51 protein-coding genes and 1 pseudogene (1 of these 52 running past the window's edge) are annotated in these 57,671 nt (G+C 56.4%); 27 read left to right on the top strand and 25 right to left on the bottom strand.

Annotated elements, in window-relative coordinates; translation table 11 throughout:
• Nucleotides 1–111 precede the first annotated feature (111 nt).
• The 4 genes from A3466_RS07015 to tusA form a co-directional block, all read right to left on the bottom strand.
• Nucleotides 112–1,398, bottom strand: coding sequence for a TRAP transporter large permease (locus A3466_RS07015; RefSeq protein ID WP_063449991.1), 1,287 nt, complete (start codon nt 1,396–1,398; stop codon nt 112–114).
• Nucleotides 1,399–1,408: 10 nt separating this feature from the next.
• Nucleotides 1,409–1,918 carry a TRAP transporter small permease gene (locus A3466_RS07020; RefSeq protein WP_063449992.1) on the bottom strand — a complete coding sequence of 170 codons (510 nt, stop codon included), beginning with the start codon at nt 1,916–1,918 and terminating at the stop codon, nt 1,409–1,411.
• Between the two features lie 12 nt (nt 1,919–1,930).
• Nucleotides 1,931–2,902, bottom strand: coding sequence for a TRAP transporter substrate-binding protein (locus A3466_RS07025; RefSeq protein ID WP_063449993.1), 972 nt, complete (start codon nt 2,900–2,902; stop codon nt 1,931–1,933).
• Between the two features lie 191 nt (nt 2,903–3,093).
• A complete protein-coding gene (gene tusA, locus A3466_RS07030) occupies nt 3,094–3,336 on the bottom strand; it encodes a sulfurtransferase TusA (RefSeq protein WP_000130627.1) in 243 nt (80 codons plus the stop codon).
• 169 nt (nt 3,337–3,505) lie between these two features.
• Between tusA and A3466_RS07035 the strand changes: the two genes are divergently transcribed.
• The 5 genes and pseudogenes from A3466_RS07035 to acpT all read left to right on the top strand — a co-directional run bounded on the left by A3466_RS07035 (nt 3,506) and on the right by acpT (nt 6,714).
• Entirely contained in the window at nt 3,506–4,171 is a 666-nt protein-coding gene (locus A3466_RS07035; protein WP_063449994.1) for a 7-cyano-7-deazaguanine/7-aminomethyl-7-deazaguanine transporter, read from the top strand.
• Between the two features lie 72 nt (nt 4,172–4,243).
• Nucleotides 4,244–4,801 (top strand): DcrB family lipoprotein, encoded by a 558-nt coding sequence (locus A3466_RS07040; protein ID WP_063449995.1) that lies wholly within the window; start codon nt 4,244–4,246, stop codon nt 4,799–4,801.
• A gap of 135 nt (nt 4,802–4,936) precedes the next feature.
• A complete protein-coding gene (locus A3466_RS07045; RefSeq protein ID WP_063449996.1) occupies nt 4,937–5,986 on the top strand; it encodes an AI-2E family transporter in 1,050 nt (349 codons plus the stop codon).
• Nucleotides 5,987–6,118, top strand: a pseudogene (locus A3466_RS23670) (beta-ketoacyl-ACP synthase); the annotation flags it as partial.
• Nucleotides 6,119–6,120: 2 nt separating this feature from the next.
• Nucleotides 6,121–6,714 carry a 4'-phosphopantetheinyl transferase AcpT gene (gene acpT / locus A3466_RS07050; RefSeq protein ID WP_063449997.1) on the top strand — a complete coding sequence of 198 codons (594 nt, stop codon included), beginning with the start codon at nt 6,121–6,123 and terminating at the stop codon, nt 6,712–6,714.
• Nucleotides 6,715–6,774: 60 nt separating this feature from the next.
• Here the strand turns inward: acpT and A3466_RS07055 are convergent, their stop codons facing one another.
• Entirely contained in the window at nt 6,775–7,281 is a 507-nt protein-coding gene (locus A3466_RS07055) for a phenolic acid decarboxylase (RefSeq protein WP_063449998.1), read from the bottom strand.
• A 99-nt stretch (nt 7,282–7,380) separates the two neighbouring features.
• On the opposite strand from A3466_RS07055, the gene A3466_RS07060 reads away from it, so the two are divergent.
• From A3466_RS07060 to A3466_RS07070, 3 genes are all read left to right on the top strand, one after another.
• Nucleotides 7,381–8,262: a LysR family transcriptional regulator gene (locus A3466_RS07060; protein ID WP_063449999.1), complete on the top strand. Its 882-nt coding sequence runs from the start codon at nt 7,381–7,383 to the stop codon at nt 8,260–8,262.
• A gap of 32 nt (nt 8,263–8,294) precedes the next feature.
• On the top strand, nt 8,295–9,089 hold the full coding sequence (locus tag A3466_RS07065) for an SDR family NAD(P)-dependent oxidoreductase (RefSeq protein WP_063450000.1): 795 nt from the start codon (nt 8,295–8,297) through the stop codon (nt 9,087–9,089).
• A 106-nt stretch (nt 9,090–9,195) separates the two neighbouring features.
• Complete coding sequence (locus A3466_RS07070; RefSeq protein ID WP_074160967.1) at nt 9,196–9,858, top strand: HAD family hydrolase; 663 nt, start codon at nt 9,196–9,198, stop codon at nt 9,856–9,858.
• A gap of 60 nt (nt 9,859–9,918) precedes the next feature.
• Here the strand turns inward: A3466_RS07070 and A3466_RS07075 are convergent, their stop codons facing one another.
• The gene (locus A3466_RS07075) at nt 9,919–10,944 is read right to left on the bottom strand and encodes a TerC/Alx family metal homeostasis membrane protein (RefSeq protein ID WP_023298822.1); all 1,026 of its coding nucleotides are present in this window, start codon (nt 10,942–10,944) and stop codon (nt 9,919–9,921) included.
• Between the two features lie 328 nt (nt 10,945–11,272).
• On the opposite strand from A3466_RS07075, the gene A3466_RS07080 reads away from it, so the two are divergent.
• The gene (locus tag A3466_RS07080; RefSeq protein ID WP_063450001.1) at nt 11,273–12,607 is read left to right on the top strand and encodes an MFS transporter; all 1,335 of its coding nucleotides are present in this window, start codon (nt 11,273–11,275) and stop codon (nt 12,605–12,607) included.
• A gap of 36 nt (nt 12,608–12,643) precedes the next feature.
• Here the strand turns inward: A3466_RS07080 and A3466_RS07085 are convergent, their stop codons facing one another.
• Nucleotides 12,644–13,381, bottom strand: coding sequence for an IclR family transcriptional regulator (locus tag A3466_RS07085; RefSeq protein WP_063450002.1), 738 nt, complete (start codon nt 13,379–13,381; stop codon nt 12,644–12,646).
• 169 nt (nt 13,382–13,550) lie between these two features.
• On the opposite strand from A3466_RS07085, the gene A3466_RS07090 reads away from it, so the two are divergent.
• Together A3466_RS07090 and A3466_RS07095 are read left to right on the top strand one after the other, a co-directional pair.
• Complete coding sequence (locus tag A3466_RS07090) at nt 13,551–14,243, top strand: RraA family protein (RefSeq protein WP_063450003.1); 693 nt, start codon at nt 13,551–13,553, stop codon at nt 14,241–14,243.
• Nucleotides 14,243–15,190, top strand: a complete 948-nt coding sequence (locus A3466_RS07095; protein WP_063450004.1) for a hydroxyacid dehydrogenase — start codon at nt 14,243–14,245, stop codon at nt 15,188–15,190. The genes A3466_RS07090 and A3466_RS07095 overlap by 1 nt, the downstream gene beginning before the upstream one ends.
• A 30-nt stretch (nt 15,191–15,220) precedes the next feature.
• Here the strand turns inward: A3466_RS07095 and A3466_RS07100 are convergent, their stop codons facing one another.
• Entirely contained in the window at nt 15,221–16,417 is a 1,197-nt protein-coding gene (locus tag A3466_RS07100) for an NAD(P)/FAD-dependent oxidoreductase (RefSeq protein ID WP_063450005.1), read from the bottom strand.
• A gap of 228 nt (nt 16,418–16,645) precedes the next feature.
• Here A3466_RS07100 and pitA point away from each other — a divergent pair, with 228 nt between their 5' ends.
• From pitA to A3466_RS07110, 3 genes are all read left to right on the top strand, one after another.
• On the top strand, nt 16,646–18,145 hold the full coding sequence (gene pitA / locus A3466_RS07105; protein ID WP_063450006.1) for an inorganic phosphate transporter PitA: 1,500 nt from the start codon (nt 16,646–16,648) through the stop codon (nt 18,143–18,145).
• Nucleotides 18,146–18,551: 406 nt separating this feature from the next.
• Nucleotides 18,552–18,707, top strand: a complete 156-nt coding sequence (locus A3466_RS23675; protein WP_432416605.1) for a hypothetical protein — start codon at nt 18,552–18,554, stop codon at nt 18,705–18,707.
• A complete protein-coding gene (locus A3466_RS07110; RefSeq protein ID WP_063450007.1) occupies nt 18,685–19,092 on the top strand; it encodes a hypothetical protein in 408 nt (135 codons plus the stop codon). The genes A3466_RS23675 and A3466_RS07110 overlap by 23 nt, the downstream gene beginning before the upstream one ends.
• Nucleotides 19,093–19,135: 43 nt before the next feature.
• Here A3466_RS07110 and uspB read toward each other — a convergent pair whose 3' ends face one another.
• Complete coding sequence (gene uspB / locus A3466_RS07115; RefSeq protein ID WP_003861224.1) at nt 19,136–19,471, bottom strand: universal stress protein UspB; 336 nt, start codon at nt 19,469–19,471, stop codon at nt 19,136–19,138.
• A gap of 283 nt (nt 19,472–19,754) precedes the next feature.
• Here uspB and uspA point away from each other — a divergent pair, with 283 nt between their 5' ends.
• The gene (gene uspA / locus A3466_RS07120; RefSeq protein WP_063450008.1) at nt 19,755–20,192 is read left to right on the top strand and encodes a universal stress protein UspA; all 438 of its coding nucleotides are present in this window, start codon (nt 19,755–19,757) and stop codon (nt 20,190–20,192) included.
• 60 nt (nt 20,193–20,252) lie between these two features.
• Here uspA and rsmJ read toward each other — a convergent pair whose 3' ends face one another.
• Nucleotides 20,253–21,005: a 16S rRNA (guanine(1516)-N(2))-methyltransferase RsmJ gene (gene rsmJ, locus A3466_RS07125; RefSeq protein WP_063450009.1), complete on the bottom strand. Its 753-nt coding sequence runs from the start codon at nt 21,003–21,005 to the stop codon at nt 20,253–20,255.
• A 7-nt stretch (nt 21,006–21,012) separates the two neighbouring features.
• Nucleotides 21,013–23,055: an oligopeptidase A gene (gene prlC, locus A3466_RS07130; RefSeq protein WP_063450010.1), complete on the bottom strand. Its 2,043-nt coding sequence runs from the start codon at nt 23,053–23,055 to the stop codon at nt 21,013–21,015.
• A gap of 206 nt (nt 23,056–23,261) precedes the next feature.
• Between prlC and A3466_RS07135 the strand changes: the two genes are divergently transcribed.
• From A3466_RS07135 to A3466_RS07145, 3 genes are all read left to right on the top strand, one after another.
• Complete coding sequence (locus A3466_RS07135; protein ID WP_063450011.1) at nt 23,262–24,104, top strand: 23S rRNA (adenine(2030)-N(6))-methyltransferase RlmJ; 843 nt, start codon at nt 23,262–23,264, stop codon at nt 24,102–24,104.
• Between the two features lie 71 nt (nt 24,105–24,175).
• Nucleotides 24,176–25,528 (top strand): glutathione-disulfide reductase, encoded by a 1,353-nt coding sequence (gorA, locus tag A3466_RS07140; protein ID WP_063450012.1) that lies wholly within the window; start codon nt 24,176–24,178, stop codon nt 25,526–25,528.
• A gap of 184 nt (nt 25,529–25,712) precedes the next feature.
• Nucleotides 25,713–27,362 (top strand): alpha,alpha-trehalase, encoded by a 1,650-nt coding sequence (locus A3466_RS07145; protein WP_063450013.1) that lies wholly within the window; start codon nt 25,713–25,715, stop codon nt 27,360–27,362.
• A 33-nt stretch (nt 27,363–27,395) separates the two neighbouring features.
• On the opposite strand, the gene A3466_RS07150 is transcribed toward A3466_RS07145, so the two are convergent.
• The gene (locus A3466_RS07150) at nt 27,396–28,979 is read right to left on the bottom strand and encodes an STY4199 family HEPN domain-containing protein (protein ID WP_063450014.1); all 1,584 of its coding nucleotides are present in this window, start codon (nt 28,977–28,979) and stop codon (nt 27,396–27,398) included.
• A gap of 149 nt (nt 28,980–29,128) precedes the next feature.
• Between A3466_RS07150 and A3466_RS07155 the strand changes: the two genes are divergently transcribed.
• Together A3466_RS07155 and A3466_RS07160 are read left to right on the top strand one after the other, a co-directional pair.
• Nucleotides 29,129–29,668, top strand: a complete 540-nt coding sequence (locus A3466_RS07155) for a GNAT family N-acetyltransferase (RefSeq protein ID WP_063450015.1) — start codon at nt 29,129–29,131, stop codon at nt 29,666–29,668.
• A 71-nt stretch (nt 29,669–29,739) separates the two neighbouring features.
• Entirely contained in the window at nt 29,740–30,078 is a 339-nt protein-coding gene (locus A3466_RS07160) for a lysozyme (RefSeq protein ID WP_063450016.1), read from the top strand.
• On the opposite strand, the gene A3466_RS07165 is transcribed toward A3466_RS07160, so the two are convergent.
• Together A3466_RS07165 and A3466_RS07170 are read right to left on the bottom strand one after the other, a co-directional pair.
• On the bottom strand, nt 30,057–30,659 hold the full coding sequence (locus A3466_RS07165; RefSeq protein ID WP_063450017.1) for a response regulator transcription factor: 603 nt from the start codon (nt 30,657–30,659) through the stop codon (nt 30,057–30,059). The genes A3466_RS07160 and A3466_RS07165 overlap by 22 nt on opposite strands.
• Before the next feature lie 173 nt (nt 30,660–30,832).
• Nucleotides 30,833–31,591 carry an SDR family NAD(P)-dependent oxidoreductase gene (locus tag A3466_RS07170; RefSeq protein WP_063450018.1) on the bottom strand — a complete coding sequence of 253 codons (759 nt, stop codon included), beginning with the start codon at nt 31,589–31,591 and terminating at the stop codon, nt 30,833–30,835.
• A 119-nt stretch (nt 31,592–31,710) separates the two neighbouring features.
• Here A3466_RS07170 and A3466_RS07175 point away from each other — a divergent pair, with 119 nt between their 5' ends.
• The 3 genes from A3466_RS07175 (at nt 31,711) to A3466_RS07185 (ending at nt 35,269) form a co-directional block, all read left to right on the top strand.
• Nucleotides 31,711–32,610 (top strand): LysR family transcriptional regulator, encoded by a 900-nt coding sequence (locus A3466_RS07175; protein WP_063450019.1) that lies wholly within the window; start codon nt 31,711–31,713, stop codon nt 32,608–32,610.
• Nucleotides 32,611–32,660: 50 nt separating this feature from the next.
• Nucleotides 32,661–33,686 (top strand): inner membrane protein YhjD, encoded by a 1,026-nt coding sequence (gene yhjD, locus A3466_RS07180; protein WP_063450037.1) that lies wholly within the window; start codon nt 32,661–32,663, stop codon nt 33,684–33,686.
• 260 nt (nt 33,687–33,946) lie between these two features.
• The gene (locus tag A3466_RS07185) at nt 33,947–35,269 is read left to right on the top strand and encodes an MFS transporter (protein WP_063450020.1); all 1,323 of its coding nucleotides are present in this window, start codon (nt 33,947–33,949) and stop codon (nt 35,267–35,269) included.
• A gap of 48 nt (nt 35,270–35,317) precedes the next feature.
• Here A3466_RS07185 and A3466_RS07190 read toward each other — a convergent pair whose 3' ends face one another.
• Together A3466_RS07190 and pdeH are read right to left on the bottom strand one after the other, a co-directional pair.
• Entirely contained in the window at nt 35,318–37,360 is a 2,043-nt protein-coding gene (locus tag A3466_RS07190; protein ID WP_063450021.1) for an AsmA family protein, read from the bottom strand.
• Nucleotides 37,361–37,425: 65 nt separating this feature from the next.
• Entirely contained in the window at nt 37,426–38,199 is a 774-nt protein-coding gene (gene pdeH / locus A3466_RS07195; protein WP_063450022.1) for a cyclic-guanylate-specific phosphodiesterase, read from the bottom strand.
• 230 nt (nt 38,200–38,429) lie between these two features.
• Here pdeH and A3466_RS07200 point away from each other — a divergent pair, with 230 nt between their 5' ends.
• Nucleotides 38,430–39,359 carry a sugar kinase gene (locus A3466_RS07200; protein WP_063450023.1) on the top strand — a complete coding sequence of 310 codons (930 nt, stop codon included), beginning with the start codon at nt 38,430–38,432 and terminating at the stop codon, nt 39,357–39,359.
• A 62-nt stretch (nt 39,360–39,421) separates the two neighbouring features.
• Here A3466_RS07200 and A3466_RS07205 read toward each other — a convergent pair whose 3' ends face one another.
• The 9 genes from A3466_RS07205 to bcsR form a co-directional block, all read right to left on the bottom strand.
• Nucleotides 39,422–40,912: a M16 family metallopeptidase gene (locus A3466_RS07205; protein WP_063450024.1), complete on the bottom strand. Its 1,491-nt coding sequence runs from the start codon at nt 40,910–40,912 to the stop codon at nt 39,422–39,424.
• 222 nt (nt 40,913–41,134) lie between these two features.
• Nucleotides 41,135–42,421, bottom strand: coding sequence for a C4-dicarboxylate transporter DctC (gene dctA, locus A3466_RS07210; protein WP_063450025.1), 1,287 nt, complete (start codon nt 42,419–42,421; stop codon nt 41,135–41,137).
• 159 nt (nt 42,422–42,580) lie between these two features.
• Nucleotides 42,581–44,587, bottom strand: coding sequence for a biofilm formation regulator HmsP (gene hmsP, locus A3466_RS07215; protein WP_063450026.1), 2,007 nt, complete (start codon nt 44,585–44,587; stop codon nt 42,581–42,583).
• 120 nt (nt 44,588–44,707) lie between these two features.
• The gene (gene bcsC, locus A3466_RS07220; RefSeq protein WP_063450027.1) at nt 44,708–48,190 is read right to left on the bottom strand and encodes a cellulose synthase complex outer membrane protein BcsC; all 3,483 of its coding nucleotides are present in this window, start codon (nt 48,188–48,190) and stop codon (nt 44,708–44,710) included.
• Nucleotides 48,172–49,278, bottom strand: coding sequence for a cellulose synthase complex periplasmic endoglucanase BcsZ (bcsZ, locus tag A3466_RS07225; protein WP_063450028.1), 1,107 nt, complete (start codon nt 49,276–49,278; stop codon nt 48,172–48,174). Before bcsZ ends, bcsC begins: the two co-directional genes overlap by 19 nt.
• Before the next feature lie 6 nt (nt 49,279–49,284).
• Entirely contained in the window at nt 49,285–51,708 is a 2,424-nt protein-coding gene (bcsB, locus tag A3466_RS07230) for a cellulose biosynthesis cyclic di-GMP-binding regulatory protein BcsB (protein ID WP_074160970.1), read from the bottom strand.
• 10 nt (nt 51,709–51,718) lie between these two features.
• Nucleotides 51,719–54,334: a UDP-forming cellulose synthase catalytic subunit gene (gene bcsA / locus A3466_RS07235; RefSeq protein WP_063450030.1), complete on the bottom strand. Its 2,616-nt coding sequence runs from the start codon at nt 54,332–54,334 to the stop codon at nt 51,719–51,721.
• Nucleotides 54,331–55,083, bottom strand: a complete 753-nt coding sequence (gene bcsQ, locus A3466_RS07240; protein ID WP_063450031.1) for a cellulose biosynthesis protein BcsQ — start codon at nt 55,081–55,083, stop codon at nt 54,331–54,333. Before bcsQ ends, bcsA begins: the two co-directional genes overlap by 4 nt.
• An 11-nt stretch (nt 55,084–55,094) precedes the next feature.
• The gene (gene bcsR / locus A3466_RS07245) at nt 55,095–55,283 is read right to left on the bottom strand and encodes a cellulose biosynthesis protein BcsR (RefSeq protein ID WP_003861175.1); all 189 of its coding nucleotides are present in this window, start codon (nt 55,281–55,283) and stop codon (nt 55,095–55,097) included.
• A 173-nt stretch (nt 55,284–55,456) separates the two neighbouring features.
• On the opposite strand from bcsR, the gene bcsE reads away from it, so the two are divergent.
• The 3 genes in view from bcsE to bcsG are tightly spaced (each overlapping or abutting the next) and all read left to right on the top strand, a layout consistent with a single transcriptional unit that may run on beyond the window.
• Nucleotides 55,457–57,019 (top strand): cellulose biosynthesis c-di-GMP-binding protein BcsE, encoded by a 1,563-nt coding sequence (gene bcsE / locus A3466_RS07250; protein WP_063450032.1) that lies wholly within the window; start codon nt 55,457–55,459, stop codon nt 57,017–57,019.
• Nucleotides 57,016–57,210: a cellulose biosynthesis protein BcsF gene (gene bcsF / locus A3466_RS07255; protein ID WP_006808586.1), complete on the top strand. Its 195-nt coding sequence runs from the start codon at nt 57,016–57,018 to the stop codon at nt 57,208–57,210. The genes bcsE and bcsF overlap by 4 nt, the downstream gene beginning before the upstream one ends.
• Nucleotides 57,203–57,671 carry the beginning of a cellulose biosynthesis protein BcsG gene (gene bcsG / locus A3466_RS07260; RefSeq protein WP_063450033.1) on the top strand. It continues 1,211 nt past the right edge of the window, so the window shows 469 of its 1,680 coding nt (coding positions 1–469); its start codon is at nt 57,203–57,205; its stop codon lies off the right edge, out of view. Before bcsF ends, bcsG begins: the two co-directional genes overlap by 8 nt.

A 57,671-nucleotide genomic window follows, 5' to 3' on the forward strand; every position in this document is an offset into this window, starting at 1 on the left:
TTATACCCCCCCAAAAAAACCCCGCCGGGGGGGGGGGCCCCCTCCCGGCCCCAAAACGCCCACACACCGGTGCGCGGTTTCGGCGCAGCCGCCACCCGGCAAAAAACGGCGTCACTGCATCCCTAACATCCTCGGCAGCCACAATGATATCGCAGGGATATAGGTCACCATCCCCAGCACCACCAGCAGGATGCCGTAAAATGGCAGCATCGCCCGCACCACGGTTTCAATCTTCTGCTTGCTTACCGCGCTCGCCACAAACAGCACCGACCCGACCGGCGGGGTGATCAGCCCGATCCCCAGGTTAACCATCATGATCATCCCGAAGTGTACCGGGTCGATCCCCAGCGCGTTGGTCACCGGCAGCAGCACCGGCGTCAGGATCAGAATGATCGGCGCCATGTCCATCAGCGTGCCAATCAGCAGCAGCATGACGTTGAGATACATCAGGATCACGTACTTATTATCAGAGAGCGACGTGAAGAACTCGGTGATGCGCATCGGCAGCTGCATGTAGGTCATCACCGCGCCAAACGCCGCGGCAAAGCCAATCAAAATCATCACGATGGTGACAGTTTTCACCGTGCGGCACATCAGCTTCGGCAGTTCGCTCCATTTGTAGTCGCGGTAGATAAACATGGTGACGAAAAACGCCCACAGGCAGGCCACGGCGGCGGATTCGGTGGCGGTAAAAATCCCGGACAAGATCCCGCCGAGGATAATCACCACCGTCATCAGCCCCCACAGGGCATCGAGCATGATTTTCAGCGCCTGCCTGAATGGGATTTTGTCCCCCTTCGGATAGCCGCGCTTGCGGGCGAAGCACAGACAGAGCACCATCAGGCTCACGCCCAGCAGCAGGCCCGGCAATACGCCCGCAATAAACAGCGTGGCGATGGAGACCGTGCCCCCCGCCGCCAGGGAATAAATCACCGAGTTGTGGCTGGGCGGGATTAAAATCGCCTGCACCGACCCGCTGGCCGTCACCGCCGCCGCGTATTCGCGCGGATAGCCCTTCTTCTCCATCTCCGGGATCATCACGCTGCCTATGGACGCCGTATCCGCCACCGACGAGCCGGAAATCGCGCCGAAGAACGTTGAAGCCACGATGTTCACCAGCGACAGCCCGCCGCGAATAAAGCCGACAAAGACATACGCGAAGTTAACCAGCCGTCGGGCAATGCCCCCTTCCGCCATGATCGCCCCGGCAAGGATGAAGAACGGGATCGCCAGCAACGTGAATTTGTTCACCCCGCTGGTGATCTGGATCATCAGCGCCTCCAGCGGCAGGTCAATCCACAGCGCGCCCGCGACGGCGCTCAGGCCCACGGCAAAGGCCACCGGCATCCCCAGCGCCAGCAAAATGGCGAGGGTGAATAACAAAATAAAAGCATCCATTGTTCACCCCTTAACTGTGGTTGCCGATCAGCACGACCGGACGGTTTTCCTGCGAGCCAAACAGCAGGCGTTCAAGCACAAACAGGATCAAAATCGCCGACCCGACAGGCAGCGGCAGATAGCTCTCGCCGGAGGTCAGGAGCGGAAACTCCGCCACCGGCTGCTCCCACAGCTCGACGCACAGCCAGTAGCTGTACCAGCACATCAGGCCAGAGATCAGCAGCATCAGCAGGTCCACCGCACGTGCGCACAGCCTTTGCAGCGATACGGGCAGACGGTCGGTAAGCATGTTGACCGCAATATGCGATCCGGCGCGGTAGCTCACCGCCGCGCCGATAAAGGTAAACGTCACCATGCAGATAATGGCGACGGGCTCCGGCCAGGATTCGCCGCGGTTGAGCACGTAGCGTGAGAAGATGCCGATGGGGATGACAATCGTCATCACCAGCAGCGAGACACCCGCCACCGCCATGGCGAGCAGGTACAGACGGTCCATCCACTTCAGGTAGAGTTCGGACATACGTACTCCGGATCACTGAACGTCGGCGATGGCTTTCATCAGATCCTGATGCTTGTCGCCATACTGCGCGCGCACCGGCTCTGTCGCCTTGATAAACACCGTTTTATCAATATCGTGGAACTGCACGCCGCCGGCCTTCATTTTCGCCAGCGCCTGGTCGTTATAGGCATTCCACAGCTTGCGCTGCTCTAACTGTGCTTCACGGGCCAGGGTCAGGATTTTTTGCTGTTCATCAGCGCTCAGCTTGTCCCATTTCACTTTTGAATAGAGCAGCATTTCCGGGGTGATGAAGTGGCCGCTCAGCGTGTAGTTTTTCGCAACCGGCATGTAGTTGTGGGCGACAAAGGTTGGCGGGTTGTTCTCCGCACCGTCAATCACCCCGGTCTGCATGCCGCTGTACACCTCGCTGACGCCCATCGCGATTGCGTTCGCCCCCATCGCTTTCAGCGTGGCCAGTGCCACCGGGCTACCCTGCACGCGGATTTTCTTCCCTTTCAGATCGTCCGGCTTGACGATCGGCTCTTTGGTGATCAGGTTGCGGGTGCCGGAATCCATCCAGCCGAGGAACACCAGACGCGATTTCGGGTTGGCGGTGAGTTTGTCACCGATCTGCTTGCCGATTTCCCCGTCGATCACTTTGTGCATGTGGTGCTCATCGCGGAACACGTAGGGCAGCGTAAACACTTCGATATCCGGCAGGATGGCGGCAACCGGCGCCATGGAGACGCGGATCATATCAATCGCCCCCATCTGCGCCTGCTCAATCATCTGCTTTTCATCCCCCAGCACGCCGCCGGGAAAGACCTTAATCTCCAGCTTGCCGTCGGTTTGTTGCTTGAGCTTTTCACCCATCTGCTGAACCGCCACCACGTTCGGGTAGCCTTCAGGATGCACATCGGCGGCTTTAATGGTTTGCGCGGAAACGGTGCAGGCAAAAGCAGACAGGCACAGAGCGGCCAGTAACGGCTTGAGGGTCGTTTTCATTCAGTCAACTCCAGGGTAGTGAGATAAGCGTTAAAACGGTGTTTTAGTTTTTGACGTTTAAAAATTAGACTACGGCTGGAAAAGGGAGGGTGAAGCGCCTCACAAAAGCGCGAAATTTTGAAACGATGGTTTAGAAAGGTTTTCTCCCTCTCCCCGTGGGAGAGGGGCGGGGTGAGGGCATCAGGCCGCACCTACCCCTTACGAATCAAATACCGGTACGGCAGGGTTTCCGTTTGCTGCGCCACCAGCTCGTGTTCCATAAAGGTACAAAAGCCGGGGATATCGCGGGTGGTGGCCGGATCATCAGCGACGATCAGCAGCGTTTCGCCGCTCTGCATGTTACGTACGGTTTTACGCACCATCATTACCGGCTCCGGGCAACGGAGGCCCTGGGCGTCAAGCGTGTGATCTGGGCTGGAAAACAGGTCGGTCATTTTCTTCTCGTTCAGGTAAAAACGGCTGTAGTTTACGCCCCGCTATCGTCAATGCAAACCAGGTTAACGATTGCGTGAAAATTAGCCATTGCAAAGTGCGGTCAAAGCAGTATCATGCGGCGGCTTTATTGGGTTCCCTCACCCCAAATATTAATCAAAAAGGTACAATATGAACTCCTTTACACAATCGCAGCGCGTCAAAGCGTTGTTCTGGCTTTCGCTATTTCATCTGCTGGTGATCATCTCCAGTAACTATCTGGTACAGCTCCCCATCTCCATTTTTGGTTTCCATACCACCTGGGGCGCGTTCAGTTTTCCGTTTATTTTCCTCGCGACCGATTTAACCGTGCGTATCTTTGGCGCACCGCTGGCGCGGCGGATTATTTTTGCGGTGATGATCCCGGCGCTGTTCGTCTCCTACGCCATCTCCTCCCTGTTTTACATGGGTAGCTGGCAGGGCGTTGAAGCACTGACGCATTTCAACCTGTTCGTCGCGCGTATTGCCGCCGCCAGCTTTATGGCCTATGCCCTGGGGCAGATCCTCGATGTTCACGTCTTTAACCGCCTGCGTCAGAACCATCGCTGGTGGATGGCACCGACGGCGTCGACGCTGTTCGGTAACGTGAGCGATACGCTGGCCTTCTTCTTCATTGCCTTCTGGCGCAGCCCAGACGCCTTCATGGCAGAACACTGGATGGAAATCGCCCTGGTGGACTACGCCTTTAAGGTGCTTATCAGCCTGGTTTTCTTCCTGCCGATGTACGGCGTGCTGTTGAATATGCTGCTGAAAAGGCTGGCAGATAAATCTGAAATCGCCGCATTACAGGCAGGTTAAGGGTTCGCTTTATCAGTTGTGATAAGATGAACGAATGAGCCGCTATGGCCGTTTATCGAAAGGAAGAAGTCAATGCGCAATCTGGTTAAATATGTCGGGATTGGCCTGCTGGTTGTTGGCCTTGCAGCCTGTGATAACAGCGACACCAAAACGCCTGCTCAGGGCGCGTCAGCAGAAAGCAACGCCACCGGTCAGCCGGTGAGCCTGATGGATGGCAAACTCAGTTTCTCTCTGCCTGCGGATATGACCGATCAGAGCGGCAAGCTGGGCACCCAGGCGAACAACATGCACGTCTATTCCGATGCCACCGGCCAAAAAGCGGTCATTGTGATTGTCGGTGACGATACCAGCGAAGATCTGGGCGTGCTGGCCAAACGTCTGGCAGACCAGCAGCGCAGCCGCGACCCGCAGCTTCAGGTGGTCACCAATAAGTCGATTGAACTGAAAGGCCACACGCTGCAACAGCTGGACAGCATCATCTCCGCCAAAGGCCAGACCGCGTACTCCTCCGTGGTGCTCGGCAAGGTGGATAATAAACTGCTGACCATGCAGATCACCCTGCCGGCAGACAATCAGCAGAAAGCGCAGAGCGCCGCTGAAAACATCATTAACACCCTCGTGATCCAGTAATCGTTCACCGGGATACCATGGCCTCCGTCGCTTGCGCCGGGGGCCATTTTTTTGCCACGACTTTCAGACTAACGCTCCAGACGAAGCACTTCCGGCGCACTACAATTAACGAGCCCCCCGGAAAAAGGAATTCTTATGACTGCCAGCCCGCCCGATAAAGCCGGACTTCATATTTTACTCAAACTCGCCTGCCTGGTGGTTATCCTTGCGGGTATCCACGCGGCGGCGGATATAATTGTTCAGCTTCTGCTGGCGCTGTTTTTCGCCATCGTTCTCAACCCGCTGGTGACATGGTTTTTACGCAGGGGCATCAGCCGCCCGGTCGCCATCACCATTGTGGTTATCGTAATGCTGATTGTGCTGACGGCGCTGTTCGGCGTGCTCGCCGCCTCGCTGAGTGAATTTTCCACTATGCTGCCGCAGTACAATAAAGAGCTGACGCGCAAGCTGGTCGATCTCCAGCAAATGATGCCGTTCGTTAATCTGCATATTTCACCGGAACGAATGCTGCGCCGGATGGATTCCGAGAAGGTCATGACCTACGCCACCACGTTAATGACCGGGCTTTCCGGGGCGATGGCCAGCATTCTGCTGCTGGTGATGACGGTGGTATTTATGCTGTTCGAAGTGCGCCACGTGCCGTATAAGCTGCGTTTTGCTCTGAACAATCCGCAGATCCACATTGCCGGCTTGCACCGCGCGCTGAAGGGCGTGTCCAAATATCTGGCGCTGAAAACCCTGCTTAGCCTGTGGACCGGCGTGATTGTCTGGCTGGGGCTGGTACTGCTGGACGTACAGTTCGCGCTGATGTGGGGCGTGCTGGCGTTTTTACTGAACTACGTGCCCAATATTGGCGCGGTGCTTTCTGCCGTCCCGCCGATGATCCAGGCGTTCCTGTTTAACGGTTTTTATGAGTGCATGCTGGTGGGGGCGCTGTTCCTTGTCGTGCACATGGTACTGGGCAATATTCTCGAACCGCGCATGATGGGCCACCGCCTGGGCATGTCGACGATGGTGGTGTTTTTATCATTACTGATCTGGGGATGGCTCCTGGGACCGGTGGGCATGTTGCTCTCCGTACCGCTCACCAGCGTCTGTAAAATCTGGATGGAAACCACCAAAGGAGGCAGTAAACTCGCCATTCTGCTGGGGCCGGGTCGGCCAAAAAGCCGTTTGCCGGGATAACCGGGTGAGCAATGTGGCGCTTTAGATTATATTATGGGGGAAGCCCGCCCGATTGATTGCGAATTTATACAGAGCAATAACTTTGCCTTTGGCGGCATCAATACCTCGATAATCATTAAACGCTGGGCGTAACTATGTACCAGTTTGTACTGGGAAAGATCTCCACCCTTAGCGCGGACCCGCTGGCGTCAACGCTCGCAGACATGGCACCTCAGGGTGCGCGACACGCTTCCTGGCTTGCAGGCCGGACGCTGCTCGCCAGAACCTTATCCCCTTCTCCGCTTCCCGAGATAATCTACGGTGAGCAGGGAAAACCGGCCTTCGCTAACGGTCATCCGCTGTGGTTTAACCTGAGCCACAGCGGGGACGACATTGCCCTGCTGCTGAGCGATGAAGGTGAAGTTGGCTGCGATATTGAAGCGATTCGTCCGCGTGCGAACTGGCAGGCGCTGGCGAATGCCGTCTTCAGCCTTACCGAACATGCCGAGCTGGAGCGTGAAGCGCCGGAAGAACAGCTTTCCGCCTTCTGGCGCATCTGGACGCGCAAAGAGGCCATCGTCAAGCAGCGTGGCGGCAGCGCGTGGCAGATTGTCAGCATTGACAGCACCGCCCAGTCGCTTCCGGTCAGCCAGCTACGCTTCGGCTCGCTGAGCCTGGCGGTCTGTACCCCTACGCCCTTCACCCTGACGGCAGAATCAATCGCTTATTGCGGTCCCTCTGCGGCATAAAAAAACGGCCATTCCGGTGTATACCGAAATGGCCGTTGTGCATTTAACGCGTTGCGAAGCTTATTTCAAATTTTCAGGGAAGTTTGCTGGCAGCTCGCTGGCCGCACATGCAATCACGGTGTCATCGTTAGCACCACAGTCGCGAACGAAGGTGATGGTGGCAAATTCATCAATTACTTCAGTCGGATAGGCCGGACCGGCATCACGGTAACTGTTCATCAGCGGAATGTGATCGTTCTGGAAGCAGACGGTTTTTTCCGGATTGTTCATAACCCAGCGCGGGAAGAAAATGGTGCCGTGGAACAGGCTGTCGCCCAGGTTCACAATCAGGCTAACGTCGGTACCGGTTGGCTCGGTCCAGGAAATTTTATAGATGCTCTCTCCGACGCGGACGATATACGCCTGCTGATCTTTCACCCAACGATTACCCACCAGACCGCTGTGAATACGGTAGTCGAGCGTGTTCTCGTTTTTCACGTAAATTTCGTAGTTCCAGCCGTTATCGTAGGTATAAACCAGATGTTTGCCGACGAAGCCGCTTAAGTCATGTTTGTCGAAGGTGTTCATAAGATGTCTCCTTTGTTTTGATGAAACTATCGTACCCCTTCAAAAAATGAATGAATAACGCTATGTTTGAATCAAATTCATCCAAAATTTAGATTGATCATGCATAAGACGACGCTAGAACAATGGGCCCTGCTGGAGAGAGTAGTCGAGGCTGGCAGCTTTGCCAGAGCAGCAGAAGAGACGCACCGCAGCCAGTCCTCGGTTAGCTATAACCTGTCGCTGTTGCAGGAACGGCTTGGCGTGGCGCTCTTAATGACGGAAGGCAGGCGGGCCGTGCTGACCCCGGCGGGAGAGCTGTTGCTGGATCAGGTGAAGCCGCTGCTGAAAGCCTTCGCCTATGTTGAAACCCGCGCTGCGACCCTGCGCAGCGGGATGCGAACCCGTATTGATCTGATGGTAGACAGTATTTTTCCGCGCAGCCGGCTGTTCGCTATTTTGCGGCAGTTTCAGCAGCGGTATCCGCAAACGCAGGTGCGGCTCACCGAGGTGCTGGAAAACAGTCGCGCGGACGCGCTCAATGATGAAGCCGACGTGATGGTCTTAACCCGCCGCCAGGACGTCACCGGGCTGGGCGAATGGCTGATGAATATCGATTTTGTTGCCGTTGCACATCACGCGCACCCGCTGTTCGCGCTGGATACACCGCTTAATGACGAGACGTTACGCCCGTGGCCGCGCATTCAGATCGCAGACAGCCAGCCCACCGTTCGTCTCGCCGGGGAGTCGTGGACCTTCTCAACCATTGATGCCGCGATCGAAGCGGTGATGTATCAGGTTGGATACGGCTGGCTACCGGAAGAACGCATTCAGGCCCCGCTCCAGCAAGGCATCCTCAAAACCCTGCCGCTCAGCCACGGCGTACGTCGCGCGACACCGCTGCACCTCATCGTCAAACGCTCCCTCAGCCCGCTGGACGAGCAGGTGGAGACGTTGTTGCGCCTTTTTAAGCAGGATCCGTCATCGTCACCTGCTACGCTTTAAGTTTTAAACCAGAAGACGACAAGGAGCGAACGATGAAAATCGACTTAACGGGAAAAGTGGCGCTGGTGACCGCGTCCACCGGCGGTATAGGGTTTGCCATCGCCCGCGGGCTGGCGGAGAGCGGTGCGGAGGTGATCGTGAACGGGCGCAGCATCGACTCGGTGAACAAAGGCATTCAGGCCTTACAGCAGGTGGTGCCTGGCGTGCAGGTCCGTGCCGCCATCGCCGATCTGAGCTCGCAGGAGGGCGTTGACGAACTGCTCAGGGTTGCCACGCACGTCGATATTCTGGTGAATAACGCCGGGATTTATGGTCAGCAGGATTTTTATTCCACCGACGACGAGACCTGGGAACGCTACTGGCAAACTAATGTGATGTCCGGCGTGCGCCTCTCCCGCGCCCTGCTGCCCGGCATGGTGCAAAAAGGCTGGGGTCGGGTGGTGTTTATCTCGTCAGAATCGGCCTGCAATATTCCGGCGGATATGATCCACTATGGCGTAACGAAAACAGCCCAGCTTTCGCTGGCGCGCGGTCTGGCGAAGTTTGTGGCGGGCAGCGGCGTCACGGTGAACAGCGTGCTGCCGGGCCCGACGATGTCGGACGGCTTTGCCGCGATGATGAAGGACGAGATCGAGAGAACCGGCAAATCGCTGGAGCAGCTGGCGAAAGCGTTCGTGATGGAGAATCGCCCCAGCTCGGTGATTCAGCGCGCCGCCACGGTGGAAGAAGTGGCCAACATGGTCGTTTACGTCTGTTCGATGCAGGCCTCCGCGACTTCCGGCGCGGCGCTGCGCGTTGACGGTGGCGTGGTGGATGACATCGTTTGACCCGTCAGGCCACAGGTTCGAGAAAAAATGAGATCGGATAGAAGGACTGCGAAGGTAAAGCAGGTAAACTAGTGAACAGAATGTGTATTTCAGCTAAGACGTATTTATGACCAATATGATTGCCGACGAAGCCGTGGCGAAGTCCAGCGTGCTCTCTGTCTTTGACTTTGATGGTACGTTGACGCACCACGACAGCTTTATTCCTTTCCTGCGCTTTGCCTTTGGCAAGCGCTATTTTGCTGGCCGGCTGGTGCGCATGGCCCTGCCTACGCTGCACTGCGTGCGCCGCAAGCTGACGCGTGATGAACTGAAAGAGGTGCTGATCAAAACCTTCCTGACGGGCGTGGATGAACACTGGTTACGTCAACAAGCGGAAGCCTTCTGTGAAAAATACTGGAGCAAGCTGATGCGCCCGGAAGGGGTCATGGCCGTTGCCAACGAAGTCAATTCTGGTGCGGAAGTAACGATTTGCTCCGCCTCCCCGGCGCTGGTATTGCAGCCGTGGGCCGATAAGCTCGGCATTAAGCTGATTGGCACGCAGCTGGAAGTGAAGGACGGCAAGCTGACCGGGCGGATCACCGGCCATAACTGCCGGTGTGCGCAGAAGGTGGCGAGGCTGGAGAAGGTGTATGGGGATTTGAACGCGTATCACCTGCGCGCCTGGGGCGACACCCGTGGCGACCACGAGCTGCTGGCGGCGGCGCAGGATCCGCACTGGCGCCATTTCCATCATCCGAGCAAGCGCCGGAATTCACCAATTAAGGGTTAGGTGCGGCCCGGTGCCCTCACCCCGGCCCTCTCCCTCGGGGAGAGGGAGAAAAGCGGTACATCAGGCCTCACGTTTCCCCGGAAACATCACGCTCGCAATAATCCCCAGCGCCAGTACCCCCAGCACCACAAACAGGCTTGCCGTGGCACCGATGTTATAACCGTGATGCCAGAAGTGGTCGGTCGCATTTAGCCCCAGCTTGAACGCCACGAAGAACAGCAGCAGCACGACCGCTTTCTCCAGATGCACCAGATACTGCTTCAGCGCCTCCAGCACGAAGTAGAGGGTACGCAGGCCGAGGATCGCGAACATCATTGCGCTGTAGATAATCAGCGGCTCGCGGCTGACGGCAATGATGGCGGGAACGGAGTCGAACGCGAACATCACGTCGGACAGCTCTACCACCGCCACGCAGAGCAGCAGCGGCGTCGCGTAGCGCTTCGCCTTCTTCACGCGGCCTACCATCACATCCTTGTTTTCAGGCTTCTCCAGCTCGGCATCCACCTCTTTCTGGGTCAGGATAAACGCGTGGCTGCTGATTTTTGGCCAGACTGGATAGAAGCGTTTTACCAGGCGGTACGCCAGGTGGTTAGAGTAATCTTCGACTTCATCGCTCTCTTCATTGCGTTTCAGCATCATCACCGCCGTCCAGCCGACAACCAGCGCAAAAATGACCTCAACGTACGGCCCGAGGCTCAGGAGGCTGGTGCCGATGGCCACAAAAATCCCGCGGAATACAATCGCCCCCAGCACGCCCCAGTAGAGCACGCGATGGCGATACTTATCCGGTACGCCGAACCAGGCGAAGATCGCCATCATCACGAACAGGTTGTCGACAGAGAGCACCTCTTCCAGCGCATAGCCGGTGAGGAACAGACTCGCCATCTCTGCGCCATGGTGCACGTATAAGAAGCCGGCAAACGCCATAGCCATCATGACCCAGAAGATGGACCACATGGCCGCGCTTTTCAGCGAGATAGGTTTATCGTGACGGTGCATGAAGAGGTCGATAAACATCGCCCCAACGGCCATCACCACAAAGACAACAACGGTTTCCGTCGGGAAACCGAGATGAGCAGCAGACATAGACAACCCTTTTAAGAAGACAAAACACAACACCATGCAGGCTGGCGTAGACCAGAAGTGAGAATGGGGGAACGTGTTATCCGCATATACCCCGCTAAACCGCAGCTCTGTGGCTGCGCAAGGTGTGTACTTTACCTCACAACGTAGGGTGGTGCATCTGTCGTTTAGGCGCATTTAGCAGAGCGCGTTATCTGTGAGTCACGTCTTATTTACATCATTTAAACCTTCCATTAACTGGATAAAAAGAACGCGCCGACGCTATAGTGGTTTTGTTAAATAAAACTGAGTTGTACCTGATAAAACCAAGAACAGACCCTGCGAGGAACTCATGACAGAACATATTCGTAATGGCGTTGCCGCCACTGAGGACATAGAACGAAAGACTATGCGCAAGGTGATCTGGCGTATTCTCCCGTTTCTGATAGTTAGTTATCTGGTCTCTATTATCGATCGCGGCAATATTGGCATGGCTTCGCTACAGATGAATGAGGATCTCGGCCTCAGCAAAGCGGCGTTTGGCTTCGCCAGCAGTCTCTATTTCGTGGCGTATTTTCTGTTTGAAGTTCCAAGCAATCTGGCGATGCAGAAGGTGGGCGCACGTCTGTGGATCCCCCGCATTATGATCAGCTGGGGGGTGGTATCCATGTGCATGGCACTGGTACAAAACACCACGTCGCTTTATATCGTGCGTTTTCTGCTGGGTGCCGCTGAAGCGGGCTTTTTCCCCGGTGTCGTACTCTTTTTGACCTGGTGGATCCCTGCCCGCTACCGTGCGCGAATTATCGCGTCCTTTATGGTCGCGATCCCGCTGGCCAATTTTATCGGATCGCCGCTGTCGGGGTTGATTCTGTCACTGGACGGCTGGTTAGGTCTGCGCGGCTGGCATCTGCTGTTTATCATTGAAGGCTTACCCGCGGTTCTGCTGGGTATTGCCGCCTGGTTTGTTCTTCGCGATCGCCCGCACCAGGCTAACTGGCTTAACGTGGAGCAGAAAAAATGGCTGGAAACAACGCTTGAAAGCGAGCGTCAGCAGCAAAAAAATATCGGCCACCAGACAACCTGGCAGTTGCTCCGGCATCGTCAAATCTGGCTGCTGGCGCTGATTTACGCAGGCGCGTCCTCAGCGGGCACCACCATCAGCGTCTGGTCACCACAGCTGCTGAAATCGTTTCATCTTGATAATCTGGAGACGGGTCTGCTCAACGCCATTCCTTACGGCCTGGCATCCGTACTGATGATTGTCTGGGGACGGAGTTCTGACCGAACCAACGAACGCCGCTGGCATACCGCGCTGACGCTATTCATGATTGCCGCAGGCGTAGTTGCCGCATTTGTCAGCGTCTCTCTTTCTACCACCCTTATTATTTTAAGCATCATGCTGATAGGCGCGTATTCAATGAAGGGGCCGTTCTGGGCGCTGGCGTCAGGCTGGATGAGCAGCACGTCGGCTGCTGCGGGGCTGGCTGCGATTGGCGCCATCGCTAACCTTATCGGCGGCGCGGTGATGGTCAACGCTTACGGCATCATTAACGAGCGGACGGGTAGCCACACGCTGGCCATGCTTCCTCTGGCTGCGCTGTGCGTCGCGGGGGGTGTCGCAGTGTTGGTGATGGGACGACAGGCCCGCAATGCGCATCTGCATGAAAAGCGGGTAACCCATTAGGCATAACAAAAGCGGGACGCCCGTCCCGCTTTATGCTCAGAGGCTCTCTTCCGCAGTGTCTTGCGTTTCCCCATAAAACTGCTGGCAGAACGCCTTACTCGCCCCCATTTTCTGCGACAGGCGACTGGCGGTGACGTGCATCAGCTGGCTGATCCCCTGTTCACGGCGATCTTCAGTCAGTCTGGATATGGGCCCGGTCAGCGCCAGCGCCGCAATCAGCTTGTCATTGACGCCGAAGACGGGCATCGCAAACGCCGCGGTATGCGGGTCTCGTGCACCTGCGGTATAGAGCGGAACAGCGGGCTCCCCCTCTGGTAGCACGTCATTAAGGCCCCAGTGGCGAAGCACTTTACTGATGGCAGAATCGTCCAGCGGAAACTGCGTACCCGGCAGATTACTGTGGCGTAGCCCGTGGGAGGCTTCCGCACGGAACAGGCACAAACGTTGCCCGCCTTCTAACACATACCAGCTGGCGCTCTCTTGTGAGGCCTGAGATAACGCCTGAAGCTCAGGCTGCACCACCCGGGAAAGATGAAAAGATTGCTCATAAAGCTTACCGAGGTAAAGCAGACGTGGGCCAAGCGCATAATTGCCGTCATCGTGCCTGACGACATAGTTCATTCGTTCAAGCGAATTCATTAACCGGTAAACCGTGGTTTTGTGATAACCCGATAGCTGCGCCAGCGCGGTCAGCGTCAGGCTCTCATCGCCGGGACGGAAGCAATCCAGTAAAGCCAGCGCTTTTTCGACCGCCACAACGCCTTCATTACCCATCATCATCTCCTTTTCTGCTCGGCAGTGAGTGTACCTCAATTTTTGTGAGTCACTTCGTGTTTACATCACAAACGCCGTTGCAGATCTGGCTAAAAGGAAAGCTACACCGCTATAGTTGTTTTGTGCTGTACACCTGCATTGTACACAGTAAAACAATATGGAGGCATTCATGTCCATTTCAGAAAAACCATTCATTAACCGTCAGTTCGAACGCGTGTCGACCGAAGAGGTTCGCCAGGCCGCTGAGTATCAGGCCGCTATCCTCGCGGATGTTGCCGGTCGCCGCGGTACGCTCCATGGTCGTATCAAACCGCTCGCACCTCAGATGGCCGTTGCGGGCCCGGCTGTTACCGTGGAGGTGCGCCCGGGAGATAATCTGGCCATCCATGCCGCAATGGCCGTCGCCCAGCCTGGCGATGTGTTGGTGATTGACGGCAAAGGCGACCTGACCTGTGCGCTGCTCGGCGAGATTATGGCGACTCAGGCCCAGGCAAGTGGGATCGCGGGCATCATCATTGATGGAGCGGTACGTGATGCCGATACCCTGAGTAAAGGGCATTACCCCGTCTTCGCCGCCGGTCTTAACCCCTGTGGCCCGACAAAATCCATTCCTGGCCGGGTTAATCACCCCATCTCTATCGCTGGCGCGACGGTCCGGGCCGGGGATCTGATTGTTGCGGATATCGACGGCGTGGTGGCGATCCCGCGTGATGAAGTGCAGGCCATTATCGCCATGGCCAAAGGGAAACTCGAAACAGAGACCCAACGTCTTGCCGCTATTCGTGAGGGCGATTTGCGTCCACACTGGCTTAACGACGCGCTGCGCAAGGCGGGCATGTTATCTGACGGGGAGACACTGTAATGGGAGGCAAACGCGTTGTACTGGTCACCGGATGTGACCTGGCAGACCAGGCTGTAAACATGCTGCGAGACTTTGACGTGGTGTATGCGGGACGTCAGCCCACAGAAAAAGAGCTGGTTACGCTGTGCGAGTGGCACAATCCTGTGGCCATCCTGGTGCGCTACGGCAGGATAACCGCACGGATCATGGATGCTGCCCCCGCATTACAGGTTATATCCAAACACGGAAGCGGCATTGACGTGATAGACCAGCCAGCGGCAGCGGCGCGTAATATCGCCGTACGTTCCGCCCCCGGTGCCAATGCGGCAGCGGTTGCGGAACATACCTGGGCATTGATTCTTGCCTGTGCCAAATCCGTGGTCACCCTTGATAAGCGCCTGCGCGACGGGCACTGGGATAAAGCCACGCACAAATCGATCGAGCTTGAAGGCATGACGCTGGGGCTTATCGGTCTGGGGGCGATTGGCTCGCGGGTGGCGAACGTGGGGCTGGCATTCGGTATGCAGGTTGTGGCGTACGATCCTTACGCTAAAACGATACCTTCAGGCTGTGATCGGGCAAACACTTTAGCCGACCTGCTTTCTCGTGCCGATGTTATCTCCCTGCATTGCCCGCTCACTGACGACAACAGAGGAATGATTAACGCAGACACGCTCGCCCACTGTAAGCCGAACGCTATTCTGGTGAACACGGCGCGCGGCGGGTTGATTAACGATGACGCCTTGCTCAGGGCGCTAAAGGATGGAACCTTACACGGCGCGGCACTCGACAGCTTTACCAGCGAGCCTCTGACCGCCCCGCACAGGTGGCAGACCGTCGATAACGTCATCATCTCGCCGCATATTGGCGGCGTCAGCGAGGCGTCATACGTCAGGATGGGAACCGTGGCCGCAGGCAATATTCTGGACGTTGTGCGCGTGGCTGACGATGCCATCGTCAGCCCATGAAGCGCATTGATAAATGACAGCGCCCGCTTGTCACTTATCCTCAGCGAGTGCCTGCGCGCATGCCCAGGCACTGGCCCACGCCCACTGGAAGTTATACCCGCCGAGCCAGCCGGTCACGTCCATCACTTCGCCAATGAAATAGAGACCCGGCACGTTGCGGGCTTCCATCGTGCGGGATGAGAGTTCGTTTGTATCCACGCCGCCCAGCGTCACTTCCGCCGTGCGGTAGCCCTCGGTGCCGTTTGGCTGTACGCGCCAGTTCGTCAGCGTCTCCACCAGCGTTTCCTGCTCGCGGCTGTTCAGCTGCTTAAGCGACACGTCCGGGATCTGCCCCAGCGCCTGCAAACATTCCACCAGACGCTTCGGCAACTGCATTGCCAGGGTGTTTTTCAGGCTTTGATTCGGGTGCGCAGCGCGCTGTTCATTCAGGAACGCGTCCAGATCGCAGTCCGGTACCAGGTTCACGGCGACAAACTCCCCCGGCTGCCAGTAGCTTGAGATCTGCAACACCGCCGGCCCCGAGAGGCCGCGATGGGTAAAGAGCAGGTTTTCGCGAAATACCGTGCCGTCTTCGGCCGTAATAACCGACGGCACAGACACGCCTGAGAGCGTCTGAAGCTGTTCCAGCAGCGGCTTATGCAGCGTGAACGGCACCAGCCCGGCGCGGGTGGGCAGCACCTTCAGGCCAAACTGCTCGGCGATTTTGTAGCCGAACGGTGAAGCGCCAAGACCCGGCATCGAAAGGCCGCCGCTGGCTATCACCAGATTATCGGCGCTGACGGTTTCACCATTGAGTTGCAGCGTGTAGCCCTGCTCGTCGCGGGCGACCTCGAGCACTTCCGTCCGCAGGCGCATGACCACGCCACCTTTCTCGCACTCAGCCACCAGCATATCAACGATTTGCTGGGCGGAGTCGTCGCAGAACAACTGTCCCAGCGTCTTCTCATGCCACGCGATACCGTGTTTACCCACCAGTTCGATAAAATCCCACTGGGTGTAGCGCGCCAGCGCAGATTTACAAAAATGACGGTTCTGGCTCAGATAGGCCGCCGGATCGACATAAAGATTGGTGAAATTGCAGCGCCCGCCGCCGGACATCAGGATCTTGCGGCCAGGCTTTTTTCCGTTATCCAGCAGCAGCACGCGACGACCCGCTTGTCCGGCCATTGCCGCACAAAACATACCCGCCGCACCGGCGCCAATTACTACGGCATCAAACCTTTCCACGTCAAAATCCTCTTCGTTAACTGCCGCGGATTGTAAAGTTTCCTCAGTGGTCGCACCAGCGTAAAAAGATATTACAAAGCCATTTCATTGATATTTAAAGATTATCCTTTCAGGCACATTTCTTAAATCAGGTGGTATGTCAAAAAAAGTCTATATTTCACTTTGCCCGTTGCGCATTTGTCCTGGATAATGCGCCGCGTTCATGTCCTCAAAATGGCGTAACGTCCTATGCTACATTTGTTTGCCGGCCTGGATTTACATACCGGGCTTTTATTATTGCTTGCTCTGGTTTTTGTGCTGTTTTACGAAGCGATCAACGGCTTCCACGACACTGCAAACGCAGTTGCAACGGTTATTTACACTCGCGCAATGCGATCGCAGCTTGCGGTCGTTATGGCGGCGGTATTTAACTTTTTTGGTGTCCTCCTGGGCGGACTGAGCGTTGCGTATGCCATTGTGCATATGCTGCCAACGGATCTGCTTCTTAACGTGAGTTCCGGTCATGGCCTGGCCATGGTGTTCTCAATGCTGCTTGCTGCCATTATCTGGAACCTCGGTACCTGGTATTTCGGCCTGCCTGCATCCAGCTCTCACACCCTTATTGGCGCGATTATCGGTATTGGGTTAACCAACGCCCTGATGACCGGTACCTCGGTTGTTGATGCGCTGAACCTGCCTAAAGTACTGGGCATTTTCGGCTCTCTGATCATTTCTCCTATCGTGGGTCTGGTGGTGGCGGGTGGCTTGATTTTCATCCTGCGTCGCTACTGGAGCAACACGAAGAAACGTGCGCGTATCCACCTGACGCCAGCAGAGCGTGAAAAGAAAGACGGCAAGAAAAAGCCGCCGTTCTGGACGCGTATCGCACTGATCGTTTCTGCTATCGGCGTGGCCTTCTCTCATGGCGCGAACGATGGTCAGAAAGGCATTGGTCTGGTGATGCTGGTTCTGATTGGCGTCGCACCGGCGGGCTTCGTGGTTAACATGAACGCCTCTGGCTACGAGATCACCCGTACCCGTGATGCGGTAAACAACGTTGAAACGTACTTCCAGCAGCATCCTCAGCTGCTGAAGAAAGCGACCGGCGTAGACCAGCTGATCCCTTCTCCTGACTCTGGCGCACTGACTGCACCGGGCGAGTTCCATTGCCACCCGGCAAACGCGATTAACGCGCTGGAACGTGCGAAAGGCATGCTGGCCGATATCGAAAGCTACGACAAACTGGCTGTTGAACAGCGCGGTCAGCTGCGTCGCATCATGCTCTGCATCTCCGACGTGACCGATAAAGTCGCGAAGCTGCCAGAGGTGACTGCTGACGACAAACGTCTGTTGAAGAAACTGAAAGGCGATATGCTCAACACCATTGAGTACGCGCCAATCTGGATCATCATGGCGGTCGCGCTGGCGCTGGGTATCGGTACGATGATTGGCTGGCGTCGTGTGGCGACCACCATCGGCGAGAAGATCGGTAAGAAAGGCATGACCTATGCACAGGGTATGTCCGCGCAGATGACGGCGGCGGTGTCTATCGGTCTGGCGAGCTATACCGGTATGCCAGTATCAACCACCCACGTACTCTCTTCGTCCGTGGCAGGTACCATGATTGTTGACGGCGGCGGTTTGCAGCGTAAAACCGTGACCAACATTCTGATGGCCTGGGTGTTCACCCTCCCGGCGTCCATCCTGTTGTCCGGCGGTCTGTACTGGATTTCGCTGAAGCTGATTTAACCGGCTGAAGGCGACAAAAAAGCGGGTCAGGAAACTGGCCCGCTTTTTTTACGTGTAATTTCTGATTAATTACTAATTTCATTAGGAAAATCTGAACATTTTTTGCTCAGATAATCTGTTTGCGAGAAACTATCATGCCGGGCAGGATGAATAACGCCTACTGGAGAATGTATGGCTTCCGTTCCAACGCCTGGCCCTGGTCCAATTGTAATAGCTAACAACATGCGTGAAGCGCGCCAAAATGGAATGTCACGCAATATGCGTCACAGCCTAAACATATTACTGGTTCTATCAAAAAGTCCGAAATGGCGGCCCATGGGATTATAAAAATTTCGATCCGTATTTCGCAGCATTTGGCAATTTTAACTTCGGTGCCGCAGAGACCGCGGCTGGGATTCCTGCGAAGATCCTCCTCATGGGCGCGGGTTGGGCTCAGAGTCGCGCAGGGACCTCAAAAGCCAAATGGGGTAAATGGTACGATAAACCGCCTTACGGTGATGACCCGACGGATCAGCGCAATATCAGAGAAGGAATAGATTATGCCATTCAGAATGGTTATTAGCTGGCTCCATCGGCTCGTCACGCTTGTATTGCTCTTCGTGGTTGCTGGTTTTGCCTGGCTAAATCATCAGCCCGACTCCCGTCGTTACGACGAGTTGCAGCGCGTTTATCAAGTTTCAGATAGCGTCTGGCTGTACATGACGGTGAATCATGGCGGTGGCGCAACCGTACCGACCATTTATCGATACTATCTCTCGAATAAGCTAGAAGGGAAAAATGCCGACATTCTCAGGCAACTCTCCACGAAAGCTCCCGTCATTGAGGGTACTGGCACGATTACAAATGCCAGCCTTGTCAAAAACGGGGCTGTGAGCATTTCTTACAGTGGTAAAGTGATATCAATTCAGGACACGATCTCTGACCTCCGATTCACGGCTATCCCCTAAATCGAATGGCAAGAAGGCGAGGCTGGCCTCGCCTTCTTCATGCTCAGTGCCAAATCATCAGTGCAATCATACTCACCACAACCAGGCCACACAGGGCGCTGGTCAAAATGAACTGACGACGCAGGCGCTCGCAGCGACGGATAAACTCTTCATCGTGGTGATCGCGGTAGCGCTGGTAATAGATGTACCCCACCAGACGCATCTGTTTGCTGGGCTGTCCATGCGAGGTGAAGAACCCTCCACCGTCCACGTACTGATAAAGCAGCGGATCGCAACCACGAAGTACCACTAACAGCGCACGTAACGATGAGAAGTAGCGCGCCATATTCACTATGCAAACTACGCATAACGCCCAAAACAATGCGACGGTGCTAATCATACATCCTCCCCGGCGTCGGCCCATGAAGCAAGGCTCCTGAGCTACCGCACCCCAATGCCCTGACAGACAGTTCAGTGAAAGAATGACTAAAAGTCGATCCGGTTCGCGTTTTAATATCCGAACGGCTCATTAAATAGTGTAGGAGATCCGTTAATTTTTTTGCCACAAGGTTAATCGTTATCAACACCAAAGCTTGAAAAATATGTTTAACTGGGCCGTAATGAAAGCATCAGACGACGGCTTTCCCATTTAGTCATCGATAACTTAAGGAAGGAGTAACACTATGGCTTACAAACACATTCTTATCGCGGTAGACCTCTCCCCGGAGAGTAAAGTGCTGGTCGACAAAGCAGTATCCATGGCACGTCCCTACAACGCGAAAGTTTCGCTGATTCACGTTGATGTGAATTACTCCGACCTCTACACCGGTTTGATCGACGTGAATCTCGGCGATATGCAGAAACGCATCTCCGAAGAGACTCACCACGCGCTGAGCGAGCTCTCTACCAATGCGGGCTATCCGATCGCTGAAACCCTGAGCGGTAGCGGCGATCTGGGTCAGGTGCTGGTTGATGCGATTAAGAAATACGATATGGATCTGGTGGTCTGCGGACATCACCAGGACTTCTGGAGCAAGCTGATGTCCTCAGCGCGCCAGCTGATTAATACCGTTCACGTGGATATGCTGATTGTTCCACTGCGTGACGAAGAAGACGAGTAAGTGCAAAAAAAGCGGCACTGAATGTAGGCCGGGTAAGGCGAAGCCGCCACCCGGCTTTTTTTATTCCGGCGTACCCGCATAAATATCAAACCGGTGCCCTTTGGTGGTCACCGCGTTGGCCGTAGCAACATCCGCCAGCGGCGGCGCGTAGTCCGGACGCTTCACCACCACCCGCTTCGTCGCGAGCTGACGAGCAGGCTCCAGCAGGCCATCTGCATCCAGATCCGGCCCCACCAACGACTGAAACACCCGCATCTCTTTCTTCACCAGCGCGCTTTTCTGCTTATGCGGGAACATCGGGTCGAGGTAGACCACCTGCGGGCGCGGAGTGATATCCGTCAGCGCCGTCAGGCTTGACGCATGGATCAGCTGCAAACGTTCCTGCAACCATGGGCCGATTTCCGGGTCCGCATAGCCTCGCGTCAGCCCGTCATCGAGCAGCGCGGCGACAACCGGATTACGCTCCAGCATCCGCACCCGGCAGCCCACCGACGCCAGCACAAACGCATCGCGCCCCAGCCCCGCCGTAGCATCCACCACGTCCGGCAGATAGCTTCCTTTAATGCCGACCGCTTTGGCCACCGCTTCGCCGCGACCGCCACCGAACTTACGCCGGTGCGCCATCGCGCCACCGACAAAATCGACAAAAATCCCGCCGAGCTTCGGCTCGTCGCGCTTGCGTAATTCGAGATGTGCTGTAGTCATTACCAGCGCCATCAGGTTGTCTTCATCATGTTCCAGCCCCCAGCGGGCCGCCAGAACAGATAAGGCGCCGTCTCCGGCGCCCGTTTCATCCACTAAGCAGATCTTCACGTAACAATCAGCCTTTGATCCCGTAATGCTCAAGCATCGCATCCAGCTGCGGCTCGCGGCCACGGAAGCGTTTGAACAGCTCCATAGGCTCTTCAGAACCGCCGCGGGTCAGGATGTTGTCAAGGAACGACTGGCCGGTTTCGCGGTTGAAGATCCCCTCTTCCTCGAAGCGAGAGAAGGCGTCCGCCGCCAGCACGTCGGCCCACAGGTAGCTGTAGTAGCCTGCGGCGTATCCGCCTGCGAAGATATGGCTGAACGCGTGCGGGAAGCGTCCCCAGGTTGGGCCTGGAATAACGGCGACCTGCTTTTTAATCTCGGCCAGCGTTTCGAGGATTTTCGCCCCCTGCTCCGGGCTGAACTCGGCATGCAGGCGGAAATCGAACAGGCCGAACTCCAGCTGACGCAGGATAAACATCGCCGCCTGGTAGTTTTTCGCCGCCAGCATTTTATCCAGCAACTCTTTAGGCAGCGGTTCGCCGGTCTCATAGTGGCCGGAGATAAACGCCAGCGCGTCCGGCTCCCAGCACCAGTTTTCCATAAACTGGCTTGGCAGCTCGACCGCATCCCATGGCACCCCGCTGATACCGGCGACGCCGGCGGTTTCGATGCGGGTCAGCATGTGGTGCAGGCCGTGACCGAACTCGTGGAACAGGGTGATCACTTCATCGTGGGTAAACAGCGCCGGTTTGCCGCTTACCGGACGGTTGAAGTTGCAGGTCAGATAGGCGACCGGTTTTTGCAGGGAACCGTCCGCTTTACGCATCTGGCCCACGCAGTCGTCCATCCACGCCCCGCCGCGTTTGTTTTCACGCGCGTAGAGATCGAGGTAGAAGCTGCCGCGCAGTTCGTTTTTCTCGTCATACAGTTCGAAGAAGCGCACGTCCGGATGCCAGACGTCAATATCAGTACGTTCTTTAGCGGTAATGCCGTAAATGCGTTTCACCACTTCAAACAGACCGTTGACGGCTTTGTTTTCCGGGAAGTACGGACGCAGCTGTTCGTCGCTGATGCTGTAGAGGTGCTGCTTCTGTTTTTCGCTGTAGTACGCGATATCCCACGGCTGAAGCTCGTCCACGCCAAACTCCGCTTTCGCAAAGGCGCGCAGCTGGGCCAGCTCTTTCTCACCCTGAGGACGGGCGCGTTTCGCCAGATCGGTCAGGAAGTCGAGCACCTGCTGCGGGTTCTCGGCCATTTTGGTGGCGAGGGATTTATCCGCGTAGCTGTCGAAGCCCAGCAGCTGTGCCAGCTCGTGGCGCAGGGCGAGGATTTCCGCCATCACCGGACTGTTATCCCATTTGCCCGCATTCGGCCCCTGATCGGAGGCGCGGGTGCTGTAGGCGCGGTACATCTCTTCACGCAGGGCCTGGTTGTCGCAGTAGGTCATCACCGGCAGATAGCTCGGGATATCCAGGGTTAACAGGAAGCCTTCCTGCTCTTTTGCTTCGGCCTGGGCTTTCGCCGCCGCCAGCGCGCTTTCCGGCATACCCGCCAGCTCGGCTTCGTCGGTAATCAGCTTCGTCCAGCCCATGGTAGCGTCAAGGACGTTGTTGCTGTACTGGTTGCCCAGTTCGGACAGGCGCGCAGCGATTTCGCCGTAGCGAACCTGCTTCTCTTTTGGCAGACCGATACCGGACAGTTCGAAATCACGCAGGGCGTTATCAACCGATTTTTTCTGCGCCGTGTTCAGTTCGGCATAATGGTCGCCGTCGCGCAGGTCGCGGTAGGCTTTGTACAGCCCTTCATGCTGGCCGACCCAGGTGCTGTACTCAGAGAGCAGCGGCAGGGTTTGTTCGTAGGCTTCACGCAGCTCCGGGCTGTTTTTCACCGAGTTCAGGTGGCTCACCGGGGAAAAGATACGCCCCAGCACGTCGTCCACTTCGGCCAGCGGCTGACACAGATTCTCCCAGGTGTACGGCGCGCCCTGCGCAACCACGCTTTCTACCGCCGCGCGGCAGTTTTCCAGCGACTGGGTAACGGCTGGAACCACATGCTCAGGGAGGATTTTAGAAAACGGTGGCAACGAAAAAGGCGTCAGTAATGGATTGGTCATAAACGCTGTCCTGTTGAAATAGATGAATGAAGCGCGCATCCGGCGCTGTGCATATTGTTCAGTAATGGGGTTAAGTGTAGAGGATTTCAATGCCGGACGTTGTCGAAAAGAGCCCGGTGGTGCTGCGCTTACCGGGCCTGCGGGTAATCTTTGCCGTTCTGCTGTAAACTGTGGCAAATCGTCAATTCAGCGGAATATCATTACCCATGCTCAGTTATCGCCACAGCTTCCACGCTGGCAACCATGCCGACGTCCTTAAACACACCATTCAGAGCCTGATCATCGAATCGCTCAAAGAGAAGGATAAACCGTTTCTCTATCTGGACACCCACGCGGGCGCGGGCCGTTATCAGCTGAGCGGCGAGCATGCCGAGCGTACCGGTGAATATCTGGAAGGGATTGCGCGTATCTGGCAGCAGGACGATCTGCCTGCCGAGCTGGAGCCGTACATCGGCGTGGTGAATCACTTCAACCGCAACGGCCAGCTGCGTTACTACCCGGGCTCTCCGCTGATTGCCCGCCAGCTGCTGCGCGAGCAGGACAGCCTCCAGCTGACCGAACTACACCCGAGCGATTTCCCGCTGCTGCGCTCTGAGTTTCAGAAAGATAACCGCGCCCGCGTGGACAAAGCCGACGGTTACCAGCAGTTGAAAGCCAAGCTGCCACCGGTTTCCCGTCGCGGCCTGGTGCTGATCGACCCGCCGTACGAAATCAAAACCGACTATCAGGCGGTGGTGACCGGCATCAATGAAGGTTACAAACGCTTTGCGACCGGAACCTATGCCCTGTGGTATCCGGTGGTGCTGCGCGCGCAGATTAAACGCATGATTAAGGATCTGGAAGCGACCGGCATTCGTAAAATCCTGCAAATTGAGCTGGCGGTGCGCCCCGACAGCGACCAGCGCGGCATGACCGCTTCCGGCATGATTGTGATAAACCCGCCGTGGAAACTGGAAGCGCAGATGAACAACGTGCTGCCGTGGCTGCACAAAACGCTGGTGCCTGCCGGAACAGGTCACGCCACCGTAAGCTGGATCGTGCCGGAGTAATTGCAGCCATCGGTGGAAACTATTGATTTCAGGTATACAATCGCGGCAATTCACGATTAAGGACAAAAACTATGACCAGGCATTATGACTACATCGCAATCGGCGGCGGCAGCGGCGGCATCGCCTCCATTAACCGTGCGGCCATGTACGGCCAGAAGTGTGCGCTGATTGAAGCCAAAGCGCTCGGCGGCACCTGCGTGAACGTCGGTTGTGTACCGAAGAAAGTGATGTGGCATGCCGCGCAAATCCGTGAAGCTATTCATATGTATGGCCCGGACTACGGTTTTGACACCACCATCAACCACTTCGACTGGGACAAGCTGATCGCCAGCCGTACCGCCTACATCGACCGTATTCATACCTCCTACGACAACGTGCTGGGCAAGAATAACGTTGACGTGATCCGCGGCTTTGCCCGTTTCGTGGATGCGAAAACGATCGAAGTGAACGGCGAGACGATCACTGCCGATCACATCCTGATCGCCACCGGCGGCCGTCCGAGCCACCCGAACATTCCGGGCGCGGAATACGGTATCGACTCCGACGGGTTCTTCGAGCTGCCAGCTCTGCCTGAGCGCGTGGCCATTGTGGGCGCAGGTTACATCGCGGTTGAGCTGGCTGGCGTGATTAACGGCCTGGGCGCAGAGGCGCACCTGTTCGTGCGTAAACACGCGCCGCTGCGCAGCTTCGACCCGCTGATCGTCGAGACGCTGGTTGAGGTGATGAACGCCGAAGGCCCAACGCTGCACACCAACGCCGTGCCAAAGGCGGTCGTTAAAAATGCAGACGGCAGCCTGACGCTGGAGCTGGAAGATGGCCGCAGCCAGACCGTTGACTGCCTGATCTGGGCGATTGGGCGTGAACCGGAAACCGACAACTTCAACCTGGCTGCAACTGGCGTGAAAACCAATGAAAAAGGGTATATCGTCGTTGATAAGTTCCAGAACACCAGTGTGCCGGGCATTTATGCCGTCGGGGATAACACCGGTGCCGTCGAACTGACGCCGGTTGCCGTTGCCGCAGGCCGTCGCCTCTCCGAGCGCCTGTTTAACAACAAGCCGGACGAGCACCTGGATTACAGCAACATCCCGACCGTGGTCTTTAGCCACCCGCCAATCGGCACCGTCGGCTTAACCGAACCGCAGGCGCGCGAGCAGTACGGCGATGACCAGGTGAAAGTGTACAAATCGGCGTTTACCGCAATGTATACCGCGGTCACCTCACACCGTCAGCCGTGCCGCATGAAGCTGGTCTGCGTGGGACCGGACGAGAAGATCGTCGGTATCCACGGCATTGGCTTCGGCATGGACGAGATCCTGCAAGGCTTCGCGGTGGCGCTGAAGATGGGCGCAACCAAGAAAGACTTCGATAACACCGTCGCGATCCACCCGACGGCGGCAGAAGAATTTGTGACCATGCGTTAAGCCTGATGCCCCTCCCCGGAGGGGCATTTTTCATTAACATTCACAAATCGTTGCAAAACGAATGCTCCGAAAATAGTGATCTACCGCACATATCCCCCCACATCTACCGAAGCGAATGTCTACGCTTATAGGACGCCCGGAAAAACCAGTCTTTGAGAACACATAACCGGAGGTCTTTATCACCATGTTCAACCAGAAACTACAGACTGCCGAGGAAATCGAGTTCGAACTTGCAGAAGAGCTGCGCTACGAAACCGATCCCTGTGAGTTAAAACTGGATGAGATGATCGAGGCAGAGCCGGAACCGGAAATGATTGAAGGGCTGCCGGCGTCCGATGCCCTCACGCCCGCAGACCGCTATCTTGAACTGTTTGAACACGTCCAGTCGTCGCGGCTGTTTGCGGACAGCAAAACCTTCCCCGACTGTGCGCCGAAAATGGATCCGCTGGATATCCTGATTCGCTACCGCAAGGTGCGTCGTCACCGTGATTTCGACCTGGCGCGCTTTGTGGAGAATCACTTCTGGCTGCCGGAGGACTACAGCAAAGAGTACGTCTCCGATCCCGGCTTCTCTCTGAAAGAACACATTGATAACCTGTGGCCGGTGCTGACGCGTGAGCCGCAGGATCACATCCCGTGGTCGTCGCTGCTGGCGCTGCCGCAGGCCTATATTGTGCCCGGCGGTCGCTTCAGCGAGACCTACTACTGGGACTCCTACTTCTCCATGCTGGGCCTGGCAGAAAGCGGTCGTAACGATCTGCTGAAATGTATGGCCGATAACTTCGCCTGGCTGATAGAGCGCTATGGCCATATCCCGAACGGCAACCGCACCTACTACCTCAGCCGCTCCCAGCCGCCGGTATTTGCACTGATGGTAGAGCTGTTTGAAGAGGACGGCGTGCGCGGGGCGAAGCGCTATCTTGAACACCTCAAGATGGAGTACGCCTTCTGGATGGACGGGGCAGAGTCGCTGCTGCTCAATCAGGCCTACCGCAGTGCGGTTCGCATGCCGGACGGCTCGCTGCTTAACCGTTACTGGGACGATCGCGATACGCCACGGGATGAGTCCTGGATTGAAGACGTTGAAACCGCCCGTCATTCGGGTCGTCCGCCGAACGAGGTGTATCGCGACCTGCGCGCCGGGGCAGCTTCCGGCTGGGATTACTCGTCCCGCTGGCTGCGCGATCCGGCGCGGCTGGCCAGCATCCGCACCACGCAATTTATCCCCATCGATTTGAACGCGTTCCTGTTCAAGCTGGAGAGCGCTATTGCCAATATCTCAGCATCGAAAGGGGATAAAGAGACCTCCGATCTGTTTCGTCAGAAAGCCAGCGACCGCCGCGCGGCGGTGAACCGCTATCTGTGGGATGACGAGAACGGCTGTTATCGCGATTACGACTGGCGGCGTGAAGCGCTGGCGCTCTTCTCTGCGGCCAGCCTTGTGCCGCTGTACGTGGGCATGGCGACGCATGAGCAGGCGGAGCGGCTGTCCGATGCCGTTAAAGCACGTCTGCTCACACCGGGCGGGATCCTCGCCACCGAATATGAAACAGGCGAGCAGTGGGATAAGCCGAACGGCTGGGCGCCGCTGCAATGGATGGCCATTCAGGGGTTCAAACAGTACGGCAACGACTCGCTGGGAGATGAGATCGCCTGGAGCTGGCTGCACACGGTGAACCATTACTATAAAACCCATCATAAGCTGATTGAGAAGTACCACATCGCCAGCAGCACGCCACGCGAAGGTGGCGGGGGGGAGTATCCGTTGCAGGATGGCTTCGGCTGGACCAATGGCGTGGTGCGGCGATTGATTGGGTTGTATGGAGAGCCCTGAGCCTCTCCCCTCAGGGGAGAGGGGGAAAAATAATCAGCGGATCACCTCATAAATGGCAGTCTGGATGGACTGCCATTTTTTTGTGGTGGTATCCGGCTGAGATTTAGCGCGGCGCGTGGCCATATCTGCATCATGCTGTTGGCGTTTCACTACCGCCGGAACGGTACAGAACGCTTTCAGGTACTGCTTGCGCATAGACGTCAGCGATTCGCCGTTCGCCATCGCATGGCTAAGCGTGTTAATAAAGCGTCGGCAGGGCTTTTGCTCTGTCATTTGCAGGCGGTAGCGCAGCATCACTTCCAGCACGTCGTCGTAGCCTGCCGACAACGCCTCTTCTGTCCATGACACTTTCCAGTCCATCCCGCCCTGCAAGAACAGGAGCGCCACGCGGGTATCGTTGCGGCTGATAGCTGAACGGAAGTTGTTTTCATCCCAGGTCACGCCCATACGCGTCAGCGTTTCTCGCGAGGAAGGCGTTTCGCGCATTTCCTGCACCGGCGCGGGAGATGCCGAACTGGCCACAGCCGGCTGGGGTTTACTGCTGGTTACCAGCCAGGCTCCCCCCACGATAATCGCGATAACCATCACGCCAACCGCTCCCCACAGCACGCCGGAAATCAGCTGTTCGCGCTGCTCGGGCGTTCGCGCGGCGCGCTGGGTCGGTTTTTCGATGCTGTCGCGCACTTCAAAAAGATCGCCACCCGTGGTGCGATCCATTTTCTGCGCTTTTTCCCAGAACGCGTGCAGCTCGCCCTCCTCCACCGCCATGAGTGCCGCCGGGTTAATGCGTGTCCGCCCTTCCTCAAACGCGCGCTGAACGGAGCGGGTTATCTGCGAGTAATAGCTGTCGAGCAGCTGGATTTGCGCCCCGCTTAACGGCTGCTGCACGGTGATGCTGTTGCGGATTTGACGGATATCTTCGAGGAAGGTTTGCAGCGTTTTGCGAGGCTCTACCAGCAGCGTCAGCATGTCCGGATCGTTAAACAGCGACGCGTAGTAGCGGCTAAATTCTTTTTTATCCACCAGCAACTGGGCCAGCTCGCTGAACAACATGCCGCTCAGCACATCGTTAATTTCACCGTTTTTCAGCCAGCGACGTACGCGATCGGCGTTAAACAAGGTCTTAAGATGATTATTTAGCCGCGTCGGATCGGGCCACGCCTGCTGTATCAGCTCTTTTATCATCAGCTCGATGGCTCGCACCTGTTTCTGCGCCCGGAGCTGGCTCTCCTGCTCTGGCGCCATCCCGGTATCGTAGGTCAGGAGGGGCTGTTGCAAACGCAGATATTCAAGGGCGGTTACAAAGCGCATCGCCGCAATCAGCTGGTTTTCGCTGACGTCCTGCCCGCTTTCATACTGGGGGACGCGCTGCTGAAGCAAGCGTAATTGCAGCGTAAAGGCCGTCATTTCCGCATCATTCAGGTTCAGCTTCCTGGCAACGGCGCCCCACCCGCCAAGCCCCAGGCGAGCGCTGTCCAGCTGTTCCAGAAACCAGCGTGGATCTTTGCCTTCACTAACAGGTACATTCAACAGAAGTAAGATTTCGACAGACGCCTGACGGATCGCCGCCAGGCAGTGTTCAAACTGCTCGCGGGTATGATGCGATGAGCTCATCATCTTTGTTTTCCTTGAGAGACAACAAATACCGCTAAAGCGGCATTAAAGGTGATTTTTCTTTTTATTTATACGAGGTTAAACATACCTGACTTTCTGTTGAAATAAAGTGACAACCCTATAATCATTTACGATGTCTCAGGAGAATCTGAATGCCCGCCCTTACGACCGCACGCCTCACCTGCTCGCCGCTTCAGGAGCAAGACTGGTCCTTTTTTCTGTCGCTTCAACAAAATCCTGACGTGATGCGTTTTGTCGCCGAGGCGCGTAGCGAGGCGGACATTCGGGAAGCCTTTGATTCTCGACTGTTGCCGTGGACGCCCGGCAGCGCACACTGGCTCTGCCTTGTGGTGCGTGATACGGCCAGCCAGACGCCGCTGGGCGTGACCGGCTATGTACACCGGGAGGCAGATTGTGCCGAAGTTGGTTTTCTCTTTGCGCCTTTTGCCCAGGGGAAAGGTTATGGCTTCGAATCGCTGCGGGCCGTGTGTGATTTCGCGTTGACTCAGGGCAATATTCGCCGGCTCACCGCCACCGTTACCGCGGGAAATATCGCCTCAAGGCGGCTGCTGGAAAAAACAGGTTTTCAACTGGAAGGTGAGTTGCGCGAGAGTTATTTCATTTCAGGGCAATGGCATAACGACTGGCTGTTCGGTTTATTGAAAAAGGAATACCCGTTCAGTAAAACCTGATCAACAGCCATTTGGCGGATATTCCCCGGACGTCGTTTCCTCTATAGTCGCGCCATTAAGAGGAAACGCTTATGACGGGTTATGCAATGCAGATAACGTCTGCTGCAATCGCATTAATTAAAAAGCAGCAGGGACTTTCCCTGGAAAAATACCGTGACGAAAAGGGAATATGGGTTATAGGTTACGGTCACGTGATTCGCCAGTGGGAAAAATTTAACGGCCTCATTACGCCGGCTGAGGCGGAATATTTGCTTTTCAATGATATTCAGTTATGTGAGACGCTGCTGCGGGAAACGAACCGACGCCCGTTAACCCAACAGCAGCATGATGCCCTGGTTTTAACTCTCTTCAGTTTTGGGGAAGACACCACTCTGCCAGAGAAGATCCTTCAGGCTGTCGCCCGGGTATAGTACATCGCGGCCTGCGTCCGGTTTTTGACGTCAAGACGGCGAAAAAGCGTTTCAAGATGTGCTTTTACCGTTGCCGCACTGATGTTGAGATTACGCCCAATTTCTTTGTTCGACTCTCCGGCCGCCAGTAACTTCAACACCTCACGCTGGCGCTCGCTTAACAATGACAGCTCATCATGAGAGGAGTGCTGCTTCAACCACTCGCCGGGAAAACAGACCATCCCTCGCAATACCGAATCCAGCACTGCGGAAAAGCGTTCGGGATTCGCATTGCGGGGGATTATCGCCACCACGTTGCGCTGGAGCATTTGCTCAACCCAGCGAGGCTCTTTTTTCGTTAATACCAACACCACGCGCGCCGCTGGAAAACGATCCGTAATCTCTTCCAGTAAAGCCACACCATTATCATGAATTAAATATCCATCTATCATGACGATAGCGGAGGGTGACGCGGATAATTGCGCCCATAATTCACCCGTCTGACGAGTACCAGTCAACTCTATTTCCGGAATTAACTTCTGCAAACTGCACATCGCTCCATGAATAAATAATGACTGCCTGTCAAACATGATTACTCGCATCGTTTTACCCCTCTGAGAATAGCGAAGGGGGATTCTACAGAGGCATTTTTTAAGAAAAAACTCAATGAACGGAGAGGTTACAATTCAACCAGCTATCTTTATATCTTCCCGCATTTAGACATACCTGAATTAAGGATTTTCTTAAGAGGGTTTCCTCCCCTTAAGACCGAACATTACAGGAACATACCGCCTGAGACTTCAATACGTTGCGCATTCATCCAGCCCAGTTTGTCGCTGAGCAGAGCCGCAATGGCGTCACCAATATCATCGGGCAGGCCCACGCGTCCCAGCGCAGTTTGCGACGCCAGCAGCTGGTTAAGCTCCGCATTATCCCGCACGCGTCCGCCGCCAAAGTCGGTTTCAATGGCGCCAGGCGCGATGATATTGACGGAAATACCGCGCGCGCCCAGCTCTTTTGCCTGATAGCGGGTCAGCACTTCCATCGCCCCTTTCATGGCAGCGTAGGTGCCTGAGCCTGGCTGAGTAAAACGGGCCAGTCCGCTGGAGACGTTCAGGATCCGCCCCCCGTCTTTAATTAACGGCAGCAGTTGCTGCGTGATGAAAAACGGACCTTTGAAATGAACGTTCACCGCATCGTCAAACTGCGCCTCCGTCGTCTCGGTAAAGAGGGCGTACAAGCCTGTACCGGCGTTGTTCACTAAATAGTCAAAGGCGTCACGTTGCCAGACGTGCTGAAGGGTGTCCTTCACCTGTTGAGCAAAACGCGGAAAAGTTGCCGTATCGCCGACGTTAAGCTGCAATGCGGCCGCTTTTCCGCCTTTTGCCTCTATTTCGCGCACAACTTCATGCGCCTCCTGCTGGCTGCTGTTCCAGGTCAGGATGATGCCTGTCCCTTCCGCAGCCAGCTTCAGAACGGCGTTTTTACCCAGGCCGCGGCTACCGCCAGTCACTAATGCAATACGTTCACGCATAATTCACCTCGTTTCGTCTGTGATGATGATTGAGAAAGAGCTTATTAGATGGTAGAAAATCAATAAATACTCCCTCTAACGCTTCACTGTTTCATTCATAACAACAATGACTAACATCTATGGATAAAATACACGCAATGCAGCTTTTCCTTCGCGTCGCGGAACTGGAGAGTTTTTCCCGCGCGGCGGAGACGCTAAGCCTGCCGAAAGGGAGCGTATCGCGGCAGATCCAGGCCCTGGAAAACGCGCTGGGTACGCAGCTGCTGCACCGCACTACCCGCCGCGTCAGCCTGACGCAGGACGGCATGGTTTATTATGAACGTGCAAAAGATCTGCTGATGAATCTGGACGAGCTGGACGGCATGTTCCTGCACGACCCCTCCTCCATCAGCGGTCGGCTACGCGTGGATATGCCCGTTGCCATTGCGCGAAATGTCGTCATTCCAAAACTGCCTGCCTTTTTACAGCAGTACCCCGGCATTGAGCTGGAGCTGAGCAGCAGCGACCGCCTGGTGGACGTCATCCGCGAAGGATTTGACTGCGTGGTGCGCGTGGGTAACCTGAAGGACTCCGGGCTTATCGCCCGTCCGCTTGGGAAGCTTTCGGTGATTAACTGCGCCAGCCCGGACTATCTGACGCGATTCGGCTACCCTGAGACGCTGGACGATTTGGCCTCACACGCCCTCATTCACTACTCCGCCACGCTGGGCACCCGCCCGCTGGGTTTTGAGTATTTCAACGGCAGCGCAACCCAGTGGGTGAAAACGGGAGGCGTACTGACGGTCAACAGCACGGAAACCTACCAGGCCGCCTGTCTCGCCGGGCTTGGCATTATTCAGGTCCCGCGCGTCGGAGTGCGTGATGCCCTGCGCACGAAAAAACTCGTGGAGATCCTGCCGCAGTACCGGGCTGAACCGATGCCCGTCTCCCTCATTTATCCCCACCGCCGTAACCTCTCCCGCCGGGTACATGTGTTTATGGCGTGGCTTACCGAACTCACAAAAAGTTACGTGGACTAGTCACAAGCTATAATTCAGTAACATCCAGCTCAACGAAAAGGAAAATGCGCGTGACGCCGGAAAATAACCCGCAACGACCGACTCAACATTTAGATTATGAACCCATCAAAAAGATGGATAACGAACCTGAAGCGCCGAAAGAGCCTGGAACGGCCAGCAAAGCGCTGGGCACCGTTACCGGTATAGCTGAAAAAATTCAGCAGATACCCGCGATTGCCCACCTGATACGCGCCGCTGAGCGCTTCAATGACCGCATGGGAAATCAGTTCGGCGCGGCGATCACCTACTTCTCTTTCCTGTCGATGATCCCCATCCTGATGGTGTCGTTTGCCGCCGCCGGTTTTGTGCTGGCGTCTCACCCGACGCTATTGCAGGACATCTTCAATAAGATCCTGAACAACGTTAGCGACCAGACACTCGCCACGACGCTTAAAAGCACCATCAATACCGCCGTGCAGCAGCGTACCACCGTGGGTATCGTCGGGTTGCTCATTGCGCTCTACTCCGGGGTGAACTGGATGGGCAACCTGCGTGAGGCCATTCGCGCCCAGTCGCGTGACGTCTGGGAGCGTACGCCGCAGGACCAGGAGAAGATATGGGTGAAGTATCTGCGCGACTTTATTTCACTGATTGGGCTGCTGGTGGCGCTGGTCATCACGCTCTCTATCACCTCGGTCGCCGGTTCCGCGCAGCAGATGATTATCTCCGCGCTGTATCTGGATTACATTGAATGGCTGAAGCCAGCCTGGCGCGGTATAGGGCTTGCCATCTCCATCTTTGCTAACTACCTGCTGTTCTTCTGGATCTTCTGGCGTTTGCCCCGCCATCGCCCGCGCAAGAAGGCGCTGATCCGTGGGACGTTGATTGCCGCTATTGGTTTTGAGGTGATCAAAATTGTGATGACCTATACGCTGCCGTCGCTGGTGAAGTCTCCCTCTGGCGCGGCCTTTGGTTCAGTGCTGGGGCTGATGGCCTTCTTCTATTTCTTCGCGCGCCTGACGCTGTTCTGCGCCGCGTGGATCGCCACCGCAGAGTATAAAGACGACCCGCGCATGCCGGGAAAAACCCACCACTGATGTTCTGTCGGGCTGATATTTCAGCCCGATTCACCATTTCAGCATATAAATCCAGATCGTAACTTTTATTTAACTCAAAACCAGTTTTAATGACTGATATTTAAAATTTGTGAAGCATTTCATGGAAGTTTTTTCGCTGGCCTGAAAATTATCCGCTTTTTGTTGATTTTATGACCACGTCACGCTTTTGTTACAGATTGAAATGTCGCTGTTGCTGTGACTAATATGGCCCTTCGTTCGTCCAAAAATAAGAAAATATTATGCAAGCAACAGCCACCACACTTAACGAAGGGGCGGAACACGTTCCGGTCAATTCCCGTAATAAAGTCGTCGTCGCATCGCTGATTGGCACCGCCATTGAGTTCTTCGACTTTTACATTTATGCCACCGCTGCGGTCATTGTCTTTCCGCATATTTTCTTCCCACAGGGCGACCCAACGGCAGCCACGCTACAGTCTTTAGCCACCTTTGCTATCGCCTTCGTTGCGCGTCCGATTGGTTCAGCGGTCTTTGGGCATTTTGGCGATCGCGTTGGCCGTAAAGTGACGCTGGTTGCCTCGCTGCTGACCATGGGGATCTCTACGGTTGCCATCGGCCTGCTGCCGACCTATGAAACTATCGGCATTCTGGCGCCCGTGCTGCTGGCGTTGGCGCGCTTTGGTCAGGGTTTAGGCCTGGGCGGGGAATGGGGCGGCGCGGCGCTGCTGGCGACCGAAAACGCCCCGGCGCGCAAGCGTGCCCTGTATGGCTCTTTCCCGCAGCTGGGCGCACCGATTGGCTTCTTCTTTGCTAACGGCACCTTCCTGCTCCTCTCCTGGCTGCTGACCGATGAACAGTTCATGAGCTGGGGCTGGCGTATTCCGTTCGTCTTCTCTGCCGTGCTGGTGCTGATTGGCCTTTACGTGCGCGTGTCACTGCACGAAACGCCGGTCTTCGCGAAAATCGCCGCGGCGAAAAAGCAGGTTAAAGTTCCGCTGGGCACGCTGCTGACCAAACACATCCGCGTAACCGTGCTGGGCACGTTCATTATGCTGGCGACCTATACGCTGTTCTACATCATGACCGTTTACTCCATGACCTACAGCACCGCCGCCGTACCGGTCGGGCTGGGCCTGCCGCGTAACGAAGTGCTGTGGATGCTGATGATGGCGGTTATTGGATTTGGCGTGATGGTGCCCATCGCGGGCCTGCTGGCGGATAAATTTGGCCGTCGTTCAAGCATGATCGTCATCACCTCGCTGATCATCCTGTTCGCGCTGTTTGTCTTCCCGCCGCTGCTGGGTTCAGGTAGCCCTGCGCTGGTGATGGCGTATCTGCTGATTGGCCTGAGCCTGATGGGACTGACCTTTGGCCCGATGGGCGCGCTGCTACCGGAGCTGTTCCCGACTGAAGTGCGTTATACCGGCGCGTCGTTCTCCTATAACGTTTCGTCTATTCTGGGCGCCTCGGTCGCCCCGTATATCGCCACCTGGCTTCAGGCAAACTATGGCCTGTTCTATGTGGGCGTCTATCTGGCGGCAATGGCAGCGCTGACGCTGATTGCGCTGCTGCTGACGCACGAAACTAAACATCAGTCACTGTAAGATGATGCCGGGTGGCGGCTACGCCACCCGGCAAGAACGGGCCACACCTTACTTCTTCATCTGCGACAAAATCGTCCGACACTGATTCGCTTCGCCTTCTGACGGCGAAATCAACGCCAGCAGCGCCGCCGCAGGGGTGACCAGCGTGGCGAGTGCGGCGGCAACTGCACCGCGCGCAATCAGCGGCCCGGCCTTCACGCCCGCCTGCGGCTCTTTGAAGGTCCCGCGCACGTAGAGCGGTGAACGCAGGGTAATGATACGAATACCTTTACTTTCCGGATCGATGGTTAAATCCAGCTGCTCGGACGCCATGCTGGCGGTGCCGGTGATGTTGATAACCGCGTTTTCCGTGTCGAAGGCGAAGATCTGCGGACGCGCCACGCCGTTGACCAGATCCACGTTTGCCGCCGCGCAATTCACGCGCACTTCGTCGTCACCGAAGATTTGCCCGATGATAAAGTTCCCGACGTTCAGCCCCAGGATCTCCATCAGGTTACGGCTCACCAGACCGTCGTTCATCAGCAGCTTCAGGTTGCCGTTTCCGCTGCCCAGCAGCGCCGCCACGGAGTTGCCCGTGCCGCGAATGTCCGCGTCGCCGTTCATCTCACCGAGGGTCTTCTGCATCAGCTCCACGTCCGGCATCAGCTCTTTCAGCTTCAGCCGGCGCGCCTGGATCTCTGCCCGTCCCTGCATCGGCTTCTTATCCCCCTCCAGGTGGATATTCGACGAAATGGTTCCGCCCGCCATGCCAAACTTCAGCGGTTGCAGGCGCAGGTCGGCGTTTTTCAGGATGATATGAGTCGAGAGATTGCTCAACGGCAGCGTGCTGCCATGCTCAATTTTACGTCCTTTGAAGCGCACGTCCGCATCCATCACGTCCCACTTGTCCGTTTCGAAGCGGTCATAGGGCAATACTTTGCCCGCAGGCTGGACGTCCTTTTTGACCTCTTTTGACTTCGTACCTTTACCCGAATCTACGCCAATCAGCGGCCCAAGATCGGCCAGACGCAGCTGGCGGGATTCAACGTCACCCTCCAGTTTCGGGCGTGGTTTTCCGGTGGTGTAGGTCAGCGTACCGTGAATATCGCTATCGCCGATGCGGCCGTTGAACCCCCGGTAGTCAAAGACGGACGATTTTTCAGCGTCGATTTTTGCGACCAGACGCCCGTCCGTTTCAAATGGCGGGGTATCCGGCAGCAGCACGCCGGTGAGATCGTACAGTTCACCCAGCGAATCGCCGGCAAACTTAAGCTGGAGATCGACGCCGCCCATGTTCATCGGGTCGTTAACCGTGCCCACGAACGCCACGCGGGTATTGCCCGAGCGGAAATCCGCCTGCACCGGGAATGGCGTGCCCTCGCTCCTGAGCGCCAGCATGCCGCCGATTTTGCCTTTGCCGGTGAGCGGCTGGCCGTTGTAGCGCCCTTTCGCCGTCAGGCCAAAGACGTAATCGCCCGCTTTGCTGTCATCGCCTTTGGCTTTACTGCCCGTCACTTCGCTAAACGGCAGCGGCTTGCCCAGCGGATCGACGAGGATCTCCACGTCGGCTTTACTCACCTTATCGTCAATGGCGATCCGCCCGCGATCGAACAGAATATTGTCGAGGCGGAAAGACCACGAAGAGGGCTGCGCATTCGGATCTTTATCGTCGCTGCCGGCGAGATCGAACGTCCAGTTGTTGTTTTTCTCAGACAGGCGAATCAGCCGCGCGTCGGGCTGCTGAAGTTTGATCCACGGCAGATAGACCGTTTTCGTTAACAGAGCTAACGGCGCCAGCGTGGCTTCCACGCGCGGCAGGTGGATCATGGTCACTTCGGGGATATCGGGCGGGTTGCCAAGCATAATGTCGTCGGCATGGACGTGCGGCCAGGGCACCCAGCTTCGCCAGCCGGTTTCCTCTTTCTGGCGCTCCCACACGACGCCCAAATCGCCACGTATTGCGAAGGGGCGGTTTAGCTCGGCTGAGACTTTCTGGTTGATGGTCGGTTTGAGGCGGTTCCAGTCAAACGTGGCGATAATGATGATTAAGACCACGATCAGCAACACGAAAATCCCTGCTGTCCAGGAAATCACCCTGGTTGTTTTTGTCATTGTTGTCCCCTTTCCTGATGAACTTGCCTATAAAACTATAGTTCAGACAAAGGGAAGCGGGCATATCAGAGCGTGGTTATCACCTTTTCCAGGGTATCCATAGGGACAGGACGAGAGAGGAAATAACCCTGTGCCGCGGCTGCCGGGGAATTTTGCACATCGCGCCACTCTTCCAGCGTTTCCACGCCTTCCACAATGACGCCCTGGCAATAGCGGTTCATCAGTTGCAGGAGCATCGTAAACAGGTTCCGTCCCTCCGACGTCTGGCGCAGCATAATAAACAGATCGCGGGCCACTTTGATGTAGTCATAACGCACTTCGCTCAGGGCGGAGAAGTTCGCCATGCCGGTACCGAAGTCATCCAGCCACAGCGGGCCAAATTCACACATCGAGGCAAACGAGGAGTCCTGCGGCAGACGCACGTGCTCCACCAGTTCGAAGCGCATCCACGGCAGGGTGGCAATCAGCGCCTGCAACGTCGCATTCTGACGTAACGCCATCAGAGTTGGGCCATCCACGTTCACCGACGCCAGAATACCGTGCTGCTCGAAGAAGGCCTGCTTCGTCGCCAGCATTCTCAGTTGCTCTTCCAGCACGTCGATGCGCTGACGCACAGCAACCTCCGCAAAATAGCGGTCCGGCGCGATACGCTGTGAAGGATTCGACGGATGAGTGACGATCGTTAATACCTCAATCGCCATTAATCGACCGTCTGTACGGTAGATGGGCTGATAGGTATACGCTCGCTCGCATTGCAGCCAGTAGCGATGCTCCTGCAAGTTCTCAATACTTGCCTCAGGCGTAGTGCTCAGCCGCTGGATAACCTGCTCTGACTTCATTTCGGATGTCCTGTTGTATGGGATAGCCTTTCTGGACTCGTCACTGAGTTATCGGCCCGCCAGGTGAGAACTTTATGTTCAATTCACCGGGAAAATGAAATTAAGATGACAGAAATATGCCGGAACACGCGCTGGCTCAAAAAAAATAATGGAACGTCGTTTTAATATGGTTGACCGTAAAAAACACACAGCGCACACTACCTTTAATTACTCTGTTCAGGTTCACGACTATGTCTAAGAAAATTGCCGTGATTGGCGAATGCATGATTGAGCTGTCCCAGAAAGGCGCGGAAGTGAGCCGCGGTTTTGGCGGCGATACATTGAACACCTCCGTTTACATTGCCCGTCAGGTCGCCCCCGACGCGCTGAGCGTGGATTACGTTACTGCGCTCGGCACGGACAGCTTTAGCCAGCAGATGCTGGAAGCCTGGCAGGGTGAAAATGTTGGGACGTCGCTGATCCAGCGGATGGAAAACCGCCTGCCGGGTCTGTACTACATCGAAACCGACAGTACCGGCGAGCGCACCTTCTACTACTGGCGTAATGAAGCGGCTGCCAAATTCTGGCTGGAAAGCGATGCCGCCGCCGCGATTTGTGAAGAGCTGGCGACCTTTGATTACCTCTACCTGAGCGGGATTAGCCTGGCGATCCTGAGCCAGCAGAGCCGTGAAAAGCTGCTGTCACTGCTGCGCGAATGCCGCGCCAACGGCGGCAAAGTGATTTTCGATAACAACTACCGTCCGCGCCTCTGGGCCAGCCGTGAAGAGACGCAGCAGGTGTACCAGCAGATGCTGGAATGCACCGATATCGCCTTCCTGACGCTGGATGATGAAGATGCCCTGTGGGGTGAAAAACCGGTTAATGAGGTCATCGCCCGGACGCAGGCCGCTGGGGTCAGTGAAGTGGTGATTAAGCGCGGGGCGGAGTCGTGCCTGGTGGCGGTGGCGGGTGAAGCCGTGACAGAGGTTCCGGCGGTAAAGCTGGCGAAAGAGAAAGTGATTGATACCACTGCGGCCGGCGATTCTTTCAGCGCGGGCTATCTGGCGGTACGTCTGACCGGCGGTACACCGGAAGCGGCAGCGCAGCGCGGTCACCTGACGGCCAGCACGGTGATTCAGTATCGCGGAGCGATTATTCCACGCGAGGCGATGCCTGATTAAGAATGGTACGGGCTGATGCCCTCACCCTAACCCTCTCCCACAAGGAGAGGGCACTCAGGGCCTTACTGACCCTGAGGAATATCGCTCGCGTCCTGGTGCAAATCATCGGCCGCCGCCTGTACTGGCTGCGGCGCCGTCGCCATAATGGCGTTCCAGGTGGCCTTCAACTCTTTCATGTCATATTCCGGCTCGCCTTTCGGCTGTAACAGAATCAACGCCATATCCTGAGACAGCTGCTGACGCAGATCCTGATTCAGCATCTCCACGGTCAGACCGTTCAGGAAATCCTGACGCAGCTTCTGATACTGCTCCGGCGCGATATCCACGACCTGATTCTGCAAGGAACGAATGCGCTGGCTGATTAAGATATCGGTATCGGCGCGGGCATAGGTGGCGAACAGTTTCTGCAATTCGAGGGATTTCTGCGCAACCAGCGCGTTAAACTCCTCTTCAGACAGGCCCTCTTTACGCACTTTAGCCAGCTCTTTTGCCACCACGCCGAGATTCGCGTTCAGCTTATCGCTGGGCGATTCCACGTTAATGGCGCACTGCGCGCGCTGGAACAGCACGCGGCAGTCAAAGCCCAGACCAATGTCTTTTACGTTGTTCTTGCTGAGCGTCTGCTGAACGTGCCAGAACAGCGCTTCACGCGCGAGATCCGCACGCCAGTAACGCAACAGCGCAGAAGACTCGCGAATCGGCTGCCAGGCGGTATCCCACATCATTGAAAGACGATCCTGACGTACGGTATCCGTCATGATGCTGACCGTCTCAGGACGCAGCGGGGACAATGTAGGAACAGGGGCTGGCGTTTCACGCTTCCCTTTCAGATCGCCAAAGGCTTTGTTGATTTGCTCTATCACCGCGCGGCTGTCCACGTTGCCCACCACAATGAGGGTCATGGCGTCCGGGGTGTACCACTGCTGATAGAAAGATTTCACCTGCTGTGCGTCAACCGGCTGTTTCAGCGGCTCTGCCGGGTCATGACCAAGCAGCGTTGATCCTTTCAGGCGGTAGCGCCACCAGCCTTCTTTGGTATCCGTCGGCCAGGTCGCCACCATGTCGCTGTTGCTCAACGCATAGTTTACGGTCTCAGGCGTAATCGCCAGTTTGCCGGTCGCATCGGAAAGATAGGTAAGCGCTTCTTTAAGCAGATCGTTACGGTTGTTGGGCAGGCTCAGGTTAAACATGGTGTAATCATAGGAGACCACAGCCGGGGGAAGCGGGCGTTTTGGATCGATGGCCTGTTGCCATAAAGAACGCACCTGAACCGCCTGCAAACTGCCGCTCTGGGTGAGCGCCAGTCGAGGAATAAAATGGCTTAAGCCGGTCTGCTGGGTGCTTTCTGTGAGGGAGCCGGTATTCACAGCCAGACGAATTTCAATGCGATCGCTCGGACGTTGCGGAGTGGATAATACCTGCCACTGGAAACCGTTCGCCAGTGTTCCCTGTTGCCAGGCCGGGTCTGGCTGGAGCGCATCTGCCTGCACATAACTGGCTGCTGCCATCATCAGCAAACCGCCGGTTAAGAGTCGAATTTTTGTGCCCTGCATGTGAACCCCTGATCAACATTCCTGGTTAAAGAGAGTGTCTCGCGACGTGAGCACTCAAAGATGACGATGAAAACCTTCCGATTAGACAGCGTGTTCGGCTAAACGTCACGGGCGGAAGTGAAATATACCTCAAAAAAATCTTGTCGAATTATGACAGGTATGAACGGTTATTATGCGCAGGTGCCCGCATCCCCACAAGGGAATACGGGCATTTATGAGGGATTAAGAGGATAAACCGGGGGTTTTGTCCTCAGATGGGCGGTTATTCAGCGTATCGTTAAGTTTCTTGTGATCCAGCTCTTTCACCCACTTCGCTACGACGACCGTCGCCACGCCATTACCGATCAGGTTGGTTAACGCGCGGGCTTCAGACATAAAGCGGTCAATACCGAGGATCAGGGCGAGGCCCGCCACCGGCAGATGACCCACCGCTGAAATGGTCGCCGCCAGCACGATAAATCCGCTGCCCGTGACGCCCGCCGCCCCTTTTGAGGAGAGCAGGAGCACCACCAGCAGCGTGATCTGATGGAAGATATCCATGTGGCTGTTGGTGGCCTGGGCAATAAAGACCGCCGCCATCGTCAGGTATATCGAGGTGCCGTCGAGGTTAAAGGAGTAGCCCGTCGGAATAACCAGCCCCACCACGGACTTACGGCAGCCCAGCTTTTCCATTTTATCGAGCATGCGCGGCAGCGCGGATTCAGAAGAGGATGTGCCGAGCACGATCAGCAGCTCTTCACGGATGTAACGGATAAATTTGAAGATGCTGAAGCCGGTCGCACGGGCAATGGAGCCGAGCACCACTACCACAAACAGAATACAGGTGATGTAGAAGCAGATAATCAGCTGGCCAAGCTGTACCAGCGTGCCGACGCCGTATTTACCAATGGTAAACGCCATCGCGCCGAAGGCACCAATCGGGGCCAGACGCATGATCATGTTGATGATGCCGAAGATAACCTGCGAGAAGCTTTCAATGACGTTGAAAATCAGCTGGCCTTTGCTGCCCAGACGGTGCAGGGCAAAGCCAAACAGCACGGCAAACAGCAGTACCTGAAGGATGTTACCGCTGGCGAACGCGCCGATTACGCTGCTCGGGATCACGTCCAGCAGGAAGGCCACAATCCCCTGATCTTTCGCCTGTTCAGCGTAAACCGCCACCGCTTTCGCATCCAGCGTGGCCGGGTCAACGTTCATGCCCGCGCCGGGCTGCACCACGTTGACGATAATCAGGCCGATAATCAGCGCGATAGTACTGACAATCTCAAAGTACAGCAGGGCAACCGCTCCCGTACGGCCGACCGCCTTCATGCTTTCCATGCCAGCGATACCGGTCACTACGGTACAGAAGATGACCGGCGCGATGATCATTTTGATGAGCTTAACGAACGCGTCGCCAAGCGGTTTCATTTGCGCGCCCAGTTCCGGGTAGTAGTGACCGAGCAGAATACCGATGGCGATGGCTGTCAGGACCTGGAAGTAAAGACTTTTGAAGAGTGAGGTTTTCATAGGGTGTCCCTGGGAAGAAAAACTACAGGCTTTGTAAGGTTATGGTTAACCTGCGGCTTTAAAATAACACCCACATAACAGGACAGAAATAAACGAGGTTCAAATTTGAAACACAAATGTTAAGAACTTTGAGCTGGCTCGCACAAGCCAGCAACAAAATTACACTTTTGCGTTATTGCCAGCAGCGGAGAGATAGCGTTGCTCAAAGGTATCCGACGGCACGGCGCGGTCAAAAAGGAAGCCCTGACCGCTCTCCACGCCCGCCGCAGCCAGCCACTCGCGCTGGGCGTCGTTTTCAATTCCCTCGGCAATCACGTGCAGATTCAGGCTGTGCGCCATCTGAATAATGGCCTGTACCATACTGCAATCCTCCGGCAGCCCCTCAACAAAGGTTTTGTCGATTTTCAGGACGTCCACCGGCAGGGTTTTCATGTGATGGAGCTGGCGCAGGCCGGAATACCCCATACCAAAATCGTCCAGCGCAATGCGGACCCCGGCGTTACGCAGCGGTTTCAGAATGGCGACAGCGTCGTCAGGATTGTCGATACAACGGCTCTCGGTGACTTCCAGTATCAGCGTGTCGGGCTGGATGCGGTAGCGATGGATCAGCGCAAGCGTCTCCGACACCATGGTCGGGTGCATCAGCTGTAGCGCTGAGAGATTCACCGACAGCGGCAGCGTAATGCCTTGCTCCTGCCAGGCCGCAAGCTGGCGGCACGACTCTTCCAGCACCCAGTACCCGACGGTGACCATCAGGCCGCAGGACTCAATACGTTCGATCATCCCCTCAGGCAGCTCCCACGTGCCGTCCGGCTGCTGCATGCGCAGCAACGCTTCGGCGCTGGTCACTTCACCCGTGCGCAAATTCACCTGCGGCTGTAGCCAGAGCGCAAACTGGCGATTGTCCATCGCCGTCAGAATGTCGCTCTCTTCCGTCAGGCGCTGCTGGGCTTTTTCCATCTGCTCCGGGTCAAAGAACTGGATCTGGTTTTTCCCTTTCCGGCGCGCGGTGAACGCTGCCGAGAAAGCACGTCGGTAAAGCTGCTCGGCGGTCAGGCCACCGTAGTACATCGCAATCCCGATGCTCGCGCTCGGACGAAGCTGGATACCCTGAATGGGCAGCCGTTCATTAATGACAGTGAGTACTTGCTGACCTAGCGTAATGGCGTGCCACGGCTCTTTTACGCCGTGCGCGATCACCACCAGGTCATAGCCGCTGACCTGGGTGAGCACCATGCGCGGTGCCAGAACAGATTTCACCTTTTCCACCAGCGTCAGGAGCAGCATCTCGCGCTGGCTCTCTTTCAGCACGCCCGTCGTGTCCTGCAAGGTTTCGCAGGCGATCACCATCAGCGCGGTGGGCTGCTGGCGGGCGACGGTCTGCTCCAGCAGGGCCATTAAAAACGCTTTGTTTGGCAGTTCGGAAACCGGAAAACGGGTGGCATTGTTACTGATCTCTTCCTGCTGACGCAGGACACGCTGCTGGTTGATATTGTAACTCCGGACCAGCATGCCGATTTCATCGTCGTGATGAAGGCGCGGCAACGGTAACTGATGCCCCATGTGCTCCTGCGGAGAGAGGTCGTTCAGCTCCCGCGCGATGCGGCGCAACGGATGGACAATTAACCGGTTGATGCACCACGTCAGCGCCACGCTCAATATTAAGGTCAAGAGTAAGTAAGTGGTTACCAACGTAGCAACCCAGCTCATGACGAATTTATACATGCGGTACGAGTCCGCCTGTAGCACCAGGTAAGCCAGCGGCTGCGGGTTAGCCGGTCTTTCCAGGGAATAAAGAGGCAGCGAAATCTGCACCGGCAGTTCAAACAGGCGCATCACCATCATCGGGACGGGACGCTCCGGGATAAAGCTCATCCGCAGCGCCTGAAACTGGTTCGGCAGCACGACGTCGGCGCGGCTCACGATACCGGCAGGCTGGATGCGCTTCAGAATGGATTCCGCCTCGGGGATATCCCCTTTCAGGATCGAGGCCGACAGAGGTTCCCGCACCGAGCGGGCAATACTTTCCAGTTGCGAAGCCGTGTTATAGCGGTTCTGCTGTACGGAATGAAACAGCAAAATGACGCAGAAGATGAAGACAAACAGCATTGTGACGGCAGATACCATCGCCATCTGTTTGATCGTTAAGGAACGGCTGACACGCAAAATGACTCTCCACAAAACTCGAAGCGCAGGGCGCACCAGGGTGTAAACCTGGTGCGCCCGAGTATACCCGATAGCTGCACTTTTAAGAGAGACTTACAATTAGATTAAGCAAAAATCCGATCACCAGTCTGCATAAGGCACCAGCGGTTCCGGCGGTAAGTCCATATCACCCTGCCAGCCTGCGGCAGAATACCGAACATAGAGCAGCGCATGACTCGGGGTATAGTCTTTCGCTTCCTGAATATCAACGCCCAGACCGACAAACCAGTTGGACGTCACGCGGCGTTCAACAATCGCCCTTGCGGTATAACCCGTCCCTGACGAGCTGCTTCCGGTTTCCATCACACCTTTATCGGTATAACGGCCTGGCTCATTGTCCGGGATCAGCCCCTGCAACGGATAACGCATCACATCTTTAGTTTTTGAATGGGACCAGGAGACGGAGCCACCCAGCTCCCATGACCAGTTCTCCGTGCGTTTACGCCAGTTCACCGGTAAGGCGAACGACACATACTCCTGCGGGCTGTAGTAACCGCCCTGGCCCAGCGAATAACCGCTTAAATCCTTATCGTAATGCCAGAGCATATTGGACACGCCGACCGTCAGGCGCTCGTTGTTCTGATTGATAAGCTTGTAGTAATAGCCGGTCATCCAGCGGACGCGCCAGTTATCTTCGACATTTTTCCCGCTGAGGCTGTCGGCACTCAGGCTTGACCAGATACCGTTAGCTTCGCCTTTGTCGTAGCTCACGCTCACGCCGCCACCGGTGGCACGCACGCCGCCCCAGGTGGTGTCGGTATTGGGATCTTTTTGCCCGGCGAAGGCCAGCACGGAGCTGGAAATCGGACGGCGATGGGCGTTCAGGGTGTAGCCAATCGGCCCTAAGTCGTTGCTGTAGCTCAGGCTGCCCACCACATCGACCACGTCGAAGCCCATCGGCGTTGTACCTATGTCCCACGCCCAGGTCTGGTTCTGCCAGCCGACGGCCACGCTGGCGCCGTTGGCCGACTGATTCGTGCTGCCGCGACATGGCGTTTCGGCGCAGGTGCCCCACGTTGGATCGTAAGTGCCATTGTCCGTATCAAAGGAACCGGCGTTCATATTGACCAGATCGCTACGGAAGAACATGCGACCATCCGACAGCGGCGCATCAACCTGGAGCATGGTGGTGTGGGCTTTAAGATCGGAATAGCCCCCCGTGCCGCTGGAGCCCCAGTAGTCGTGTTGCAGCGTGACGTTAAGATCCTGCTGACGATAAAGATCGCCTGCATCGCTGCGCACGCCGCGCTTCAGCCAGTCATCTTTCTCATCGTTACGCGTGAGACGCGTAACGCTGTCGTTATCGGTCGGACGGGTCGTCGTGATGCCCGATGAGACCATCGCATCTTTCCAGGTTTCCAGCGCCTGTTGAGGCTGGCCGTTTTGCGCCTGGAAACGGGCGGCATCACGCATCACCAGCGCGCTTTCCATAGAAGGCGGCTGCGATTTTGCCTGAGGAACAATGGCGTTGAAGGTCTTTTCTGCCGCGGCAGGATCACCCAGACCAGCCTGCGCCATGGCGATCCGGCGCTGCATATTAAGGGAGAGCGGTTCGCCGTTTTGTGCCGCGGGCAGTTTCGCCAGCTCAGCGCGAGCGGCGTCCCTGTTGCCCTGAGCAAGATTGACTTCGGTCAGGCCGAGAATCGCGTCTTCGTTCTGCGGTTCCCGTTGCAGGACGGTGTTGTAGGCGGTTTTCGCGGCCTCATGATCGCCACGCTGTTCAGCCCAGTCTGCCAGCGTTAAGTCGATACGGGTAGACGGGGGCTGCTGGCGAAGCAGCGCTTCCGCCTCCTGCTCTTTTCCACCGTCGCGCAGGTGGTTGGCGTTTTCCAGCACCTGGTTACTTTGCAGGCGGCTTGCCAGCTCCTGAATGTTGCTGTTCCACCTGTCGCGCGGCAGCGTGTTCAGATGCGCCAGCGCGGCGCGGTCCCGATCGTTGCCGGACAGGTACAGCCCGCTGGCGTAAACCTGCTCTGGATCGCCCGGTTTCTGGCTTGCCAGCTGACGCATCAGGTTATCGGCCTGGCTGCGCTGACCCGCGCTATACAGATCGCGCGACAGCCGGTAGGTGATCCACACGTCGCCCGGGGAAAGCGCAAGGCGTCGGCGCTGAATTTCTGCGGCCTGGGCATATTTCCCCTCGCTTTCCAGCCGTTCGGCCTGGGCTGACAACTGCTCGTTCGTCAGGCTACGTTCAATATCATCAATGCTACGGCGCTGGCTGGCAGAGAGCGACTGAATAAACTGCGTCGCCTTCTCCGGAGACTGTGCGCGATAAATATTGGCAAGACCGCGCACCGCGTTGGTGTTGCCGCTGTCCATACGCAACGCCTGGCGGTAATAGCGTTCGGCCGCGTCGTTATCTTTACGCGCCGCCGCCGCATCACCCAGCCCCAGCACCGCGTAGCTGTCGGTATTATCGACGTTGCGCGCCTGCTGGTAATAGCGTTCCGCCTGGGCCGTATTGTTGGCTTTCAGGGCGTTATCCCCCTGCTGGATCAGCAGCCAGTATCGGTTGACCTTCAGCAGGCTGTCCCATTTGCCCCGGTTATCGCTCTGCGGATCGAGGGCGATCGCCTTTTCAAACTGCGCCACCGCGCGGGCGCGATCGCCTTTCTGGGAATAGGCCTGCCCCAGCGCGCCTACGGCTTCGCTGTCGGCGTGGTTGGCGCTGACCGCTTTCTGCAACTCCGTCACCGCTTTGTTGCCCTGCCCGGCTTCCACCGCGGCTAACCCCTCGGCTTTGGCGCGAAACGCCGGATCGGCGAGCTGTTTTTGCTGCGCTTCAAGCTGCGCGCGCGCCGCCGTCACGTTATCGCCATCGCTGAACACGCTCAGGTACTGTTGCAGCGCGGTGACGCTGGTGCTGCTGGCCGGCAGATCTTTGATCTGCTGGTACCACATATCCGACGCCTGACTGCGGCCCTTGTTCGATTTGGCCATCTCCTGCAACACCGCAAACCCTTCGTCACGGCGTCCGTTCTCGAACAGAAGCTGGGCCAGCGAGGCCTGTAGCGGGGCGTTGCCCGGGCTGGTGGCGTTAAGGTTTTTAAGCTGGCCTATGGCTGAGTTCCGGCGGGCAGGATCTTTTGCCACCACGTTCCAGTACTCCGTCGCGATGTCGCCCGAGGGCGGGTTACCGTCAAACAGTTTGTCATACGCGGCAATAGCTTCCTGTGTATGACCGGTAGTGGCAAGCAGGCGAGCCTGCTGGAGGGCCTGGCGACCGTCCGGCGTGGAGAGCAGCATGGTCGTACGGGAGGACTGGTACGCGCTGGAATCGGGTGCCATTCTTTTCAGGCGATCCAGCTCTTTTTGCGCGCCCGCCGTATCGCCCTGTCGTAACAGATAGCGGAAGCGTGCGGCAATCACGTCCGGGTTGTCGGGGTCGATCAGCTCAAGGCGGTAGAGCGACTGTCGCACCAAATCCTCACGCTGCGTGGATTCGCCCAGACGGACCTGTTCCAGCAGCTGTCTCTGCTGCGGGGAGTTGGCGGCCTGGGCCAGGGGCATTAGCGCCAGGCCAAGCGATAACGTGAGGAGATTTAGTGTGAACGTGCGCATTCCTGGCCCCAATCCGGTAGTAATTCACCTTGCGCGGTGAAGCGAAAACGATGCTGATCCCATCCTTGTCCAAAGAGGGTCAGAACGTAGCTGTAATAAGCATTATTATCGGGAAAACGATCGGCGACGCGCTGGCGTTGCACCGCCTGCGCGTCCCGGTTTTGTAAAAACGGAAGCAGGGAGGCAGAAAACCCAACCGGCCCATCTCCGGTACGTTTCCCGGTCGCTACGTCCACTTTTTCCGGCGGCAAGCCTTGTTTGGTTGTGGTGGTCGCCATGGGCTTGAAACGCGCCAGTAGCCGGGCTTTCTGTGGATCGCTATCGTTCATCATCCCTACCCAGAGATAGACGCGAATTGCATCGTAGCTGCCGATAAGGGACGCATCCTGCTTCAACTGCCAGCCGCCCTTCTTCTGATATTTCACCCAGTTAGGAGAAAATCCTTTAGGCGCGGTCTCCAGCAGCAGACGCAGGTTGGTTTCCCGGAGCGTCGTCCACGGTGCACCAAAACGGGTAAAATAGCTCGCAAGCTGCGGCGGCAGGTAGCTGGGGTTGAAGCGCCAGGCACTCTCTTCAGCAAAACCGACTTTACCCGGCAGCAGCATAGAGCCCAGACCCGGCACCTTCACCACTTCCTCGGTGGCAATGCGCGTCAACAGCGCCTTACCCGTGCGCGTATAATCGGGATTTTTCCATAGCCGCCCGGCTTCCAGCAGCGACCAGGCAATCCAGATATCGGCATCCGACGCCGAGTTCGAGTCGATAACGGCCCAGGTTTCGTCGTCCTTTTTCCCCCACAGCCAGGCGGGGAGATGCTGGGCTAAATCCCCCTCGGCAAGGTTATCGCGCGTCCATGCGAGCAGCAGATCGAACGCCTTACGATCGTTTGCTGCCAGCGCAAAGAACAGCCCATAGCTTTGCCCTTCCGAGGTGGTGATCTTGCGCGCGTCGCTGGGATCGATAACGCGCCCACCTTCGCTCATATAATCCTGCTTGAACGTCTCCCAGGCGGGCCAGCGGCAGGCGGCATGAAGATTCGCCGCCGCCAGCATCAACGCTGCGACTACACACCCACGAAAGATTTTCATCACCGCTTACTCATGGTCCGGATTAAGACGACGACGGCTAATGATTCGCAGCAGACGCCACAGCACCCAGGCCAGCAATACGACGCTGAGCGCAGCCAGCACGGCCAGCAGCACCGGATGGTTAGACAGGGCGTACCACAGACGCTCGAACCACGGCAGATGGCCCACATAATAGACATCCCCTACGCGCAGGCTGTTGACCCCCGACTCACGAATAACCGAGACGGAACCGTACATTGCCGCCCGTTTACCGCTGTCGTTCATGGCCGTATTGAGCAACTCATAGCCGCGCGGGCTGTCCGCCAGCAGAGCGATAACGCTGCGCTGGTCGTTATACGGCGACTGGAAGCCGACAATCGCGGCCATCGGGCCCGTTGAGCTTACGGTCGTCCTGATATTGGCCTGGCGATCGCCGCTGTCCGGCATGATGCTCGGGAACTCGGTCTGACGCAGCGGCGTGTTGACCCATGATTGCGCCGCCTGCACCAGCAGATCGACGCGCTTCTCGTCTTTCAGCTTGTCCGGAATGTTGCCGATGACCATGATATCGGCATCTTTGTTCTGGATCTGGCTACCGTCGTTTGTCACCGTCACGTTGACCGCCGGCAGGCCGGTTTGCGCTCCGATGGTGCCCATGGTATCCAGCAGCGTGGCAACCTGACCTTCGTTAGCCGCTTTTGGCATCACGACAATCGATTCAGAGAGGTCTGCCATACGGCTGAACGGGAAGCTGGCGTTTGCAAACGCACGCAGGTCCGGCATCGCGATAAAGTGGTAATACTTCGAAAAGTCGATCGTTGAATCGTCACCAATCACCACGTGGTTTTGCACCGGCTGGAAGGTAATACAGTTTTCCACCGTTCCGCCCGGCATTGGGTTCGTATACTGGAAGTTAAACCGCAGCTGATTAATCGCACCCAGCTTCAGCGCCGGGATCGACACATCGGTTTTACCGTCCAGCAGCCCCTGCAATACTGGCAGACGAAGCATCAGCCGGTTTGTCTCCTGGCTGCTGGTCAGGCTGAACGATTGCAGGAACTGGTTGTTAAGGCTGATATCCATGCGCGAGTTGTCGTTGGTTACCGGCGCGGTGTAACGGTAGTTCAGGTTGATATCAATCCCGTTGGTGCGCAGCAGATACAGATCCGGCGGCAGGTTCAGCGACAGGCTGACGGGAGAAGGCTCCAGCCCGGTGGACTGCAATTGCTCTTCATAGGTTTTCAGCTCGCCGAAGGTGACCGCACGGTCGGTACGCACCCAGTTCGGGGCATCATAAGGCTTACGCGCCAGCAGCGGTTTCACTTCATCCACCACGACGCTGTTGCCGCGGAACAGGATATTACCCTGCGCAATGCCCTTCGCCGCCTGCACCAGATCTTTTTCATCACGCCCGAAGACCACCAGCAGCTTCACGTACGGGTTGTCCGGATGGGTGATCATCTCGATAGTGGGCGCTTTCACGGCCGGATGGTCACGCAGGAATGACGGACGTTTGGCATTGGTGGCAAACACGATCGCGTTTTTATCCGGCATTTTATCGTACATGACCGGGAAACTCTGACCGCGCCAACCGGAGCGGGAACCAAACCAGGATGCCACGATGGAGGCCGCCAGCTGTTCGGTCACATCCGGAGAGCCCGCAAACACCATTGGCAGGTTCAGAGGACGGTTATCGCGCGGGTCGAAGAACGGCACCGGGAAAGCCGAGAGATCGTTTTTCAGCGCCAGTGGCTGATACGTCATCTGTAGCGAGGAGTTGCGGCCCACATCCAGCCACAGGGTGCTGTTGGCCGGGTTTTCACAGACATCGCGGTAGTGGCCGACAAATTCAAGACGTACGCGGTTAAAGTCGGTGATAAACAGCGGGTTAATCGGCACCTGAGCCAGGGTTTTCTTACCCAGCTGCTCTTTGGTGACTGGCAGGACGTCCATCAGCTCGTCATTCAGATAGACCTTGAGCTGGGACTGCACCGGCAGCAGCGACGGCGATGGCGTGTATTCGAGGTTGAGCATCGCTTTCGACACAACTTCATCGCTGCGCATACCGAATTCGATACCGCCATTTGGGTTGATGCCGCGCAGGACCATGCTGCCCGGAGGAGGCGCGATCTGGGCGAACGTCAGCTTAACGTCACGCGACGGCGTATTTTCCGCAACCACGGGGGCGTTGGCCCCCGGCACGCCGGGCATGACCTGCCCCACCACCGGATTGTCGGCAGGCAGCGTATTCCCCGTCGTCGGCTGATTTGGGACGACGTTTTCCGTCTGCCCCGGCGCCGCCGTCACAACCGGATCGGTCGCTTGTGCGACAACAGGCACCGTTGGAGCGGGCGTGGTCGCTGCGTTATCAGGCGCCGCGTTAGCCACTGTTGCAGGGAGCGCGCTCATCCCCATTGCCACTGCACATAACCAGGAAAGTTTTGTTTTCATCGCGTTATCATCATTGTTGAGCCATAACCGGGTCCGCCTGCTTCGCTTCATCTCGCTCAGGCCGACGCGGAATGAACGACACGACCCAGGAAACCAGCGAAGTAAGTGACCGGAAAATTAATTTCACCGACGACGGGGCAAATTCTGCAAGGTGACGATAGCCACGGAACCCCAGCTTAAGAATATCCAGCAGGCTTTCCAGAGGCTTATCCTCAGGGAAGCTGTCCTGCCAGAGAGCCCACGTATCCGCGCGGGCAAACGTACACTGCACAAAATCAATGTGTTGCTTTTTGGTCAGCGGCATCAGTTGCAAACCCACCTCATTTCCTCTCACGCGTACAACCTGCGTCGGGAAGACATACTCCTGCTGGCCGCGCTTAAGCAGTAAGTTAACCTTCTGCCCCTCCAGCACCTTAGCCTGACCGTTGATCTTGATACCCAGACCGCCATCCGAGAAGTCATGTACGGTACAGGAGAAGAGATGGCCATCGTCGCGGGCAATGGCTGCGGGCATGCTGATTTCGACGCGGTGCGCGCGGCGGACCTGTTTACTCTCCACCGATACCGCCACCGCGCCACCGAGAATAATCAGGTTGTAAAACACCCACGCCATACTCACGAAGACCGTCAGGACTTCGTTTTCCGGGCCGTAGAAGTAGCGCCAGATCCCAACAATGATGCCCACAATATTCAGCAGCACCAGGAAGATATAGGGCCGGGAGATCACCCAGTCGACATACTCCTCTTCCACCAGCCCGCCCTTCGCGGTGACGTTGAATTTTCCTTTATGCGGGTTAATCAGCGCCACCATGGTTGGCGGCGCGATGTACCATGCCAGCACCGTTTCGTAAATTTCGCTCCAGAAGGAGTGGCGATATTTCCCCTGAATCTTCGAGTTCGTCAGGCTGGCGTGGATCATATGCGGCAGCACGAACAGGGCAATCATCAGCGCGGGAGCGTAGATGATGTAAGCGTGAAGGAGCAGGAACGCCAGCGGCGCGGTGAGAAAGATAAGCCGTGGAATACCCGACAAGAAGTGGAACATGGCGTTGACGTAGCACAGGCGCTGCGCCAGCTTCAGCCCTTTGCCCATCAGCGGGTTATCGAGACGGAAGATTTGCACCATGCCGCGCGCCCAGCGAATACGCTGACCGATGTGTGCCGACAGGGATTCCGTTGCCAGCCCCGCCGCCTGCGGAATGCGCATATAGGCCGAGGTATAGCCAAGGCGGTGCAGACGCAGGGAGGTGTGAGCATCTTCCGTGACCGTTTCCACGGCGATGCCGCCAATTTCATCCAGCGGCTTGCGGCGGATAACCGCGCAGGAGCCGCAGAAGAACGTGGCGTCCCACATGTCGTTCCCGTCCTGTACCAGGCCATAGAACAGCGTGCCCTCGTTCGGGGTTTTGCGGAAACGGCCGAGGTTACGTTCAAACGGATCCGGCGAGAAGAAGTGGTGCGGCGTCTGCATCATCGCCAGCTCTTTCTCCTTCAGGAACCAGCCCATCGTCATTTGCAGGAACGAGCGCGTTGGCACGTGGTCGCAGTCAAAAATCGAGACGAACTCCCCTTTGGCATATTTCAGCGCATTGTTGATGTTACCGGCCTTCGCGTGTTCGTGAGTGGTACGGGCGATGTACTCTACCCCCACTTCGTCTGCGAACTGGCGGAACTCGGCGCGGCCACCGTCATCGAGGATCCAGATTTTGATTTTGTCCTTCGGCCAGTCGATACCCAGCGCGGCGTAGATGGTGTTTTTCACCACCGACAGATCTTCGTTGTAGGTCGGCACGAAGAGGTCCACCGTTGGCCACTGGGTCGTGTCTTTTGGCAGCGGCACCGGCTGACGATTTAACGGCCAGATAACCTGGAAGTAACCCAGCACCAGCACGATCCAGGCGTAAGTTTCCGCAAACAGCAGCACTAGCCCGCACACCAGGCTGACCGGATCGTCCCAGTTCAGCGTTGAGGTATAACGCCACCAGATGTAGCGGCAGGAAACGGTCAGCGACAGCACAATCAGCATCAGGGCGGAAAAACGCCCCGGAATGCGCCGCACCAGCAGCGCCACGCCCCACAGCAGGATCAGGAAGGTAAACTGCGCCAGCGGGTTGAACGGCTGGGTAATACAGACCAGCGCCAGAATGAGCGAGAACGCCACCACCACGCCGAGAATAAAACGCCGCAAGCCCGGGTGGAGGTGCCCGAGCTCTTTGTGGTTATCTAAATGTCCCGTCCTGTCGCCAACGCGATCGGGTAGCCGGTCAAGCCACTGGTGATAGCGTTCACGCAGGTTCTGCATGCGATCGAAGCTGCGCCAGCGGGACGTTTTTTTCTCTGCACCCGTTGAGGTCGCCAGCAGCCAGATGGACTGAATAGCGTAGCGCGCGGGATCGAGCGGACGCGGCTTGTCAGGGTTGATATGCGGATAGAGTTCACCGTGGCGCGCACGAATACGTTGCCAGTGCGGATGTTCAAGGGGGATAAACATCCACGCCAGAACCATCCAGAAACAGCCCAGCGCAGCGCTCAGCGATGAAGCGCCGTGATGACGGTAATGGCGATAGCGTTCACTTAAGCGCGAACTGACCGGCGGGATGAGCAGCCAGCTGGTCAGGCGACTCATGCCGTACTCCCGGCAGACTCAGGCCTTTTCGCAAAGTGCAGCAGACACCAGTTGGCCAGCGTCAGGATCTCTTCCGCCGCCAGTGAATCGCTACGGTACTCCCCAAGGGGTTGTTTCGACGCGAGGCACTCCGCCATCGCTTCGTCACGATGGATCACCATCGGCAACAGGCGGCGCTGACTCTGTAGCCAGACCTGGTACAGATCGTCCTGGATCTGGCTGCCAATGCGCAGATCGTTGATCAGAATATGGGCATTGGCAGGCAACGCCTGCTGATGCAGACGGATATGGCAATTCGCATCTACGTTCGCGATGGAGAGCACATGGTCACACTGCGCCAGCAGCTGGCGGGTCAGCGACGCGGCGCCGTGTGGCAGGTCCAGCAGGATCCACCGATAGTGCCCTTTCTCTTTCAGGCTCTGCAACGCGGTGGTGAAGCGAGAGAACAGGCGCTGAAACGCGGCTTCATTCCCGCGTTCGGTTTCCGTCAGCTGACCAAAAGGAAGCAAATCGAGCTGGGAGGTATAGCGCAAACCCGCATCCCGCCAGTCTTTATCGTCCAGAAGCGCGCGCCCCCAGCCGTTTGAATACGTAAAGTCGACATTGAATGACATGCGCAGCAAATTATCGGAGCAGGCATCAATAACCAGTACCGATTCACCTAAAACCTGCAATGACCACGCCAGCGCCGCGGTTACGGAAGTTGTACCTACCCCACCACGGACGCCCTGTAATCCTAGTACGGCCATCAATGGCTTCCTTATTGTTGTTGGGCAAACTCAGCTAATAACGGCCAACGTTTAATAGCCGCAGCCAACTGTTCCCGCTGGGAAATATCGGTGTAATCAATTTCAGGCAACGAAAAAGCCTGCGTGAGCGCCAGAAAATCGTTTTGGAATGTGTAACCCAGGCTTGAGTCGACTGGCGTTGCGGGTTCGTTATTTTGCATTCTTATTTCATCCCTTTGAGTAAAATCATAAGATTCAGATGCAGCGAGGCGTCCTGCCCACGAAATTCATTTACATGCTAAATCTGATGTTCTTTAATTTCAATGTTAGGTTTATTTCTACGCTTTCGCTAGTAAACTGAGAGGCATAGAAATTCGACGAAAAGAGGGACACCGTGGACTCCATATTTTCTATTGGCATCCAGTCATTATGGGACGAATTGCGCCACATGCCAGTCGGAGGAGTCTGGTGGGTTAATACGGATCGTAATGCTGATGCCATCAGTCTGGTAAACCAGACGATAGCGGCGCAGGGTAAGGATTCCCGCGTTGCCGTCATTACGATGGGCGATGAGCCAAAGTCAATCATCAGGCTCGAAACTGACCGTGGACCCCAGACAGTACGATTATTTTCCATGTCAGCGGAGGCCGACAGTTTATACTTTTTACCCCGCGATATTCAGTGCTCTATTGTTCCTGAACACTATTTACTGATTCTTAAATGTTCTCAAAACGGTCTACAAAATATTCCGTCAGAAAAACTGCTGAAATGGCTGGAAAGAATCAACAGATGGGCGAAAAATCAAAATTGCACCTTATTGGTGGTTAACCCAGGCAGTAATAACGACAAGCTTTTTTCACTTTTAATGAGTGAATACCGCTCCCTCTATGGCCTGGCCAGTATTCGTGTCCAGACTGACAGCCATCTGTACGACGTGGCATTCTGGTGCAATGAAAAAGGGGTGAGCTCCCGACAGCAGCTTACCCTCAAACATGTCGGGGATGAGTGGCATCTTGCTCAACAGGAAGAGACGGTGGTTCAGCCACGCAGTGATGAAAAACGCGTTCTGAGTCATATTGCGGTACTGGAAGGCGCGCCTGCTCTTTCTGAACACTGGTCACTGTTCGAAACCAATGAAGCCTTATTTGATGAAGCGCGCACCACGCAGGCGGCGACCATTATCTTCTCGTTGATTCAGAATAACCAAATCGAAACGCTGGCAAGGCATATTCACACACTACGTCGACAGCGCGGCAGCGCGTTAAAAATCGTGGTGCGTGAAAATAATACCAGCCTGCGCGCCACCGATGAGCGCCTGTTACTGGGCTGTGGCGCTAATATGGTCATCCCCTGGAATGCGCCCCTCTCGCGCTGTCTGACGCTGATCGAAAGCCTCCAGGGCCAGCAGTTTAACCGCCACGTTCCGGAAGATATCAGCACCCTGCTTTCCATGACGCAGCCGATGAAGCTGCGCGGCTACCAGAAGTGGGACACCTTCTGCGATGCGGTGGGCAATATGATAAGCAATACGCTGTTACCGGCAGACGGAAAAGGGGTGATGGTTGCCCTGCGTCCCGTGCCGGGCATTCGTGTTGAGCAGGCGCTTACCTTGTGCCGCCCTAATCGTACAGGGGATATCATGACCATTGGCGATAATCGCCTGGTGCTGTTCCTCTCCTTCTGCCGGGTGAACGATCTGGATACCGCGCTGAACCATATTTTCCCGCTGCCTACCGGAGATATTTTCTCGAACCGCATGGTCTGGTTCGAAGATAACCTGATTGCTGCTGAGCTGGTCCAGATGCGTACACTGGCACCCGAAAAGTGGGCCAAACCGTTGCCTGTAACAAGCGGTGCCGTACCGGTTCTCAACGCAAAACATGACGGGCATGTCTGGCGTCGGGTACCTGAGCCGCTACGTTTACTGGATGAGAACAAGGAGAGCGCGCCATTATGAATATCAGCGATATCATTCAACTGGTTGTTCTGTGTGCGCTAATTTTTTTGCCGCTGGGCTACTATGCGCGCCATTCCCTGCGCCGTATTCGCGATACGGTCAGATTATTGTTCGTCAAACCTCGCTATATTAAACCCGCCGGAACACTGACTCGCGCTCCGAACGTCAAGGCAAACCGAAAACATGACTAATTCTACCTATACCTCTTCGGCGCCATCGCCACTCTGGCAATACTGGCGCGGCCTGTCCGGCTGGAATTTTTACTTTCTGGTGAAGTTTGGTCTGCTGTGGGCAGGCTACCTTAATTTCCACCCTCTGCTTAACCTGGTGTTTATGGCATTCCTGCTGATGCCAATCCCGAACCTCAGGCTGCACCGTATACGTCACTGGGTCGCTATCCCTATCGGTTTCGCCCTGTTCTGGCATGATACCTGGCTGCCTGGCCCTGAAAGCATCATGAGCCAGGGTTCCCAGGTCGCAGGTTTCAGTGCGAACTATATGCTCGATCTGGTTGAGCGCTTTATTAACTGGCAGATGATTGGCGCGGTATTTGTTCTGCTGGTCGCCTGGCTGTTCCTGTCTCAGTGGATCCGCGTGACGGTATTTGTCGTCGCGATTATGGTCTGGCTAAACGTCCTGACGCTGACGGGCC

The sequence above is a fragment of the Enterobacter genomosp. S genome, assembly GCF_001631805.1.
Taxonomy (GTDB): Bacteria; Pseudomonadota; Gammaproteobacteria; order Enterobacterales; family Enterobacteriaceae; genus Enterobacter; species Enterobacter quasihormaechei.

Coding starts and splice junctions, on each gene's coding strand:
- A3466_RS07015 (WP_063449991.1), bottom strand. CDS start 1,398: ATGGATGCTTTTATTTTGTTATTCACCCTCGCCATTTTGCTGGCGCTG.
- A3466_RS07020 (WP_063449992.1), bottom strand. CDS start 1,918: ATGTCCGAACTCTACCTGAAGTGGATGGACCGTCTGTACCTGCTCGCC.
- A3466_RS07025 (WP_063449993.1), bottom strand. CDS start 2,902: ATGAAAACGACCCTCAAGCCGTTACTGGCCGCTCTGTGCCTGTCTGCT.
- tusA (WP_000130627.1), bottom strand. CDS start 3,336: ATGACCGACCTGTTTTCCAGCCCAGATCACACGCTTGACGCCCAGGGC.
- A3466_RS07035 (WP_063449994.1), top strand. CDS start 3,506: ATGAACTCCTTTACACAATCGCAGCGCGTCAAAGCGTTGTTCTGGCTT.
- A3466_RS07040 (WP_063449995.1), top strand. CDS start 4,244: ATGCGCAATCTGGTTAAATATGTCGGGATTGGCCTGCTGGTTGTTGGC.
- A3466_RS07045 (WP_063449996.1), top strand. CDS start 4,937: ATGACTGCCAGCCCGCCCGATAAAGCCGGACTTCATATTTTACTCAAA.
- acpT (WP_063449997.1), top strand. CDS start 6,121: ATGTACCAGTTTGTACTGGGAAAGATCTCCACCCTTAGCGCGGACCCG.
- A3466_RS07055 (WP_063449998.1), bottom strand. CDS start 7,281: ATGAACACCTTCGACAAACATGACTTAAGCGGCTTCGTCGGCAAACAT.
- A3466_RS07060 (WP_063449999.1), top strand. CDS start 7,381: ATGCATAAGACGACGCTAGAACAATGGGCCCTGCTGGAGAGAGTAGTC.
- A3466_RS07065 (WP_063450000.1), top strand. CDS start 8,295: ATGAAAATCGACTTAACGGGAAAAGTGGCGCTGGTGACCGCGTCCACC.
- A3466_RS07070 (WP_074160967.1), top strand. CDS start 9,196: ATGACCAATATGATTGCCGACGAAGCCGTGGCGAAGTCCAGCGTGCTC.
- A3466_RS07075 (WP_023298822.1), bottom strand. CDS start 10,944: ATGTCTGCTGCTCATCTCGGTTTCCCGACGGAAACCGTTGTTGTCTTT.
- A3466_RS07080 (WP_063450001.1), top strand. CDS start 11,273: ATGACAGAACATATTCGTAATGGCGTTGCCGCCACTGAGGACATAGAA.
- A3466_RS07085 (WP_063450002.1), bottom strand. CDS start 13,381: ATGGGTAATGAAGGCGTTGTGGCGGTCGAAAAAGCGCTGGCTTTACTG.
- A3466_RS07090 (WP_063450003.1), top strand. CDS start 13,551: ATGTCCATTTCAGAAAAACCATTCATTAACCGTCAGTTCGAACGCGTG.
- A3466_RS07095 (WP_063450004.1), top strand. CDS start 14,243: ATGGGAGGCAAACGCGTTGTACTGGTCACCGGATGTGACCTGGCAGAC.
- pitA (WP_063450006.1), top strand. CDS start 16,646: ATGCTACATTTGTTTGCCGGCCTGGATTTACATACCGGGCTTTTATTA.
- A3466_RS07110 (WP_063450007.1), top strand. CDS start 18,685: ATGCCATTCAGAATGGTTATTAGCTGGCTCCATCGGCTCGTCACGCTT.
- uspB (WP_003861224.1), bottom strand. CDS start 19,471: ATGATTAGCACCGTCGCATTGTTTTGGGCGTTATGCGTAGTTTGCATA.
- uspA (WP_063450008.1), top strand. CDS start 19,755: ATGGCTTACAAACACATTCTTATCGCGGTAGACCTCTCCCCGGAGAGT.
- prlC (WP_063450010.1), bottom strand. CDS start 23,055: ATGACCAATCCATTACTGACGCCTTTTTCGTTGCCACCGTTTTCTAAA.
- A3466_RS07135 (WP_063450011.1), top strand. CDS start 23,262: ATGCTCAGTTATCGCCACAGCTTCCACGCTGGCAACCATGCCGACGTC.
- gorA (WP_063450012.1), top strand. CDS start 24,176: ATGACCAGGCATTATGACTACATCGCAATCGGCGGCGGCAGCGGCGGC.
- A3466_RS07145 (WP_063450013.1), top strand. CDS start 25,713: ATGTTCAACCAGAAACTACAGACTGCCGAGGAAATCGAGTTCGAACTT.
- A3466_RS07150 (WP_063450014.1), bottom strand. CDS start 28,979: ATGATGAGCTCATCGCATCATACCCGCGAGCAGTTTGAACACTGCCTG.
- A3466_RS07155 (WP_063450015.1), top strand. CDS start 29,129: ATGCCCGCCCTTACGACCGCACGCCTCACCTGCTCGCCGCTTCAGGAG.
- A3466_RS07160 (WP_063450016.1), top strand. CDS start 29,740: ATGACGGGTTATGCAATGCAGATAACGTCTGCTGCAATCGCATTAATT.
- A3466_RS07165 (WP_063450017.1), bottom strand. CDS start 30,659: ATGCGAGTAATCATGTTTGACAGGCAGTCATTATTTATTCATGGAGCG.
- A3466_RS07170 (WP_063450018.1), bottom strand. CDS start 31,591: ATGCGTGAACGTATTGCATTAGTGACTGGCGGTAGCCGCGGCCTGGGT.
- A3466_RS07175 (WP_063450019.1), top strand. CDS start 31,711: ATGGATAAAATACACGCAATGCAGCTTTTCCTTCGCGTCGCGGAACTG.
- A3466_RS07185 (WP_063450020.1), top strand. CDS start 33,947: ATGCAAGCAACAGCCACCACACTTAACGAAGGGGCGGAACACGTTCCG.
- A3466_RS07190 (WP_063450021.1), bottom strand. CDS start 37,360: ATGACAAAAACAACCAGGGTGATTTCCTGGACAGCAGGGATTTTCGTG.
- pdeH (WP_063450022.1), bottom strand. CDS start 38,199: ATGAAGTCAGAGCAGGTTATCCAGCGGCTGAGCACTACGCCTGAGGCA.
- A3466_RS07200 (WP_063450023.1), top strand. CDS start 38,430: ATGTCTAAGAAAATTGCCGTGATTGGCGAATGCATGATTGAGCTGTCC.
- A3466_RS07205 (WP_063450024.1), bottom strand. CDS start 40,912: ATGCAGGGCACAAAAATTCGACTCTTAACCGGCGGTTTGCTGATGATG.
- dctA (WP_063450025.1), bottom strand. CDS start 42,421: ATGAAAACCTCACTCTTCAAAAGTCTTTACTTCCAGGTCCTGACAGCC.
- bcsC (WP_063450027.1), bottom strand. CDS start 48,190: ATGCGCACGTTCACACTAAATCTCCTCACGTTATCGCTTGGCCTGGCG.
- bcsZ (WP_063450028.1), bottom strand. CDS start 49,278: ATGAAAATCTTTCGTGGGTGTGTAGTCGCAGCGTTGATGCTGGCGGCG.
- bcsB (WP_074160970.1), bottom strand. CDS start 51,708: ATGAAAACAAAACTTTCCTGGTTATGTGCAGTGGCAATGGGGATGAGC.
- bcsA (WP_063450030.1), bottom strand. CDS start 54,334: ATGAGTCGCCTGACCAGCTGGCTGCTCATCCCGCCGGTCAGTTCGCGC.
- bcsQ (WP_063450031.1), bottom strand. CDS start 55,083: ATGGCCGTACTAGGATTACAGGGCGTCCGTGGTGGGGTAGGTACAACT.
- bcsR (WP_003861175.1), bottom strand. CDS start 55,283: ATGCAAAATAACGAACCCGCAACGCCAGTCGACTCAAGCCTGGGTTAC.
- bcsF (WP_006808586.1), top strand. CDS start 57,016: ATGAATATCAGCGATATCATTCAACTGGTTGTTCTGTGTGCGCTAATT.